Raw genomic sequence first — 57,330 nt, forward strand, 5'->3', positions numbered from 1 at the left:
ACCTCCTCTATCCGGTCGTCGAGGTCCTGGACGGCGGCGAAGTGGCTGTCGACGACGAAGTCGAGCAGGCCGTACAGCAGGAAGCCGACCCCGTGCTTGACCAGGTCCGGGGTCTCGTCCCAGCGGGCCACCACCTGCTCGATGTCGAAGCCGGGGTCCTTGCGGACGGTGATCAGCGCGGTGTCGGTGATGAACGCCGAGACCTCGCTCGGCGTCAGGACGCCGCTCTCCTGGTCGGTGCGGATCAGGTAGGCGCTCAGGAAGGAGTGCGTGCGGTAGCGGTCCAGCTTGGGGCGCTGGTGCTCGTTGCGGGCGTCCTCCACGGCCAGCGCGTGCAGGCCGAACTCCTCGCTGATCATCGCGAGGTCCTCGGGCCCGGGCGCGCACAGGTCCAGCCAGACCAGCGCCGACGGGTCGGACACGTACTCCGAGATGTCCTCGACGGGGAAGTCCTCGAGCTCGAGGTTGCCGTTGCGGTAGAGCCTGGTTCTAGCCATGCGGGACAGGGTAACCAGCCATTCTGCGGCCTTCGTCAGCGGCCTGGGCGCAGGTCCGTGCCGGGCACCTTGGCGGTGGCGAGGGCGATCCGGTTCCAGGTGTTGATGGTGACGATCAGCGCCAGCAGCCGGCCGAGTTCGGGCTCGGGGAAGTGCGCGGCGGCACGGGCGTAGACCTCGTCCGGGACGCCGTCGTGGGCGACCAGGGTGACGGCCTCGGTCAGCGCGAGGGCGGCCTGCTCCTCGGGCGTGAAGAAGTGCGCGGCCTCCCGCCAGAGCGCGACCAGGTGCAGCCGCTCGTCGCTCTCGCCGGCCTTGCGGGCGTCGGAGGTGTGCAGGTGCAGGCAGTAGGCGCAGCCGTTGAGCTGGGAGGCGCGGATCCGGACCAGTTCGGCCAGCGCCGGGTCCAGGCCCTCGCGGGCGGCGGCGTCGAGGCCGAGCAGGGCCCGGTAGGCCTTCGGGGCGGTCTGGGCGAAGTCGACGCGGGCGGCGTTGGTGGCGTTGGTGGTGTTGGTGGTCGTCATGAGGACGAATCTACGGCGCTCGGCGACCTTGGATAGGGTGCATTTCCATGGCGGAATCATGGGTCAATTCGGCGCAGCGGATCGGTGTCGACCTGCACCTGGAGCTGTCCGGCGCGGGCAGCCGCCGGGCCGTCCTCGGGCGCGCGCTGCGCGACGCCGTGCGGGACGGCCGGCTGGCGCCCGGCACCCGCCTGCCGGCCTACCGCTCGCTGGCCGCGGACCTCGGCCTGGCCCGGAACACGGTGGCCGAGGCCTACGCCGAGCTGGTCGCCGAGGGCTGGCTGACCGCGCGGCAGGGCTCCGGCACCCGCGTGGCGCAGCGCGCCGAGCCGGTCGTCCGGGGGCGTGAGCCGCGGCCTGGGCTGCGGCAGACGTCGACCCGGCCGACTTCTGACGCCGCCCCTCGGCACGACCCCCGGCACGACCTGCGGCAGGGCCGGCCGGACGCCGCCTCCTTCCCGCGCGCCGCCTGGCTGAGCGCCGCCCGCCGCGCCCTGAACGCCGCTCCGCACGAGGCGTTCGGCCCCGGCGACCCGCAGGGGCGGATCGAGCTGCGCCGCGCGCTGGCCGACTACCTGGCCCGCGCCCGCGGCGTGCGCACCACGCCCGAGCGGATCGTGGTCTGCTCGGGCGTCGCCCACGCACTGCGGCTGCTGTTCGCCGGCGGGGTGCTCCGCGGACCGCTGGCCGTCGAGGCGTACGGGCTCCCCTTCCACCGCTCGATCCTGGCGGCCGCCGCGATCCGCACGGTGCCCCTGGAGGTGGACGACCACGGCGCCCGGGTACCGGAGGCGGCCAGCGTGCGGAACGTGCTGCTCACGCCCGCCCACCAGTTCCCGACCGGCGCCGCGCTGCACCCCGAGCGGCGCGCCGCCGTCGTCGACCGGGCCCGCGCCCGCGACGGGCTGGTCGTCGAGGACGACTACGACGGCGACTTCCGCTACGACCGCGAACCAGTCGGCGCCCTCCAGGGGTTGGACCCCGAGCGGGTCGTCCAGCTCGGCTCGGTCAGCAAGAGCCTGACCCCGGCGCTGCGGCTGGGCTGGATGGTCCTGCCCGAGCACCTGGTCGACGTGGTGCTGGCCGCAAAGGGCGAACGGGAGGCCTGGGCGAGTGCGCTCGACCAGCTCACCCTCGCCGACTTCATCGACTCGGGCCACTACGACCGCCACGTCCGCCGGATGCGCCAGCACTACCGCGGGCGCCGCGACCGGCTGGTGGCGGCGCTCGCTGCACACGTCCCGCACGTCGTCCCCACCGGCATCGCCGCCGGCCTGCATGCCGTGCTGCGCCTGCCGCCCGGCAGCGAGCGCCGCACGCTGGAGGCCGCCGCCCGGCAGGGCCTCGCGCTCGACGGCCTGGCCGCCTTCCGCCACCCGGACGCCGCGCCGACCGCCGCCGACGGCCTGGTGGTCGGCTACGCCGCCGCGCCGGACCACGCGTACGGCGCGGCACTGGAGGCGCTGTGCCGCGCGCTGCCGCCCGGCTGACAGCAGACCTGAGGAGGTCTGAGCAGGCGTCAGCCGGCGTCGGGGGGCAGCACCTCGGCCAGCCCGGAGAAGGTGAAGGCCGTCTCGCCACCGCCCTCCAGGGCCTGCGCGAGCCGGGTCAGGTCGCGGGCGTCCAGCTCGGGCAGGGCGTCCAGCGGGTACCAGGCCACCTCCAGCGACTCCGAGTCGTTCACCCGGGCCCGGCCGCCGACCGCCGTGCAGCGGAAGGTGAGTTCGAGGTAGCGGGTCTGGTCGCCGTTCGCGTACGTGGTCAACGGCGAGACGCTCACCGAGGTCAGCGACTGCGGGACGGCGATCACCCCGGTCTCCTCGAAGCACTCCCGGACGGCGGCGTCGGCCGGCTCCTCGGCCGGGTCGATGATCCCGCCGGGCAGCGCCCAGGCGCCGGTGTCCGCGCGCCGGCCCAGCAGCAGTCGGCGGTCGTCGTCGAGAACGACGGCGATGGCACAGGACAGCCAGAGCGGACGCGTACCGATCAGCGTGCGCAGCTCGGCGATGAAGGGGGGAGTCGGCATACCGCCGACCCTATCCCGCGCAGGCCCTAAGCTCTCCGGTCATGATCGATCCGAAGACGCACGTCCGTATCGCCCGCCCCTCGCGCGACCTCGCCGCCGCCGAGCGCTTCTACGTCGACGGGCTCGGCCTGGCCGTCCTGTGGCGTACCACCGAGCGTGTCCCGGGCGAGCACGACCTGCTCATGGTCGGCCCGTCCGGCGGGAGTTGGCACTTCGAGCTGACCCGCGATCCCGAGCGGCCGCTGACCCCCACCCCCACCGTGGACGACCTCTTCGTCGTCTACCTGGGCGAACCCGTCACCGATGACCTGACCGACCGTCTGATCAGCTCCGGCGGTACCCGCGTGACCGCCCACAACCCCTACTGGGACCAGCACGGCGTCACCGTCGCCGACCCCGACGGCTACCGCCTGGTGCTCTGCGCCCGCAGCTGGTGACCCCGGCGAGGCAGCCTGCGCTGCGCGGACTGTCGGTGGGTTGACGGGAGGTCAGGGGCCGTCGAGGCCGATGACGGTGCCGAAGGGGTCGACGAGCTGGCAGATCCGGCGGTCGGGGCCGACTTCGAGGGGGCCGCGGTGGTGGGTGCACCCGGCGGTGAGCAGACGGGTGCGGGCCGAGCTGAGGTCGTCGACGGACCAGTACGGGACGGGGCTGCTGCCGCGCGGGTTGCGAGCGTCGTCGGCGGGGCGGAAGGCGAACTCGGTGTCGGCGATGTCCAGCCAGGCGAACACGGACTCGCCGTCGCGGTCGAGGTGGACGTCCGTTTCCAGGACGTCGGCCCACCAGCGGGCCGCCCGTTCGGGGTCGGGAGTGAACACCATGACGCTTCGCACGGATCGGAACACCAGTCCTCCTGCGGGAGTTCGCCGGTCTCGTCGGCTGCCGCCCCCAGCCCACCACACCGGTGATCCGTTGCGCCAGCGCCGGCCGGGCGATCGGACGACGGGACAGACCGGGGCACCACGGCGCCCCCGCACGGCGCGGGGGCTGTCGTGGGCCCGGGGGGTGCTGCGAGTCTGTGGGCTGCGGACTACGAGGCGGAGGTGGTGGGTGCCATGGCCGGCACGTCCTTGGGCTCGACGCTGAGTGTGCTGGGGCGGCGGGTGTGGGCACGCGGGCAGGAGCTGGAGCTGATGCACCGGGCGCTGGGGTTCGCGGCGCTCGGGTTCGTGACCCTGGTGCCGCTGTTGATCGTGGTGGCGGCCGCCTCGCCGGGACGCGGTCCCGGGTTCGCGGGGTGGATGGTGGACGGGCTCGGGGTGTCGGGACGGTCGGCCGACGCGGTCCGCCAGCTCTTCTCCTCCCCCCGGAACGTGCTGAGCACGACCACGGCGCTCAGCCTCGCGGCGGTGGCCTTCTTCGGGGTCTCGTTCCTGGCCGCGGTGCAGAACGGCTACGAGCGCATCTGGCGGCTGAAGGGCGCCCCCTGGCACTCGGCCTGGCGCCAGACGCTCGGCCTGGCCGGGCTGACGGCCTACCTGCTGGCCGCCTCCTGGGCGGGCACGCCGTGGCGGGGGCAGGTGGTCCAGCCGTGGCTGGGGCTGACCTGGACGCTGGTCGTCGGGGTGCTGTTCTTCTGGTGGCTCCAGCGGCTGCTGCTGAGCGGGCGGGTGGGGTGGCGCGCGCTGTTCCCGGGGGCGTGCGCGACGGTGCTCGCGCTGGTGGGGCTGCGGGTGTTCTCGTGGCTGGTCTTCTCGCCGCTGATCATCTCCAGCGCGCTCTCCTACGGGGCGATCGGCACGGTGCTGGTGGTGCAGTCGTGGCTGATCGGCGTGGGTTTCACGGTGTTCGCGGGCGCACTGGTGGGGCAGGTCCGCTGGGAGGAAGAGCAGGAACAGCAGGAACAGCGCGAAGGGGGTCCCGTCCAGCAGGACGGGACCCCCGGAACCGGCTGAGCCCTACGCGCGGTGCAGGGTGATCGTGGTCCAGGCACCGACGTGGATCCGGTCGCCGTCGTTCAGCGGGACGGCCGTGTGCGGCGCGATCGGCTCGGCGCCGCCGTTGACCGTGGTGCCGTTGGTCGAGTCCTGGTCCACCAGCACCCAGCTGCCGTCGGGCTGCTCGGCGAGGAGGGCGTGCTGGTGCGAGGCGCCCGGGTCCTCCGGCGGCACCGACAGGTCGATCTCCGGCACGGTGCCGCGGTGCTGGCTGCGCCGGCCGATCCGCAGCTGGCCGCGGCCGGTCAGCGGGATCCGCCGCTCGGGGCAGTACGGCGGGAAGAAGAGGCCGGAGGCCTCCGGCCCGCTTCGCGCCATCATGTCGGTGAAGTAGTCCCGGTCGGCGCTGACCACGGCCATCCAGGTGGACCGGGCCGGCGGCTCGGGCCGCACCGGCTGGGACGGCGGGGGCAGGTGGAACGAGGTCGGGTACGGCTCGCCGCCGCCCATCGCGGGCTGCTGCTGGGCCTGTTGCCGGCCGTAGCCGTTCTGCTGCTGGCCCAACTGCTGCTCCGGCTCCGGCTGCTGCTGCGGCGGGTAGCCGTAACCGGGGGCCGGCGGCAGGTGGGCGGGCGGCGGGGGAGGCGACATGGGCGCGGGCGGCGGGTACTCGTACCCGTGCTGCTGCTGTGGCGGCTGGTACTGCTGCTGAGCCGGCTGCGGCTGGTACTGGTGCTGCTGGTGCTGCTGCGGGGACGGCGCCTGCTGGGCGGCGAGGTCGTAGTCGTACCCGCACTCCTCGCAGTACCGCCCGGTCTGCGGCGTCCGGCAGATCGGGCAGGTGAGCAGGCCCTCGGTCATGCCGCCGACCGGGCTCGCGCCCAGGCCCGGGCCCCCGTTCATCGGGCCGGGCATCCCCCCGGGCATCGGCGGCAGGTGCGACGGAGGAGGCGGCGGCGCGCCGAACGGCCCGGCGGCGCCCGCACCGCCGGGTCCGGCAGCGCCGGGCGGCGTCATCGGGAAGCCACAGAAATCGCACCAGTCCTCGGCCTGCGACTCATGGCCCCTAGGGCAGATCGGCATCAAGTCCCCCACATCTCAGCAGGTCCGGCCCTGACAGGAACCAGGTCACGGTCAGCTCACTTCTTCACACGTACGGTCTTGGTGGAGCGGGTGTCCAGGGTCATCGAGTCCGCCTCGCTGACGTCCTTACGGAATCGAACCGTACCCTCCTTCGGGTCCACCACATCCACCACCTTCTGCAACAACCGGTACGTCCCCTCGTTCCCGGTCTGGTGCGCCAGCCGGACGGCCGCACCCAGCTTGGCGGTGGCCAGGTCGAGATTGCCGGCGCGGTGCGCCTCCAGCCCGACCTGGATGGACTCGGCCAGCTCGGCCTGGCCGGTGTAGTGCGCGACCTGCGGGCTGATCCGGGTGGACGAGGCCAGGTCGTCCGTCCAGACCGCCTTGACCAGCCCTTGGGACAGCACCTCGGTGCTGCCGTCGGACTGCGGCAGCACGAGGCTGATCCGGGCGGCCAGCATCTCGTTGCCGACGGCGGCGGACGGGACCTCGACACAGACGTGGTAGTCGCGGCTCTCGTCGCCCCAGGAGCCGGTGGGGTAGTCGCCGGCCCGCGGGCCGGCCTCGGCGCGGCGCCCGGTCAGGTCCTCCAGGTCGGGCGCGACCTGCTTGACGAACTTCACGGAGGCGTTGGCCGGCGTCCAGATCCGCAGCGCCACGTCGGCGACCTGCTTGCTCATGGCGGTCGTCATCATGCCGCGGAAGTCCTCGGCGAGGCCCGACGGTTCGGCGACGATGTCCACGGTGCCCAGCAGCGCGGAGGAGATCCGGCGCAGCTCCGGCAGCTCCCAGTCGGTCCCGACGCCCCGGCAGTCGGAGGTGTAGTGGCCGGTCACCCGGTCCAGCACGCGCTGCAGGTCCTCGGGCTTCTCGTGCTCGTTGCGGCCGTCGGTGAGCAGGATGGCGTGCCGGATGGCTATCTCGCGGCGGGTCAGGAAGAGCTTGTCGGCCTTGTCCAGCCAGGTGCCGATGGCGGTGCCGCCGCCCGCGCTGAGCTTGCGCAGCGACTGCTTGGCGGCCTCCCGGGTGCGGTCGTCGGCCACCGCGAGGCTGCCGTCGCCGGGGTAGATGTCCTTGGCCTCGTGGGTGCCGGCGACCACCGCGAAGGCGACGCCGTCGCGGATGGTGTCGATGGCGACGGCGGTCGCGTCGCGGGCGTTGCGCATCTTGGTCGGCGGGTAGTCCATCGAGCCCGAGCAGTCGACCATGATCACCACGGCGGAGTCGCCGCTCGGCGTGGGCGCCGCGTCCAGCGCGCCGAGCGGGCGGCCGCCGGTGGTGCCGCCGCCGGTCGAGGTCACCGTGACGATCGCGTTGACCTCGCGGGCGCCGTCGGCGAGGTACTCGTTCTGGAAGATGTCGGTGGTGAACTGCGGTGGGTTCGACTTCGACAGCTTGGCCATGGCCGAGAGCTCCTGATTCGGGGAGGAGAAGGGGTGGGGGCGGGTCTGCCGAAGAGTCAGTCGGACGGGACGCCGGGGGCGGGGACCGCCGGGACAGCGGGGACGGCCGGCGGCGCGGGCGGCATCGGGGGCAGCGGCGGAGGCGACACCGGGGGACCGCGGCGACCGGCGGGGCCGGTGCGACCGGCCCGCCCTGCGCGGCCGCCTGCGCGGGCACCGGACGCAGCACCTTCATGTCCAGCAGCGTCTCGGTGTACCCCTCGACGGTCAGCGGCGCGACCGGCAGCACGGCGACCGTGATGTTGTCGTGCCCGCCCGCGGCGATCGCGAAGTCGACCAGCACCCGGGCCGCCCTCAGCGGGTCGGTCCGGGCGTCGGCCCGCACCAGGTCGGCCAGCTGGGTGGCGGCCTCGGCGTAGTTCCACAGGCCGTCGGTGCAGACCAGCAGCACGCCGGGGACGTGCGGGGTGAAGCTCACCGTGTGCGGCTCGACCTCCTCGGCGTCGGCGCCCAGCCAGCCGGTGATCGCATGCGCCCGGGCGTCCGCGTAGGCCTCGGCCTCACCCATCAGGCCGGCCGAGACCATCCGGGCCGCCCAGGAGTCGTCCTCGGTCAGCCGGTACGGCTCGGCGCCCTCCCGGTCGTCCGGGATCCAGTACGCGCGGCTGTCGCCGACCCAGCCGACCGTCACCACGCCGCCCGTCGCGATGGTGCTGACCAGCGTGCAGGCGGGGGAGTTGGCGTGCGGGGTCGGGTCGGTGCCGTCGAAGGCCAGCGCGGCCACCGCGTCGGCGGCCGTCATGATCGCCTGACGCATCGCCGGCTCGGCCGCTACGCCCTGGTCGAGCGAGGTCAGCAGCGACTGCGAAGCGGCCTCGGCGGCGGCCTGCGAGGCCGCGTCGGGGCGCGAGGCGGAGGAGACGCCGTCGCAGACCACCGCCAGCACGGCGGACGCGCCGCCGGGCAGCGCGGTGGTCGCGAGCATGAAGGAGTCCTCGTTGCGGTGGTGGCGCACGCCGCGGTCGCTGACGCCCGCGACGCCCGGCATCGACGACTCCATGTGGTCGCGCGGGCGCGGCTGGACGCCCCCGCAGGCCTCGCAGTAGCCGTCGGACGCGACCTGCTGCGCACCGCAGTGCACGCAGCCGGGCCCGGCCGGCTTCAGCTCGAAGTCCGGCTCCGGGGCGGGCGGGGGCACGGGCGCGGTGAGGTTCGTCCCGCAGGCGCCGCAGAACGCGTCGTCCGGGTCGAGCGGCTCCGCACAGGTCGGGCACACGGTCTGTTGCGGCATCAGCTCACACCCAAGTCCGGGGACGGGTCCGGTTCGCCCGCTCCACCATCGCGATCCTGCTCTCCGCCCGATCGGACAACCGGGCCAGTACCCGGTAGGAGCGCTCCAGGGCGAAGCGCAGTTCCCGTTCGTTCGCGGGATGTCCGAGGACGGTGAGCTCTGCGGGGGCGGCGCCCCCGGTCGGCGGAGCCGGCTGACCGGCCGGCTGGCCGGACGGCAGTGCTCCCTGCTGGGCCGGCCGGCCGGCCAGCACCCAGCCGAGTGCGGCACCGAGCAGCTCCACCGAGAGCTCCTCGCGCCGACGGTCGTCCAGCCCGAGCGCGGTCAGCTGGGCCGAGCTCGCGCCGAGGTCGGCGGCGAGCGGCTCGTACGGCGCGCGCTCGCGCAGCCGGGAGCGGACGCTCGCTATCCGGGCGGCGGTGAAGTGGTTCGACGTCTCCGGTACCGACTCCAGCGCCCGTACGGCCCCGGAGCGGTCGCCGGCCGCCAGCCGGACCCGGGCCAGACCGAAGGCGGCGCTGACGTAGGAGTGGTCGGTGCTCCACACCAGGCGGTAGAACTCGGCGGCGTCCTCGCCGTTGCCCAGCAGCTCGGCGCAGACGGCCAGTGCCAGCTTCGGCGCGGCCTCGCCGGGGAACGCGTCGTACACCGCGTCGAAGGCCTCGGCGGCGGCCTGCACCTGGCCGCGGTCGCCGGTGGCGCCGGAGGCGACCAGCGAGGCGAGGCCGCGGTACCAGACCACCCGCCAGTCGTCGGGCTGGTCGGCCTCCAGCGCGGCCATCGCGCGCTTCACCGCCGGGAGGTCGCCCAGCTCGATCCGGGCCCGCAGCTCGCGCAGCTGGCGTTCCACCGAGTGGGTCGGCGCGCTCTGCAGGGCGCTGATCGCCTCGCCGGGACGGGTGGCCATCAGGGTGGCCAGGAAGCCGGCGTTGGGGTCGTTCGGGTCGACCCGGGGCACCGGGAGGGCCAGTGCGGCGGCGGCCGCGTCCAGCCCGGCGACCTTCGGCAGGCCGGGCGCCGAGCCGCTGCCCTCGGCCAGCAACTCGGTGTCCACCACCCGAAGTTCGGGGCCGAACAGGGTGGACAGGGCGGGCCGGGGCAGCCCGTCCTGGAGGGCCAGGATCTCGCGCAGCACACCGGTCAGCTGGTCGGCCATCTCCTCGGCCGAGGAGAACCGGCGGCTCGGGTCGGGGTCGGTGGCGCGGACCAGCAGGCGGTAGTACGACTCGTACTGCTCGAAGAGCGGGACCAGCTCGGGTCCGGGCAGCTCGTCGAGGTACTGGGTGCTGTAGCCCTGGAAGTCGAAGGTGAGCACGGCGAGCGTGCGGGCCACCGTGTAGAGGTCGGAGGACGGCGACGGGCCGTCGTACGCGATCTCCGGCGCCTGGTAGCCCTTGGTGCCGTAGATCGGGCCGTCGTCGTCGAAGCGCCGCACCGCGCCCATGTCGATGACCTTGAGCGAGTCCTCGCTCTGGATCACGTTGTCGATCTTGAAGTCGCAGTAGATCAGACCGCGGCTGTGCAGGTAGCCCAGCGCGGGCAGCGCCTCCAGCGCGTACGCGATGGCCTGCTCGACCGGCAGCGGCGCGCGCCGGCCGTCCGGGGTGCGGCGCTCGTTGGCGATGTCCTTGAGCGACTTGCCGCCGACGTACTCCATGACGATGTAGCCGTCGACCGAGCCGGAGCCGTCGGGGTGCTCGACGAAGTTGATGATGCGCACGATGTTCGGGTGGTCGACCTCGGCCAGGAACCGGCGCTCGGCGATGGCCACCGCCAGGGCGTCCTCGTCCCCGGTGTCCAGCAGGCCCTTGAGCACCACCCAGCGGTCGCTGACCCGGCGGTCCACCGCGAGGTAGATCCAGCCCAGGCCGCCGTGCGCCAGGCAGCCGAGCACCTCGTACTGGCCGCCGACCAGGTCGCCGTGGCGCAGCTTGGGGGTGAACGAGTACGCGGTGCCGCACTGGGTGCAGAAGCCCTCGGGGCGGCCGGGCACGCCGTTCTTCTCCCGGCCCACCGGCGACTCGCACTTGCTGCAGTAGCGCTTGCGCTCGGGCACCTCGGGGTTGGCCAGCACCGCCGAGGCGGGGTCGAGCCGCGGCACCGGAGGGACCGTCACGAGCCCGGCGCCGAGCCGCGAACGGGAGCTGCCGGTGGTGGTGCCCTTGCTGCTGCGTACCGAGACCGAGCCGCGGGTGCCGGTCCGGGTGGAGCGGTGCGAACGGGAGCGGCCGGACATCGAGCGGGCCGAGCCGGTGCGCGAGGAGCGGGCGGAGTCGGACGACTGGCGGGCGGCGGGGACCGAGCCGGACGGGACCGCGGCAGATGGGACGGCGGCGGACGGGAGGCTCGGCGCGGCCGAGGCCGCGATCCCGCACTCGTCGCAGTAGCCGTCCGCGTCGATGCCGCCGGTGCAGCCGGCCTGGGCGCAGCGCGGGCTGCCGAACGAGCCGGTGGGAGCGCTCACCGCGCCGCTCACCGGTCCGCTCACCGGTCCGGTGGCCGGTGCCGCGCCCGACGCCGGGGCGAGTCCGCACTCACCGCAGTACCCGTCCGCGTCGATGACCCCGCCGGAGCACCCCGGCCGTACACATGCTTCGCCCATGACTCTCAGACCCCCTGACCGTTCTGCTGTCCGTAGTACTGCTGTCCCCCGCCGGACTGACTCCCGCCGGGCTGAGCGTCCCGCGGCGCCGCCGCGTGCGCTCCACTCGCCGGACGCAGCGCCTGCTGGAACCTGGCGACCGCCGCCGCGGCGGCCCGCAGGTCGCACGGGGCGCTCCAGAGCAGCCAGCGGGCCTTCTCGTAACGCTCGATCACCTCGGGGTCCTCGGCCACCCCGAGCCGTGCCGCCATCGCCTTGTACGCGTCGAGCCGGCCGCGCAGCTCGGCCCGGACGGCCAGCGGCGCGGTCACCTCGCCGAGCGACTGGCGGGCCCGGGTCAACTCCTTGGCGGCCTGCTCCTCCAGCGTGTCCAGCAGCGGCGCGAGCCGGTGCCAGTGGCCGTTCTGCTGGAGCTCGGCCGCCTGGTGGATCCGCTCGCGCAGCGCGGAGAGCGGGCCCGGCACGGCCGGCACCTCGGTGGCGGCGATCTTCGCCAGCACCTCGCCGCGCGCCTGGCGGGCCTCCACGAGGGTGGCGTCGGCGCGCTGCAGGAGGTCGGCGACCTGCTGCAAACGCTCGTCGGCCTCGTCGCGCAGCCGCAGCAACTGCTCCAACTCGACCCGGACGCCGTCCAGTGCGCGGCCGGCCCGGTCGAAGCGCTCGGTGTCCACCGCGCCCTGGGTGTTCGCCGCGCCGCCGCCCGGATCGGTGCCGCGCTGGGCCGGCACCCGGGCCGGGCGCCACAGGGCGAGCGGGTCGGTCAGCACCTCGGCCCGCAGTGCCGTCAACTCGACCTCCAGCAGGCCGAGGTCGTCGCCGAGCGGGTGTGCTCCGGCCTGTACGCCGACCGATCCGGCCAGCGTGCGGACCCGGCGCAGTTCGGCGAGCAGCAGGTCGATCCGGGCGGGGAGCGCCGACCAGACCGCGTCGGCGGCGTTCACCACCTCCAGCACGGTGGCGTACCAGGCGTTCATCCGGTCCAGCAGCTGGGCCAGGCTGATCTGTTCCACCAGCCGGGCCGGTCCGCCCAGTTGGCGGGCCACGTCGGGCAGCTGACCGCCCGGGACGGTGACCGCCCGGCCGCGTAGCAGCTCGCTCAGCTCGGCCAGTTCGGGGGAGGTGGGGCGCACGCGGCGGGAACGGACGGCGCGCGCCGAGGCGAGCGCTTCGACGTACCGGTCGAAGAGTGCCCAGAGCAGCGTCAGGCCGGGCTCGGCCACGGACCAGCGCTCCTCGGTGCGCCCGGACAGGACCGCGCCCTCCAGCAGCCGTCGGCCGGGGTGGTCCTGGAGCGCCAGCAGCGCGGCCTCGACGGCCTCGCGCTCGGCGCTCAGCCGGGCCAGTTCGCGGTCCACCTCCTCCCGGCTCATCACCGGGCCCGCGGATCCTGTCAACGCCACGCCCTCCCCCTCGTCCCTCTGGTCCTGTTCGTGCTGGCTTTCTTGCTGTTACGGAAGGTAGTTGGCGGGCGGCGGGCCGTTGGACGGACCCAGGTAGGGGCCGAGCCACTTGTCGTAGCTGGCCTGCCAGCCGTTCTGCCGGTAGTCCGCCAGCACCTGGTTGACGCGGGCCACCAGGTCGGTCGCGCCCTTCGCCATGGCGATGCCGTACGGCTCCGCGGTCAGCGAGGGGCCGATCACCTGGACCGTCGGGTCCTGGGCGGCCTGGCCGACGGCGAGCGCGTTGTCGGTCATGGTCGCGTCCACCTGACCCAGTTGCATCAGCACCAGGCAGTCCAGCTGGTTGCCCACCACCGTGATCTTCGCAGCTCCGTGCTGATCGCTCTTCAGTTCGCTCTGCGCGGTCGAGGAGTCCGCCACGCAGACGGTCTTCCCCTTCAACGCCTGGCCGATGCTGGTTGCCTTGGCCGACCGCGGCACCACCACCTGCTGTCCCGCCTCGAAGTACGCCGTCGAAAAGGCGACATCGTTGAGCCGGTCGCAAGTGATCGACATCGTACGCGCGATCAGATCCACCTGGCCGCTCTTAATGGCATTAATACGCTGATCAGTCGGCACGGTCTTGAACTGGACCTTGTTCGGATCGCCCAGGATCGCCTTGGCCACCGCGTGCACCAGGTCGATGTCGAAGCCCTCCAGCTGGCCGGTGGCGGGGTCGCGGAAACCCCAGCGGTAGCTGTTCTGGTCGACGCCGGCGATCAGCACGCCGCGCCGCTTGATGGCGCTGACCGCCGGGCCGCTCTCGTCCAGGCTGGGCCGCACGCTCTTGGTCGGGTCGCAGGCCGGGGTCGCCTCCGGTGCGAGCGCCGGGGTCAGTGCGGGCGCCGCCGTGGTGCGGACCTCCCCGGTACCGCTCTGCGCGCTCGCACTCATGGTCAGGGTGAGCGGCACCAGCAGGGCCGCCGCCAGCACCCCCGACCGGATCCGCCTTCTCGTCCTCGCCATCGTCCCAGCCCCCTTCATCGGTACTCCGCCAGCCGTCGGCCGATCCCGGCCAGCACGCCCGCGGCGGCCAGCACGGCGAGCACGCCCGCCGCCACCACGACCAGGCCGGTCGCGTCCCGGCCGCTCTTCGCCGCGCTCAGGAAGTCGGCCTTCTCGACGTCCGCCGCCTGCGCCAGCTTCGCGTCCATCGCCTGGTAGGCCTGCTCGGTGGTGTCCGGACCGGAGCCCACGGTGGCGTCCAGCGCGGACTGGTAGTCGCCGCCGTCGTTCTTGGCCGAGGCCGCGTCGTGCCGCTGCTTCCAGGTGAAGAACTCGGCGCGGGCGTCGGCCACGTCCTGGCCGGCCCCGCCCGGTGCGAGCCGCTGGGCCACGCCGAGCTGTCCGGCGGAGGTCGTGGTGGCCAGCAGGTTGCTGGACTTGGTCCACTGGTCGGCATACGCGGTGGTGGAGCCGCGGGCGACCAGGTTGAGGTTCTCCGCGGTACGGGCCTGCAACGCGTCGATCCGCGCGCTGTCGAGCGCCTGGAGCGGGCCGGCGCCGGTGGCGCGGCTGCGGGACAGCGCGGAGTCGGCCGCCGTGACCCCGGCCGTCAGCCAGACCAGGGTGGCGACCACGGCCGCCGTGGTCCCGAGCAGGCCCAGGTTGAACACCCGGTTGGTCCGGCGGAACAGCACCACCTGGAACCAGAGCAGCGTCAGCGCCACCAGCGCGCCGAGCACGTAGGCGGCCCAGGGCGCGCTCTGCGCGTCGCCGTAGTCCCGGTCGACCCGGGCGGTCTCGTAGTCGGAGAGCTTCTGCGCGATCGGCAGCAGGGTGTTCTGCATCTGGTCGGAGGCGTACCGCAGGTAGGCCGCGCCGAGCGGCAGGCCCTGCCGATCGTTGGCCCGCGCGGTCTCCACCAGGCCTGCGTAGACCGGCAGTTGCTGGTTGAGCTGGCTGACCCAGGACTGAGCGTCGGTGGAGTCGCCGGCGTGCGCGGCGGCCTGCGTGAGCAGCTGGGAGGCGTTGGCCAGGTCGCCCTGGTAGCGCTGGCGGACGGCCGCGGGCTCGTTGCCGGCCAGCAGGAACCCGGACGCCGCGGTGGTGTCCGCGTCGGCCAGCGAACGGTAGATCTCGGCGGCGTTCTGGCTCAGCGGCTGGCTGCTCGACAGCACCTGGTCGGCCGCCTGGTTGCGCGTCGTCACCTGCCAGCCCGTCAGTGCCCCGAAGGCCAGCACCAGTACGACGAGTGCCAGCGCGGAGAGCCGCAGCCGCCCGGGCGCGGTGCTGGCCGCCCGGCGAAGCCGTTCCGTCCAGCGCGCCCGGCGCCGCGGCGGCGCGGGCGGCATCGGCGGCAGCGTCGCTGCGCCGGCCGGTCCCGGAGGCCGAGCCCCCGTCATCTGTGGTGTCGCCACCTGCCCCACCCTCCCCTGGGGCCGCCCGACAATCGGGTACCGGCCCGTTGCCAGCAGTATGGCCACCCACTCCGACTGCCACACGTGACTTGCGTCGGACTTGAGCTTCGTCGCCCGTCGTCCCCCGCGCCCGCGCGGTACAGGCCCGGGCGCGAGGGGCACCCTATGCCGTGCGGATTGCCGGCCGCCGCGCGGGTGCCCCGCCGCCCGTGATCGACTCCGAGTCGGCCATCATGGCTCCATGCCCGGGAGACCGTCGCGCCCGGGCGGAGCATGGAGCGCGAACGATGCAGACCACAGACCTGGCCACCGGAGTCCTGGCGACCGGCTACCACGGCCCGCCGCCCTGGCAGTGGGCCGACCTCGTCACCTCCTGGCAGGCCGAGCCGGTCGTGCTGGCCCTCGCCGTGCTGCTCGGCAGCGGCTACCTGCTCGGCGTGCGGACCCTGGCCCGGGCCGGACAGCCCTGGCAGCCCACCCGCACCGCCGCCTTCCTCGGCGGGCTGGTCCTGTGGATCTGGGTCACCTGCTCCGGGCTCGGCGTCTACGAGCGGATCCTGTTCACCGACCGCGCCGTGCAGGTCGTCCTGCTGCTGATGGTCGTCCCGCTGCTGCTCGCACTCGGCGCCCCGGTCTCGCTGCTGGTGGAGACCGCCCCGCCGGCCCGCCGCGAGCGCATCCTGCGGGCGCTGCGCAGCGGTCCGTCCAAGCTGCTGATGTTCCCCGCCATCTCGACCGCGCTGCTGATGGCACCGCCGTGGTTGCTCTACTTCACCCCCTGGTACGAGAAGACCCTCACCAGCGGCGCCTGGAACATCGGCCTGCACCTGTCGCTGGTCGCGCTCGGCCTGGCCTACTTCTGGCCGCGGCTGCAGATCGACCCGGTCGGTCACGAGTACCCGCACCTGGTCGGACTCTTCATCACCTTCGCCGAGGTGATCTTCGACGCCGGCCTGGGCATCGTGCTGATCTACGGCGGCCACCTGGTCGGCGGCCACTACTACACCGAGCTCGCCCGGCCCTGGGGACCGAGCATCGCGCAGGACCAGACCTGGGGCGGCAACTCCCTGTGGGTGCTCGGCGACCTGGTCGGCCTGCCGTTCGTCTGGGCGCTGGTCCGGCGGATGATGGTGCAGGGCAAGGAGGAGACCGCCGCGGTCGACGCCGAGCTGGACGCCCGGTTCGAGGCCGCCGCCGAGGCCGCGGCCGTCGGGGGAACGGCCCCCGAGGACGAGCAGGGCATGCGGCCCTGGTGGCTGGACGACCCCAACCTCCGGCACCGCTACGGCGCCGAGGGATGATCGCTCTACCATGGCCACCATGCAGCTGAACGGAACCGTGAGCCCCGACCGCCCGCTCCTCGTCCTGGCCGTGGCCGAGGAGGCCGCCCACCTGGAGACGGACCTCCCGGTGCTGCTCACCGGCATGGGCAAGGTCAACGCGAGCACGGCGCTGGCGACGGTCCTCGCGCGCGGTCCGCTGCCGTCCGAGGTGATCAACCTGGGCACCGCCGGCGCGCTGCGCCCCGGTCTGCAGGGCCACGTCCACGAGATCGGCACCGTTCTCCAGCACGACCTGGACGCCGCGCTGCTGCGCACCCTCACCGGCCACCTCTCCGGCGGACCGCTCACCCTCGCCGCCAAGGGGGTCACGCTGGCCACCGGCGACGTCTTCGTCTCCGACCCCGCCGCCCGCGACCGGCTCGCCGAGCTGGCGGACCTGGTCGACATGGAGGGCTACGCCCTCGCCAGCGTCGCCCAGCGCGCGGACGTCCCGGTCCGGCTGGTCAAGCACGTCAGCGACGAGGCCGGCGAGGGCGCGGCCCGCGCCTGGCGCGAAGCGGTGGACGACTGCGCCAAGGTGCTGGCCGGCTGGGTCCGCGACCACGTCTGAGGCGTCTGCTGCGAGGCGCTTCAGCCGTTTATTCGGGGAGGCTGCCGGTTTATTCGGGGAGGCTGCCGGTGGTCCTGCCGCACACTGTCCGTCATGCACACCACGTCTGAGGTCTCGCCCGAGGCCGTCCCCGAGGAGCCACCGCGGCGGCAGATCCGTGCGCTCCACACCGCCGACACGGTGACCGTCTACCAGGCCTACCGGCCCGAGATCGGCGACCACGCCGCGCGGCACGGGCGCTTCCCGGAGAGCTGGAGCCGGTCGCGGATGACCTGGATCAAGCCGAGCTTCCTGTGGATGATGTACCGCAGCGGCTGGGGCACCAAGCCCGGGCAGGAGCGCGTACTCGCGCTGGAGATCAGCCGGGACGGCTTCGAACAGGCGCTCGCGCAGGCCTGCCTGTCGCACTACGACCGCTCGGTGCACGCCGACCGCGCCCAGTGGGCGGCCCGGCTGCGCGAGTCGCCGGTGCGGGTGCAGTGGGACCCGGAACGGGACCTCGACCTGCGCCCGCTGCCGCACCGCTCGCTCCAGCTCGGCCTCAGCGGGCGCGCGACCAGGGCGTACGCCGACCACTGGCTGCTCGCCGTCCGCGACGTCACGCCGCTGGCCCACCAGGTGCACGAGCTGGTCCGCGCGGGTGCGCGGGAGGCCGCGGCGGCGCTGCTGCCGCGCGAGACGCCGTATCCGATCGGGGCGCAGGTCGGGGCGTAGGTGTCGGGGCGCAGGTCGGGGCGTAGGTGTCGGGGCGCAGGTCGGCGTGGAGGCGGCTTGTAGGGCGGGTTGTCGCGCGGGAGCGTCCGGCAGGTTCGTCTACGGTGGGGTAGACCCGTCCTTCGGGAAGGAGCGCCGCCCCGTGCAGTCGGTCAGCAACTGGATCCTCGGGCTCTCCGGGCCGCTGGTGTACGCGGTGGTGGGGCTGCTGATCTTTGCTGAGGACGCGCTCTTCGTCGGCTTCGTCCTGCCGGGTGAGACGGCCCTGCTGATCGCCGGGACCATCGCCGCCGCGCACCGCGGGGTGAACCTCCTGGTCCTGATGGTGGTCGTGGTGGCGGCGGCGATCCTGGGCGACGCGGTCGGCTACTGGCTCGGCCGGCGCTTCGGCCCGCCGCTGCTGCGCACCAGGACCGCGGTCAGGCACCAGCAGAAGATCGAGCGGGCCCGCGGCTTCATCCACACGAGGGGTGCGGCGGCGGTCTTCTTCGGACGGTTCTTCACGCTGTTCCGCGCCCTCGTACCGACCATGTCCGGCATCTCCCGGATGCCGTACGGCAGGTTCTCGTTCTTCAACATCGCCGGCGGCACACTGTGGGGCGTCGGCTACTGCCTGCTCGGGTACCTGCTCGGCGCGGCGTACAAGAGGGTGGAGAACGTGGTGGGCACGGTGGTGACCGTGCTGATCGGCCTCTTCGTGGTCGGGACGCTCGCGCTCTGGCTGATCAGCCGCCGCCGCAACCGCGCCGAGGCGGAGGCGGAGGCAGCGGCGAAGGCGGAGGCTCGTCGCGCCGCCGACCCCGCGGACTCCGACACCGACTGATCCAGCCTGACCCCGGCTGACCCCGGCTGACCCCGGCTCCGACCGGCTCGCTCCTCGCTGGTTCCCGGTGCCGCCGAGCGTCGGTAGCCTGGAGTCATCGGTCTGACGGGGGAGGTACGGCAATGGGTGACTGGCTGTGGTCTGCGGTGATCCCGCTGCTCATCGGCGGCAACTGGATCGTCCACAACGTCCGGGACGCGCTGAAGCACCGTCACCAGCGCAAGCTGGAACTGCTCCAGGCCGACGAGCGCCAGCGCCTCGCCCTGGAGGCGGCCCACCGCCCGCCGGAGCCGGTCTGCGGCTGCACCCACCACCTGGCCAAGCACGACAAGCAGGGCAAGTGCCACGAGGTCGTCGAGGCCCCCACGGCCTGGGACGCCGAGCGCAAGCCACTCCGGTACGAACCCCGCCCGTGCAACTGCCAGCAGTACATCGGCCCCGAGCCCCTCGGCACGGTCTTCGCGGCCGAACTCACCGACCTGCGCTAAGCCACTGACACCCGGCCCGCCGCCCCGGACAGGAACCGGCGAGTGGTGGCGCCGGCGGTGGTGACGGCGGTGGCGGTGTCATCGCGGACACCGGCGACGACATCTTCTTCGAGGAATGGCCGGAGGGACTCGTACCGGCGGCCCCGGTGGCGGTCTTCAGCCTCGACCACCCGGATCCCGCAGCCGTCGTGCGGGTGGTCTCGACGCTGTCGCGATGGTCCCCCGCTCTCGTGGACAGCAACTTCGGACACGTCGGTCCGGCGTCGGCGTTGACTGTCGGCCACCTTCGCGCCCCGGCCTCCCGCCTGCTGGATCTTTGACGGTGGGGACGGCGGCGGTCATGCTGCTGCCGTGACCGAACGAGGAACCGGCGAGGCGGCCGAGGGGACCGAGGGCCTGCGGGCGTTGGCCCATCCGCTGCGGCTGCGGCTGTTGTCGCTGCTGACCCGGCACGCGATGAGCGCGGCCGAGGCGGCGCGGGAGGTGGGGGAGACCCAGGCGAACGTCAGCTACCACCTGCGCCGGCTGCACGCGGCCGGGCTGTTGGAGGTGGTGGAGGAGGTGTCGGTCCGGGGCGGGCGGGCCAAGCGCTACCGCCACGACCCCGAGAGCGGGGAGCGGGTCGGGGCCACCTCGCGGGCTGAGCACCAGCTGCTCGCCGCAGCCCTGGCCGAGGAACTGCGGCGCCGGACGGCCGAGCGGGTAGTCGGCGCCCCCGACGCACTGACCGACGCCGAGCTCTGGGTCACTCCGGATGCCTGGGCCCAAGCCCTTGCCATGGCCCGGGAGTTGGGCTGTCTGCTGCACGATGCGGCCAGGCCTCCGCACGAGCTGGGCGCCGTGCGGGTGGCGGCGACGGTGGTGCTGTTCGAGTTGGACTCGGGGGAAGGACTGTCAGCCGACGGATGACGGATAGCAGCTAACGGCTAACGGCTGACAGATGACGTCATCTGTCAGCCGTTATCTGCTATCCGTCATCCGCCAGTCGAGTTGTGCCAACGAGGTGGCCGGGCCGACCCCCGGCTACCCCCAAATAACTCTTTGACAGTCGCCTCGGGTGCGCACCATCCTGCTGCCATGACCGACCCGCCAACGCTCCCCGCGTTCCCCGCGCTCTCCGCACCCCCCACGCGGACCCCGCTGCCCGTGCGGGCCGTTCTGCGGCATCGCGCGTTTCGCTTCCTCGCCGCCGGGCGCACCTTCACCCTCTTCGGGAACGCCCTCGCGCCCGTGGCGCTGTCCTTCGCCGTGCTGGACCTCACCGGCTCGCTCGGGGATCTCGGGCTGGTGGTCGGGATGCGATCGCTGGCCAATGTGGCGGCGCTGCTCTTCGGCGGGGTGCTCGCCGACCGGGTCCGCCGGGCGCTGATCCTGCAGGGGTCGGCGCTCGGGTCGGCCGTGGTGCAGGGGGTGCTCGCGCTGAGCGTCCTGCTCGGCTTCGCCTCGCTGCCGCTGCTTCTCGTGCTGAGCCTGTGCAACGGCGTGCTCGCCGCCCTCTCGCTGCCCGCGGCGGCAGCGCTGACCCCGCAGACGGTGCCGGCCGACGAGTTGCGGCCGGCCAACGCGCTGGCCCGGATGGGCATGAACATCGGCGTGATCGCCGGGAGTTCGCTCGGCGGCCTGCTGGCCTCGACGGCCGGTCCGGGGTGGGCGCTGGCTGTCGACGCGGCGTCCTTCCTGGCCGGCTCCTGCTGCTACCTCGCCGTCCGGGGCGCCGTCCCCGCAGCCACCCCCGCCCCTGCCCCCGCCCCTACCCCCGCCCCTGCCCCCGCCCCTGCCCGCCCCTGCCCCCCTGCCCCGCCCTACCCCCCTACCCGCCGACGCCCCCGCCCCCGCCCTCGCGAAGCCCGACTGAGCGCCGAACTGCGCTCCGGATGGCGGGAGTTCACTTCCCGCAGCTGGGTCTGGGTGGTGGTCCTGCAGTTCATGGTGGTCAACGCGGCAGTGGCCGGCGGCCTCCTGGTGATCGGCCCGGGCATCGCCGACGCCACCATCGGCCGGACCGCCTGGGGGTTCGCGCTGGCCGCGCAGATGGCCGGCGCGCTGGCGGCCGGCGGCCTGGTGGCGCGGCTGCGGGTGCGCCGGGCGCTGCTGCTCGGCGTGGCCGCGGTGGCGTTCGAGGCGCTACCGCTGCTGGTCCTGGCGCAGCGGCCGGGGGTGGCGGTGCTCGCCGCGGCGCTGTTCGTCTGCGGTTTCGCGCTGGAGTGGTTCGCGGTGGCCTGGGACCTCTCGCTCCAGGAGAACGTCCCGGCGGACCGGCTGGCCCGGGTGTACTCCTTCGACGCGCTCGGCTCGTTCCTCGCGATGCCACTCGGCGAGATGACGGCCGGCCCGTTGGCGGACCGGTTCGGCGCCCGTGCCACGCTGCTGGTCGGGGCGCTCCTGGTGCTGGTGGTGACGGCAGCGGCGGCGGGCACCCGAGGCGTGCGGACCCTGGTCGTCACCGGCGCCCCCGCGCCCCCGCTCACCGGCGCCCCCGCGCCCCCGCTCACCCGCCAACCCCGGCAGGCATCGATCGTGCATACGCCCCAAGCACCCGCACGTCGAACTGAAGGTGAGGGGGAGATGAGTCTTTCCTAAACAAATGTCCGATTGGTCGTTGTTGCAACGCCCTGCCCCCTACGCTCCGTTGGTAGGCCTGGGGCGGGTGGAACCGGTGGTACGTGAACGACATCTCTGCCACCGGGCCCATCCGCCCCGCCGCGTGGCGGACCTTCGTCCGCCGCGCCGCGCCGCCCCGAACAGCACCCGGCGAGAGCAAGGTTGATGACAGCAGTGGAACAGCAGGCGGCCCACCAGTACGCCCCCGGCGCGCAGACCGTTGGAGCGGGGGGCGGCGCGGTGTGGCCGGTCGCACCCGCCCGTCCGGTGCGGACGCTGGTCGACGTCCTGGAGGCGGCCGCCCGTTTCCGCCCCGAGGCCGCGGCGCTCGACGCCGACGGCGTGCTGCTCGACTACCGCGAGCTGCTGTCCGAGGCCGACCGGCTGGCCGGGCGACTGGCCGCCGCCGGGATCGGACGCGGTGACCGGGTCGGCGTCCGGGTCCCCTCCGGTACCGCCGCGCTCTACCTCGCCATCCTGGCCGTCCTGCGGGTCGGCGCCGCGTACGTGCCGGTGGACGCGGACGACCCGGACGAGCGGGCCGAGTTGATCTGGTCCGACGCCGCGGTCTGCGCGGTGATCGGCGCCGGCCTCGCCCTGACGCCCAGCGCGTCCGTCCGTCCCGGCGGCCGCCCGGGCCGCCCGACGCCCGACGACGACGCCTGGATCATCTTCACCTCCGGTACCACCGGCCGCCCCAAGGGCGTCGCGGTCACCCACCGTTCGGCGGCCGCCTTCGTGGACGCCGAGGCCGGGCTCTTCCTGCGCCACCGCCCGCTGGGCCCGGGCGACCGGGTGCTGGCCGGCCTGTCGGTGGCCTTCGACGCCTCCTGCGAGGAGATCTGGCTCGCCTGGCGGCACTCCGCCTGCCTGGTGCCCGCGCCGCGCTCGCTGGTCCGGGCCGGCACCGACCTCGGGCCCTGGCTGGTGGAACGCGGGATCACCGCGGTCTCCACCGTGCCGACCCTGGTCGCGCTCTGGCCGGTCGAGTGCCTGGACCGGGTCCGGCTGCTGATCCTCGGCGGCGAGGCCTGCCCCGCCGAGCTGGTCGACCGACTGGCTGCCCCGCACCGCGAACTGTGGAACACCTACGGCCCCACCGAGACCACCGTGGTGGCCTGCGCCGCGCTGCTGACGCCGGGGCAGCCGGTGCGGATCGGCGCGCCGCTGGACGGCTGGGAGATCGCCGTCGTCGACAGCGAGGGCAAGCCGGTCTCCTGGTACGAGACCGGCGAGTTGCTGATCGGCGGCGTCGGCGCCGCCCGCTACCTGGACCCGGCCAAGGACGCCGAGAAGTTCCGTCCGCACCCCTGGTTGTACGGTCCCCGGGTCTACCGCAGCGGCGACCTGGTGCAGGCCGACCCGGCGGGCCTGGTCTTCGTCGGCCGCGCCGACGAGCAGGTCAAGCTGGCCGGCCGCCGGGTCGAACTCGGCGAGATCGACGCCGCGTTGCAGGCGCTGCCCGGGGTCCGGGCCGCCGCCGCGGCCGTCCGCAGAACCGCGGCCGGCGGTGAACTGCTGGTCGGCTACCTCGTGCCCGAGCGCGCGGACACCCCCTTCGACACCGCCGCCGCGCGCGCCCTGCTGCTGGGGCGGTTGCCGCAGTCACTGGTGCCGGTGCTCGCCCTGGTCGACGACCTGCCGACCAAGACCTCCGGCAAGGTGGACCGCAACGCGCTGCCTTGGCCGCTCGCGGTGGCCGAACCCGCCGCCGACGGCACGCTGTCGGGCACGGCCGTCCAGCTGGCCGCCACCTGGCGCGAGCTGCTCGGGCTGCCGGTGAGCGCGAACAGCGACTTCTTCACGCTCGGTGGCACCAGCCTGGCCGCCGCGAAGCTGGTCTCGGTGCTGCGCGAGCACCACCCCGGCGTCTCGGTCACCGACGTGTACGGCCACCCCGGTCTGCTCGACCTGGCCGCCCGGCTGGACGAGCTGCGACCCGCGACCGCCGACGCGGCACCGGCGCTGCCCCCGCGCACCGTACGCCCGACGCCCCGCCGGGCCGGGCTGGTCCAACTTCTGGTGCTCACCGCGAGTTTCACCGTCAGCGGCCTGCGCTGGGTGCTCGCGCTGGCCGCCGTGGACAACCTGACCGGCCGCCTGCCCTGGGCGCCGCACGCGCCCTGGTGGATCATCGTCGCGGGCTGGCTGCTGCTCTCCAGCGCGGTCGGCCGCCTCGTCCTCGGCAGCACCGCGGCCCGGCTGCTGACCCTCGGTCTGCGCCCCGGCAGCTACCCGCGCGGTGGCGCGGTGCACCTGCGCCTGTGGACGGCCGAACGGGCCGTCGCCCTGTTCAACCTGGCCGCGCTGCTCGGCACGCCCTGGGGCCGGCACTACGCCCGGGCGCTCGGCTGCCGGGTCGGCCGCGACGCCGACCTGCACGCGATGCCCCCGGTCACCGGCCTGGGCCGGTTCGGCGCCGGCTGCTCGGTGGAGCCGGAGGCGGACCTGGCGGGCTGGTGGCTGGACGGCGACGTCCTGCACCTGGGTCGCGTCGAGGTCGGCGACGGCGCACGGGTCGGCACCCGCGCCATGCTGATGCCCGGCGCCCGGGTGGGTGCGGGCGCCGACGTCGCCGCCGGTGCCTGCGTGCTCGGCGAGGTGCCGGCCGGCGAGAGCTGGCACGGCTCGCCCGCCCGCCGCGTCGACGGGGCGCACCCGGCCACGCAGTGGCCAGCTCCCGAGCACCGCCGCTCCCGCCGCTGGAACCTCGCCTACGCGGGCGCCCTGCCGCTGCTGAGCCTGTTGCCGCTGATCGCGGCGCTGCCGTCGATCGCGATCGTCTTCTCCCTGGTCGGCGCGGACCGCTCGCTGCGCGCCGTGCTGGTCCAGTTGCTGCTGGTCTCCCCGCTGCTCGCGCTGCTCTCGATGACCTGTTACGCGGGTCTGGTGGTGGTGCTGGTCCGGTTGCTGAGCGCTCCGATCCGGCCCGGCCTGCACCCCGCGCACGGCAAGGTGGCCTGGTGCACCTGGGCGGTCAGCCGCCTGATGAACACGGCGCGCGGCTCGCTCTTCCCGCTCTATGCGAGCCTCTTCACGCCGGTCTGGCTGAGGCTGCTCGGCGCGCGGGTCGGCCGCCGGGTGGAGTCCTCCACGGTGCTCACGCTGCCCGGGCTGATGACCGTGGACGACGGCGCCTTCCTCGCCGACGACACGCTGGTCGCGCCCTTCGAGGTGCGTGGCGGCTGGCTGCGGCTGGGCGAGGCACGGATCGGCCGGCGAGCCTTCGTGGGCAACTCCGGCATCGTCGGACCGGGCCGTGAGCTGCCGGACGACGCGCTGGTCGGGGTGCTCTCCGACGCTCCCGAGCGGGCCGAGCCGGGCTCGTCCTGGCTGGGCCGGCCGGGCCTGCCGCTGCCCCGGACCGCCGAGGCCGGCGACCTCGCCCGCACCTACGCGCCCGCCCGCCGGCTGGTGCTGGCCAGGGCGGCCGTGGAGCTCTGTCGGCTGCTGCCGGTGATCCTCACCGTCGTCCTCGGCGACCTGGCCGTGGTCGGCATCCAGCAGCTGGTGGACTCCGGCGGGCTGGCGGCCGGCGCCGCGTTCGGCGGGCTGGTCCTGATCGGCGCGGGCGTTGCCGCCTGCCTGCTCTCGACGGCGGCGAAGTGGCTGCTGGTCGGACGCTTCCGGGGCGGCGAGCACCCGCTCTGGTCCGGCTTCGTGTGGCGCAACGAGCTGCACGACACCTTCGTGGAGGAGCTCGCGATGCCGTGGCTGGGCCGGACGCTGATCGGGACGCCGTTCCTGACCATCTGGCTGCGCTCGCTCGGCGCGCGGATCGGGCGCGGCGTCTGGTGCGAGACGCACTGGCTGCCGGAGACCGACCTGATCCGGATCGAGGACGGCGCGAGCATCAACCGGGGCTGTGTGGTGCAGACCCACCTCTTCCACGACCGGGTGATGCGGCTGGACGAGGTCCGGGTCGGCGCGGGCGCCACGCTCGGCCCGCACACGATCGTGCTGCCCGGCTCGCGGGTCGGCGACGGCACGTCGGTGGGGGCGTCCTCGCTGGTCATGCGCGGCGAGGAGGTCCCGGCCGACAGCCGGTGGACGGGCAACCCGGTGGCCGCCTGGCCGTCCGAGCAGGCGGCCGCGCACCTGCCGGGGCAGCCGCACCCGGTCATCGGCGCGCAGCGCCGCCCGACGGCCGGACGGCACCGGGCGGCGGCTCCCACCCGCCGCCCGGCACCCGCCCGACCGCGCGAACGGGCCGCCACCAGGTCCTGAACCGCAGCAGGAGCCTAAGCAGCCACCGCCGCCGCCGGAGCCGCGTACGCCTCGCGCAGCCGCCGCTGGGCGTCCGGGCCGCCGCCCTGCTGGGCCTGGGCCAGCCGGTCCAGGCCCAGCAGGGCCGCACCCAGCACCGGCGGCGCGGTGACGATCCGCGGCTCGGCGTACGGGGCGACCGCCCGCAGCCGCGCGGTCAGGTTGTCCAGCAGCAGCGGGTGCCGGGCGGCCAGCACCCCGCCGCCGAGCACCAGCGGCGCCGGCCCGTCCAGCAGCCCGAGACGGGCCAGGGCGACCCGCGCCATCCGTACGATCTCGTCGGCCTGGCGGTCGATCAGCTCCAGTGCGGCGGGGTCGCCGTCCTCCGCGCAGCGGAAGATCACCGGGACGATCTCGTGCAGCCGGGTCGGCGCGAGCTGTCCGAGGTGGACCCCCTCGGCGACCGCCCCGGCGCTGGGCAGGTCGAAGTGCGCGGCGATGGCCGGGGCCAGCGCGGTGCCGGGCCCGCGGCCGTCCTCCGCCCGGTTCGCGTGCCACATCGCCTCGGCGGCCATCCCGGCCCCGCCGCCCCAGTCGCCGGTCAGGTGTCCGAGCGCGGGGAACCGGGCGGTCCGTCCGTCCGGCAGCAGGCCGGCGCAGTTGATCCCGGCCCCGCAGACCACCGCCACCCCGCGCGGGGTGTCGGTGCCGGCCCGCAGCAGGCCGAAGGTGTCGTTCGCCACGGCGCTGCTGCGCCCCCACCCGTGCGCCGCGATGGCGTCCTCCAACAGCCGTTCCTCCAAGGGGAGGTCGGCATTGGCCAGGCAGGCGCTGACATGGTTGGCGAGCACCGCGCCGACCGGCAGGCCGGCCTGCGCCGCGACCGCCGCGACGAGCGGCGCCAGCGTGGCGACGGCCGCCTCCGGGCCGAGCACTTGCGGCGCGAAACCGCCCCCGCGGGCGGTGCCCAGCAGACTGCCGTCGGCACCGATCAGGGCGACGTCGGTCTTGCTGTTCCCGGCGTCGATGGCCAGGACGCCGGGCAGGAGTGGTTCAGGCAGGTGGTGGTCCATCGTTTCCCCGCGCTCGTACGTGACCCCGGCCGTCCCGACCGGGGCTGTGACAGGACCTGAGGCCGGCCGTCAGGCCCAGCTCAGGTGCTCGCGGTTGTGGGCGAGCAGGCGGTCGGTCAACTGGTCGGCCAGTTCGAGCTGGCCGACCAGCGGGTGGGCGAGCAGGGCGTCGAAGACCCGGTCGCGGCCGCCCTTGAGGGCTGCCTCCAGAGCGAGTTGCTCGTACGCGGTGACGCCGGCGATCAGGCCCGCGTAGAGCGGCTCGACCGGGCGCTGCGGCAGCGGGCGCACGCCGTCCGCGTCCACCTCGGCCGGTACCTCGATCACCGCGTCGTCGGGGAGGAAGGGCAGCACGCCGTCGTTGCGGGTGTTGACCACCTGCACGCTGGTGCCGCCGTCGGTGCCGAGCAGCGAGGCGATCAGGTTGACCGCGGCCTCCGAGTAGAAGGCTCCGCCGCGCTTGGCGAGCAGTTCCGGTTTGGTGTCCAGGGTCGGGTCCGCGTACAGCTCCAGGAGCTGCTTCTCGATCGCGCTGACCTCGGCCGCGCGCGAGCCCTTGACCTTCAACTCCTCGACCACCAGGTCGTGCTGGTAGAAGTAGCGGAGGTAGTAGGAGGGCACCACGCCGAGCCGCCGGATCACCGGCAGCGGCAGGTGCAGGTCCTCGGAGATCTCCTGGCCGAAGCCGGCCAGCAGCTCCGGCAGTACCTCGCGCCCGGTGCTCGCGCCCGGGGCGTCCAGCAGGGTGACCCCGCGCTCCCAGGTCAGGTGGTTCAGGCCGACATGGTCGAGCTGGATCAACTCCGGTGCGACGCCCAGGTGCCGGGCGAACTTCCGCTGGAACCCGATGGCCACGTTGCACAGTCCGACGGCCTTGTGACCGGCGCTCTGCAGGGCCCGGGTGACGATGCCGACCGGGTTGGTGAAGTCGACGATCCAGGCGTCCGGGTTGGCCCGGCGGACCCGCTCGGCGATGTCCAGAACGACCGGTACGGTGCGCAGCGCCTTGGCCAACCCGCCCGCGCCGGTGGTCTCCTGGCCCACGCAGCCGCACTCCAGCGGCCAGGTCTCGTCCCGGTTGCGCGCCGCCTGCCCGCCGACCCGCAGTTGGAGCAGGACGGCGTGCGCGCCCTGGACGCCGGCGTCCACGTCGGTGGTGGTGCTGACCTTGGCCGGGTGGCCCTGCTTGGCGAAGATCCGCCGCGCCAACGCGCCGATCAGCTCCAGGCGTTCGGCGGCCGGGTCGATCAGGACGAGTTCGGCGATCGGCAGGGAGTCGCGCAACCGCGCGAATCCGTCGATGAGTTCGGGCGTGTACGTCGAACCGCCGCCGACAATGGAGAGTTTGAGAGACATCAGCCCTTGACCCCTGTCAGTGTCACGCCTTCGATGAAGGCTTTTTGTGCGAAGAAGAACAGAACGATGACGGGTGCCATGACGAGGAGGGTTGCTGCCATGGTGAGATTCCAGTTGGTGTGGTGCGCGCTTTTGAAGGATTCCAGGCCGTAGGAGAGCGTCCAGGCCCCGGGATTCTCGCTGGAGTAGATCTGCGGCCCGAAGTAGTCGTTCCAGCAGTAGAAGAACTGGAAGAGCGCGACCGCCGCGACGGCCGGTTTGGCCATCGGCAGGATCACTCGGAGCAGGGTTCGCACTTCCCCGCAGCCGTCGATCCGGGCCGCCTCCACGTACTCCTTGGGAATCGTCAGGAGGAACTGCCGCAGCAGGAAGATGGTGAAGGCGTCTCCGAAGGCCATCGGAATGATCAACGGCCAGAGCGTACCAGTGAGATGCAGCTGCTTTGCCCAGAAGAGGTACATCGGAATGACCGTCACCTGCGGCGGCAGCATCATCATCGAGATGACCGCCATCAGTGCCAGATTACGTCCGCGAAAGCGGAATCGGGCGAGTGCGTAGGCGACCGGAACACTGGAGACGACGGTCAGCACGGTGCCCGCGCCCGCGTAGACCAGGGTGTTGCGCCACCAGGTGAGGAACCCCGGAGTCTCCCATGCCTTGGCGTAGTTGCCCCACTCCCAGTGCTGCGGCCAGAAGTCCGAGGTGAGCGCCTGGCGGTCGGTCATCACCGAGGTCAGGAAGACGAAGACGAACGGCAGCAGGAAGAACAGCGCGGCGACCACGGCCACCGAGTGCACGGCGACCCACTGGAGTGCCGCGCGGCGCCGGGCCGGCCGGGCCGCGGCGCTGCGGGCGCCACCGGGTGCGGCCAGGCTGACGGGCGTGCTGAGGACATCGGTCATGGTGGACGCTCCTAGTCCTCGGTCAGGAACCCGGACCTGCGGCGCAGCAGGAGGGAGGTGAAGGCCATCGAGATGGTGAACAGGATCAGCGCGACCACGCAGGCCGAGCCGGTGTCGAAGCGCTGGAAGCCCAGGTTGTAGACCATCTGCGGCAGGGTCCAGGTCGAGCCGTTCGGGTAGCCCGGCTCGAACTGCTCGCCGGAGCCGCCGATGATGCCGCTGGCGACCTGGCCGGCCACGATCGCCTGGGTGTAGTACTGCATGGTCTGGATCACGCCGGTGACCACCGCGAACATCACGATCGGCGAGATGTTGGGGAAGGTCACGTAGCGGAACCGCTGCCAGGGCCCGGCGCCGTCGAGTTCGGCGGCCTCGTACTGCTCGGTCGGCACATCGAGGAGGGCGGCCATGAAGATCACCATCAGGTCGCCGATGCCCCAGACCGCGAGCATCGTCAGGGCCGGCTTCGACCAGCTCGGGTCGTTGAACCACCCCGGTTGCGGCAGGCCCAGCTTGCCGAGGTAGTGGTCGACCGGGCCGGTGCCGGGGTTGAGCAGGAAGGCGAAGGCGATGGTGGCGGCCACCGGCGGTGCCAGGTAGGGCAGGTAGAACGCGGTGCGGAAGAAGCCCAGCCCACTCTTGATCTTCGTGACGAGGAGTCCGATGCCCAGGCCGAAGACGACCCGCAGCGTCACCATCACCACGACCAGCCAGAGCGTGTTGCGCAACCCCTCCCAGAAGAACGGGTAGTCGCTGAAGACGTAGGTCCAGTTCCGCAGCCCGGTGAAGACCGGGGCCCGGAAGCCGTCGTACTTCATGAAGGAGAAGTAGACGGTGGAGAGCAGCGGGTAGACGAAGAAGACGCCGAAGCCGATCAGCCAGGGGGAGAGGAAGCCCAGCGTGCGGGCCCTCTCCCGGCGGCGCTTGCGACGCAGCGCCGGCGGGACGGGCAGAGCGGTGCTGGTCCTACGGAAGCCGGATGCGAGTGCCATGAGCGTGTGTCACCCGCCGCCGTCACTTGGCCTGGTTCACGGCGGCGTCGATCTCCTTGGCGGTGGCCGCGAGACCGGCCGCCAGATCGGTCTGCTTGCCGCTCTCCACGTCGTAGCCGAGGTTCTGCAGGCTCACCTGGTACGCGCCGCCGTTGATACTGGCGGGCGTGGTGGTGGAGTTGGGGTTGCGGGCGATGTCCAGGAACGTCTTGAAGTTCGGATCGGCGTCCAGCTTGGGCGAGTTGAGCGCGGCGATGGTGCTGGGCACGTTGTGGATGGCGTTGGCGAAGCTGACCACCGCGTCGGTGTCGGTGGTCAGGTACTTCACCAGCTGCCAGGCGGCGGCCTGCTTGGTGCTGCCCTGGGCGATCCCGACGATGGTGCCGGTCTGGTAGCCGCGGCCGTAGCTGGAGGCGAGGGCGTCCGGCACCGGGAAGGGCGCGGTGGCCCAGTCGAGCGAGGCCTTGTCGTCGGCGATCGAGGCGGTCCGCCACTCGCCGTCGATGGCCATCGCCACCTGGCCGGTCTCGAACGGGTTCTTGGCGCTGAACTCGTCCCCGAAGGAGGTGCGGAACTTCTCCAGCTTGTCGAAGCCGCCGAGTTGGCCGATCAGGTTCTTCTGCCAGGTCAGCATGGCCGCCACGGACGGGTCGGTGGCGAGGTTCGACTTGCCGTCCGGGCCGAAGTAACCGGCGCCCCACTGGCTGAGGTAGTGCGAGGGTGCGGACTCGTAGCCGTGGTAGTTCGGCATGAAGCCGAGCTGCTGGTAGCCGTCGCCCTTGGCGATGGTGAGCTTGACGGCGTCGGCGTCGAACTCGCTCAGCGTTTTGGGCGGTGCGCTGATGCCGGCGGCGGCGAACGCCGTCTTGTTGTAGTAGAGCCCGTACGCGTCGCCTTCCAGCGGCAGTGAGCACTGGTCGCCCTGGAACTGGCTGTACTTGAGCATCGGCGCGGGGAAGGTGGCGGCCGGGTCGATGCCGTCCTTCTTCAGGAAGGGCGTGAGGTCGGCCCAGACCTTGGAGTCGCAGAACTTGCCGACGTTGTCGGTGGTGAACGAGGAGACCACGTCCGGCGCGTCGGCTCCGCCGGCCCGCAGCGCCTGCTCGCTCTTGTCGTCCGAGATGTTGGCGACCACCTTGACGTGGATGTTCGGGTGCAGCTTCTCGAAGGACGCGATGTTGGCGTTGATCGCGCCGGTCTCGTTGTCCTGGCTCCAGCCGTGCCAGAAGGTGATGGTGACGTCCTTGCCGTTGGCGGAGTCGTCGCCGCTGCCGGTGGAGTCGGTGCCGGTGCAGGCGCCGGCCAGCAGCGCGACGGTGGCGCTCAGGCTCACGGCGGCGGCCAGTCTGCGGGTGCGTCCGGAGGTGCGGGAGCTGGGCACGGAGGGCCTCCTGGGGGTACACCGGGGCAGGCGTCATCGCCTGCCGGCCCGGGTGTGGAATGGGGGAAGGAGAGGGGTGCGGGAGGGGGTGGGGGTCAGCCGGTGGTGAAGGCCGTCTCCCGGGCGGCGGTGAGGGCGCGCTGCAGGGCGCCGTGCAGGACGGGGGAGCCCGGGACGGTGCTGCTGCGCAGCTGCGGGCGCGGTACGGCCAGCCCCGTCAGCTCCTCCTGGACGAGGTCGCGCAGCCGCTCACCCCCGGCGGTGGGGATGCCGCCGGAGAGGACGACCAGTTCGGGGTCGATCACCGCGACGATCGCGGCCAGCCCGGTGGCCAGCCGGTTGGCCAGCACGGCGAGGAACTCGTCGCCCGCGCCGGGGGTCTCCAGCGCCGCGGCGATCGCGTGCTCGGCCGTGGGGCCGGCCAGCCGGTACTGCTTGGCCAGCGCGACCACCGCGTCGGCACCGGCCAGCTCCTGGAAGCCGCCGGAGTTCTCCCGGCGGACGTTGCGGATCAGCGGGGCGCCTGGCACCGGCATGTAGCCGACCTCGCCGGCGCCGCCGGTGAAGCCCCGGTGCAGCTGACCGGCGATCATGATCGCCGCGCCGATGCCCTCCTCGGCCCAGAGCAGCACGAAGTCCTCGCAGCCGCGGGCGCTGCCCAGCACCCGCTCGGCGACGGCGGCGAGGTTCACGTCGTTCTCGATCGAGACCGGCGCACCCAGTGCGGCCTGGAGCTCGGCCGGCAGCCGGGGGGAGTGCCAGCCGGGCAGGTGGGCGGCGTAGCGGAGTTTGCCGGTGGCCGGGTCGAGTGCGCCGGGGGTGCCGATCACGATCTCGCTCAGGCTGCCGGGGGCCAGCCCGGCCCGGCGGACCGTCTCGGCGAGTCCGTCGGCGAGCCGCTGGACGGTGCCGGCGGCCTGTCGGGGCGGGGTGGGGACCAGGTGCTCGGCGAGGGTGCGGCCGGTGATGTCGGCCACCCCGAAGAGCGTGTGGGTGGGCTTGACGTCCAGTCCGGCCACGAATCCGGCGGCCGGATTGACCTGGTACAGCTGGGCGTTGGGGCCGGGGCCACCGGCCGTGGTGCCGACCGGGACCACCAGGTGGGCCGCCTCCAGCCGGGCCAGCAGCTGGGAGGCGGTGGGCTTGGAGAGCCCGGTCAGGGTGCCGATCCTGGTCCGGGAGAGCGGGCCGTGCTCCAGCAGTAGGTCGAGCGCGGCACGGTCGTTGATCGCCCGGAGTCGGCTCGGGGTGCCGGGGCGCGGTGCGGAGGTGGCGGAGGCGGCGGTGGGGCGGGTGGTGTCGGTCACGTGCTGAATCCTCCTCCGTCGGCCGGGATGGTCGCCACGCAGGTGGGATCTGCGGGGCCGGGTGTCGCGACGAGAATTGTTAGTAAAGTTTCCAATCGCTGAGAGGACGGTAGGGCCAGCCTCCGGAGGGTGTCAATGACCAGTCCGAGACTGGATGCCGATCCGTTACGGCACGCGAAAAGCCCCGCCCCCGGAGGCGACCTCCGGGGGCGGGGCTTCGGTGTGCGGCTGTTACGGCGTCTTGACCGGGTTCGTCGGGTCCTCGCCCGTGTGCTGCACCGGCATCGGTATCGGCCGGGTGGCCAGCGAGCGCGCCGAGGCCGGGTCGGCGAGCGCCGAGGGCGGCAGGGTGTCCAGCACGGCCGGCGGCGCGGCCGCCGGCGTGGGCTCCTCCCGGAGCTTGATCCCCGCCTCGTCGAAGGCCTGCTTGAGGCGCTGGCGCAGGCCGCGGGTGATCAGCGCCGCCTTGCCCGGCATGGTCTTGGCCTCCACCCGCAGGACGACGGTCTCGGCGGCCACCGACTCCACCCCGAGCACCCGCACCGGCTCCCAGAGCAGCTCGTCCCACGGCGGCTCCTTGGCCAGCGCCTCGGTCGTGTCCAGGATCAGGTCCTCCACCCGGTCCAGGTCCTCGCGGTAGCCGACCTGCACGTCCACGGTCGCGGTCGACCAGCCCTGGCTCATGTTGGCGATCCGCTTGACCTCGCCGTTGCGGATGTACCAGATCTCGCCGGTCGCGCCGCGCAGCTTGGTCACCCGCAGCCCGACCTCCAGCACGGTGCCGCTGGCCACGCCGGTGTCGATCTCGTCACCGACGCCGTACTGGTCCTCCATGATCATGAAGACCCCGGAGAGGAAGTCCGTCACCAGGTTGCGCGCGCCGAAGCCGATCGCCACACCCGCGACCCCGGCGCTGGCCAGCAGCGGTGCCAGGTTCACCCCGAGGGCGGCCAGGATCATCAGCGCGGCGGTGCCCATGATGCTGAACGAGGCCACGCTGCGCAGCACCGAGCCGATCGCCGCCGAGCGCTGGTGGCGCCGCTCGGTGTTGACCAGCAGTCCGCCCAGCCGGCTGGTCTCGCCGGCGTCGTGCTCGTGCTCCTTGGTCATCCGCGCGATCAACTGCGCGATGAGCTTGCGCACCACCGCCCGCAGCACCAGGGCCAGGACGAGGATGAAGACGATCCGCACCGCGCCCTCGACCCAGTTCTGCCAGTTGGCGTCCAGCCAGCTGGCCGCCTGCTTGGTGCTGGTGGTGACCTGGTCGGCGCTGGTCGGCAGAGTGAGGCCGCTCGAGCTGTGGCCGTCGGAGGCCAGCGGGAGGAGGGCCGGGAATCCGGTCCGACTCACGGGAGGAACCTTCCTGCAGAGTGCACGTTTCGCCCGAGCCTATCGCCCGTCAGGCAGGCCCCCGGACCGCCCGGTCCTGCGAACAGGTGATCCCGGTGGGCCGCGGGGAGCCGCCCGAGCACCGTTCGAGTGCAGTGCGGGGCGGCCCTGGGCATAGAGCTAGGACAGCCAGCTATGACAGAAGCCACCCCGGTCCGTTATCCGGTAATGGTGGCGCCGTACAAACCCGTAAGGCGACACTGGGGGTGATCGCGCAGCAATGCGCGGTCATCCGCTCGTCCCGGCGCGAGCCACGCGCCGCAGGCGTCCAAGGAGGCATCCGTGCCGCATGTCCTGGTCCTCAACGCGTCCTACGAGCCACTCGGCGTCGTATCGATGCGCCGCGCACTCATCCTCGTCCTCAACCACAAGGCGATCAGCCTGGAGGACTCGGAATTCACTCTGCACAGCGCCACCAGCGCCGTTACGGCGCCGTCAGTCGTCCGTCTGACCCGCTTCGTCCGGGTCCCGTTCTGCGGGCCCGTACCTCTCACCCGCCGCGCACTCTTCGCCCGTGACCACGGGCGCTGCGTCTACTGCGGGGCCGCCGCGACCAGCGTCGACCACGTGATCCCGCGCAGCCGCGGCGGACAGCACCGCTGGGACAACGTGGTGGCGGCCTGCCGCCGCTGCAACCACGTCAAGGCCGACCGCCACCTGACCGAACTGGGCTGGCGGATGAAGCGACCACCGGCCCCGCCCAGCGGGCTGGCCTGGCGCATCATCGGAACCGGGATCAAGGACCCGCGCTGGCGGCCCTACCTGGAGCCCTACGGAGCCACGGACCAGTTCCGCGACTTCGAGCACCACGACCATACCGACCACGGGGGAGCCACCCCGGTCCCGCTGGGCCGGTCCCGTCCCGTCCACCGCGGCGAGCAGCCCGAAACGCTCACCGCCTGACCCCACCAAGGCCTGGCCGTACGGTATGCCTCATGGGCCGGCGGCGCGCTCCCCAGTGAGCACGCCGCCGGCCCGCCGTGTTCCGGCCCGGGCCCTCACACCGGCGTGGCCACCCGCACCGGGCGCCGGACGGCGGCCGGGCGCAGCAGCGGCGCCGTCGTGAGGGCCAGCAGCACCGCGCCCACCGGCATCAGGTCCAGCGAGGCGGCCATCAGTACGGTCGCGGCCAGCGCCGTCAGCGGGCTCCAGAACGGGATCAGGCGGCGCACCGCGAGGATCCCCAGCAGCCCGAGCAGGCCGAGGTAGAAGAAGAGCGGCAGCACCGTGTAGAACGCGGGCAGCACGCCGGGGTGGCTCTGGATCTGCTCGAAGAGCCGGTCCTTGTCGGCCGCGTCGACGGCCCGCAGGCCGACGTAGAGGTCGATCGCGGTCTGCCCCAGCGTCGCGCCGAGGCCGACCAGCGCCGCGCCGAAGGCGATCCGGGCCGCCACCGGGCCGCGCGCGGCGGCCGTCCGGTAGAGGCCGTGGAAGAGCACGCCGAAGAACAGCAGCGAACCCAGCAGCGCGAGGTGCCCGGCGGTCCAGCCGGGGCCCGGGCCGTGGTGCCCGTCGAGGAGTCTTACGACGCCGTACGTGCCGAGCAGCGCGGGCGCGGCGAGGTAGGCGAGCTGGTGCGGGCGGTCGGTGGTGGTGGTGCCGGTCATCGTGGTGGTTCCGATCGAGAGGTCCTGCGGGAGTCTTCCTGGCGACAGGGAAGATCCTGCTCTCGACCGGCCCGCAGCGGATCGCCGTGCACGGTGAACCCACGGCCTCGCCCGTACGGGGGAGCAGCTCCCCCGCACGGGCGATCCCGACCCGAAGAGGTCTCAGCGCTGGGCCGGCTGCGCCCCCGGGGTCGGCTGGGCCGGGGCGGTGGTCGGTCCGGCGCCCGGGGCCGGCTGCCCCGAGGGGGTCGGGACGATCGTCGGCGGGGCCGTCGGCGCCGTCGTACCGGGCGCCGCGGGCACCCCGCTGGGCGTCGTCGTGGGAGCCGGCACGGGCGCGCCGGTGGTCGGCGTCGTCGGGACGGTCGGCGGCGTCGGCACGATGGGCGTGGCGGTCGGACCGGTGACCGCGTACGCCTCGATGCCGGAGAGCGAGTAGCCGTACTTGGTGGCCCGGCTGACACCCTGCATCCGCAGGTAGAGCGTGTTCGGCGCGTCGAAGCGCACCGTCTCGGTGCCACCGTGGCCGGCCACGGTCGCCACCGTCGTCCAGGTCACCCCGTCGGGCGAGGTCTGCAGCTGGTAGGCGGAGGCGTAGGCCGCCTGCCAGTGCAGCACCGCCGAGCCCAGCCGGGTGGGCTGCGCCAGCTTGAGCTGCACCCAGGCGTCGTCCACCGCGGGCGCGGACCACCGGGTGGCGGCGTCGCCGTCGGCGACCGCCGACGCCGGGTACTTCGCGGAGTCGTCGCCCGAGGAGCTCGCGGTCGAGGTGAGCGCGAGGTCCGGCCCGCCGGTCGGGGGCACCACGTGCACCTGGAGGGTCTGCTGGATGGTCACCCCGTTGGTGGTGAAGTCGACCGGCACCTGGTACGTCCCGGACGGCGTCGTCGCGGCCGCCGTGACCTGCACGGTGGTGCCGGCCCGCCCGCCGCGCGGCACGCTCACCGGCGCGCCGGGAGTGCCCGGCGCGGGCGACGGCGTCACGCTCAGCCCCGGCACGCCGGCCGGCAGCTCGGCCCGGACGTCGCCGGTGGCGCCCTCCGGCCGGGTGGCGTCCACCACGGCCTGGGTGCTCGCGGGCGTGGTCGCCCCGGCGGTCACGTCCAGCTCCGGGTCGGCGAGGCTCAGCCGGGCGATCGGCGTGTCGGCGTACCAGGGGACGATCTGGTTGACCACCGGCGCGTCGCCGCCCGGCGCCCAGGTCAGCCGGACGGCGCCGACCGGCTGACCGCCCGTCGGCAGTTCGTTGTAGCCGGGGTTCAGGGTGCCGATCGGGGCCCAGCTGCCGTCCGCCTTGCGGACCTCCACCGTCGCGGTGGCCTTGACCGTGGGGTCGGTCAGCACGGTGATCCGGTCCAGCGGACGGGTGTCGCCGAGGTCGACGGTGAGCGGGGTGTCGGTGGCGGTCGGTGCGGCCGCCGCCCGGTAGGCGGTGTCCGGGTCGCCGTCCAGGACGGCCCCGGCGGAGGAGCCGGGCGCCGCCGCCGGGCCGCCGGAGACGCTGACCAGCGCCGCGCCGGGCGCGCTGACGCTGAAGTCCCGTACGGCGACGGCGGTCTGCTGGGTGGCGGTGGCCCGCAGCCGGATCGCCTTGACCACCACGCCGTCCGGGAGCTTGGCCGCCACGGTCTTCTGGTTGTGCACCTTCAGCAGCTGCTTCCAACTGCCGTCGCCGGTCGAGTACTCCAGCACGCCGTCGTGCAGGTAGTCGTCGGCGGCCGCGGACTGGTCGGTGCCCGGGTCGCCCGGGCCGTCCGTCGAGCCCATCCGCACGGTGACGGTGTCCACCGGACGGCCGTCGCCCAGGCTCACGCCGAAGCTGTCGCCGGGCTGCGGCGGCGCCGCACTCCAGTAGAAGGTGTCCGGCGCGGAGTCGGTCATCAGGGCGGAGCCGTGGTCGTCCGCGCTGCCCATCGTGGTGGTCGGGGAGAGCGAACCGGCGCTCACCCCCGACCAGCTGTCGGAGGCCTGCAGCGTCCGGTCGAGGAACGGGTCGAGCACGCCGGCGCCGACCGTCGCCGCGCCCTGCGCGAGCGTGTCGCGCAGCTGCCGCAGCTTGACCCGGTCCTGCCAGGCGCCGGAGCCGTCGCCGTGGTGCTGGGCGAGCAGCATGTCCACGGCCGCCTGCCCGGCCTGCCCGTAGCTGCTGAGCCGGCTCAGCCAGGGCGCGATCTCCGCGGACAGGCCGCCGCCCTCGGAGTCGGAGCCGTCGGCCAGCGCGCTCTGGGCGCCGGCCATCGTGGTGAAGGCGGCCCGCAGCGGGTCGGCGGCCTGCTGGAGCTTGCCGAGGTCCACCGTGCCGCCGCCGGTGGGCTGCAGCGCGGCCCAGAAGGCCGCGATCAGCGGGGTCAGGTAGCCGGACTCCTTGGCCGCGAGCGGGGAGGAGGAGCTGTTGCCGGCCAGCGCCGTCAGCGCGGCGAGGGCCGGGCCGGTGCCCGCGTCGGCGGTGCTGCCGGGGACGGCGGTGGCGGCCAGCGCGCTCAGCGCGTACTGCCAGGACGCGTCGGGCTGGTAGCCGGTCGGGTTCCAGCCGAAGTCGGCGGCGGTGGAGAGCGCGATCCGGGAGGCGGCGGGCTGCTGCATGCCGGAGGTCAGCAGGGCGGCGGACCGGGTGGCCACCGCGGGGTCGCGCCCGACGTACGGACCGAGGTAGAGCCGGTCGGGCGTGGAGTCGTTGACCGGGTAGTTGTCCATGGTGACCAGCGGGTGGCCGAAGACCGTCGCGGTGTCCGTGGTCTGAGCCGCCGTGATCTTGCCCGGGATCACCCCGGCTCCGGTCCAGGCCACCTGGACGGCGGCCGGCAGCCCGGCGGACAGCGCGGTGCGGTAGATGCTCCGGCCGCTCTGGTAGTACTCGGTGGGGACGATCGAGAGCGGGGCCAGGTCCGGGTGGGCCGCGATCAGCCGGCTCTGCACCTTGGCCGCCAGGTCGGACTGCGCCTTGGCGGAGGCGGCCGCGCCGGTGCCGTACTTGGCGCTGTCGGCCGAGCAGTGCCACTCGTCGAAGCTGACGTCCTGGAACTGCAGCTGGAACGCCTCGAAGCCGAGGTCGCGCATCGCGCTCAGCTTGGCGATCAGCGCGTCGACGTCCTTGGCGGAGCTGTAGCAGAAGGTCTGGTTGGGGGCGACCGCGTAGCCGAGCGTCACGTGGTTGCGCCCGGCCCGGTCGGCCAGCGCGCGCAGCTGGGCCTGCTGGTCGGCCGGGTACGGGTCGCGCCACTGCGCCTGGCGGTACGGGTCGTCGCCGGGGGCGTAGAGGAAGAAGTTCTGCTTGGTCCGGCCCAGGAAGTCGATCTGGTCCAGCCGCTGGGCGGTCGTCCACGGAGTGCCGAAGAACGACTCGGCGACGCCGCGGACCGGCGTCCCGGACGGCCAGTCGCGCAGCACGACGCCGGGGAACCCGAAGGCCGGCGTGGACTGGCCCGCCACCTGCCCCTGGCCCGCCGGGACGGTGGTCAGCAACTGGCGCAGGCTCTGGGCGGCGTGGAAGGTGCCCTCGGCGTCCACCCCGGCGAGTACCAGGGCGCCGTACGTTCCGCCGCCGGTGGCGGGCAGCTGACCGGCCGCCAGCACGTAGCCGCCGGCCGGCAGTCCGGCGGGGGAGGGCGCGCCGAGCGCCTGCAGGGCCTGGTCGGCGCCGTCGGCGGACCCCTCGCCCGGACCGCCGACGTACACCACGAGCGCACCGGCCGCCGGTGCCTGGCTCGGCGTCGCGAAGGCGGTCGCGCCGCCGTCGCCCAGCACCTCGCGGACGGCGTCCAACGCGCCCGGATCGGCCTGCGGGGCGACCACCAGGGACACCGCGGCCGGTACGGTCACCGGCTTGCCGCTCAGGTGCTGCTCCTGCGGGCGCGGGAAGACCTGCGGGTTCGTCAGATTGCCGAGCGGGGTGCGGGCCGGGGCGGTGACCGAGACGGACGGCGGCTGCGACGGCGCGGCGGAGGCCGGAACGGTGGCCAGCAGGCCGCCGATCACGGCGGCGGCGGAGATCGTGGCGGCGATCCGCAGGGAGGCCCGACGGTGCGTCAGGGTGCCGGTTCCGCTGGTGGTCCGCCCGACGAGCGCGCGGACCTCGGGAAGCAGCGGTTCGGTTCCCTTGAGCTCGGCGATCAGCCGGTCGGCGGCACGCGGGGCGACCCGGCGGGCGGTCCGGGCGGTGGCGCGCCGGGTGACCAGGACGGCCGGGTGGTCGAGGACTTCGCGCAGAGCCGGGCTGACTTCGAGCTGCTGTCGCAGCCGCTTTCCGGCGGCTGCGGACACGCGGGTCTGCACAGGGGCCTCCTCGCGGCCGGGGGCAGTCGGCCGAACGGGGTGATCGAAGGGCGTGCGGACCCTGTCCGCGATCTCCGCCGACCGCACCGAGTGCCGCCGCCCCAGCCCACCAGTTGGGCGCGTCAGTGTCAACGCGGTACACCGTTCCGTCCTGTTTGCCCCGGCTTGCCCGGCAGTTCGGTCACCATCCGCTGTCGCGGGGTGCTTCACGGTGGTTCACGAACGGTGCCGGACCGGCGCCGATTCCGGCGCCCGGACCGGTTCCCGGCGTGCCGGTGCGGGTCGCGGCGGGTGCACACGGGTAGGAGTGGAGCTGTCACTTACCGTGCTGCTCCGCCGTGTTGCCCCCGCCGTCGCGGCCCGCCAGGGCCGCCCTCCGCCGTCCCTCCACCGACCCCGCGCAACCTCCCCCCACGTCCGTCCACCCTCACCCGCCCGAGTCGCCGAGCCTGCAGGAGCCCGTGTTGGCCGCATACCTCAACCGTCCCGACGCCGCCACGTCCCCGACCGACGCCTCCGGCGGAGGCGAACCCGGCGCTCCCGCCGAGGCTTTCGGGGCAGCTCCGGTCGGCGCGCCGCCGACCGACGACGCCCCGCCGGCGCCCGCCGCGCTGGCCGCCCTGGCGCACGCCCACGGGGTCGACACCAGCTACGACCCCGGCGCCGGGCCCGTCCCGGTCTCCGCGCACACCCTGGTCGCGGTGCTCGGCGCGCTCGGTGTGGACGCGAGCACCCCGCAGGCCGTCGACCGGGCGCTGGCCGAGCACCGCGCCCGCGCTGCCACCCGGCTGCTGCCGACCTGCCTGGTCGCCCGGGCCGGCCGGCGCACCGCGCTGGACGTGCCGGCCGAGGCCCGGCTGACGATCACGCTGGAGGACGGCACGGACTGGCAGTTGCCGCCCGGCCGTTCGCACTGGCTGCCCGCCGACCTCCCGCTCGGCCGGCACACCCTGCACCTGCGCACGGCCGAGCACGGACGGGACGAGCGCACCGAGTCGGCGCCGCTGATCGTCGCCCCCGAGCGGCTGACCGTCCCGGCCGGCCGCGGCTGGGGCTTCCTGGCCCAGCTCTACTCCGTGCTCTCTGAGCGCTCCTGGGGCATGGGCGACCTCGCCGACCTGGCCGAGCTGGCGCAATGGTCGGCGGGCGCGCTCGGCGCGGGCTTCCTGCAACTCAACCCGCTGCACGCGGCGCTGCCCGGCACCCCCTCCGACCCGTCGCCGTACCGCCCGTCCTCGCGCCGCTTCGCCGACCCGGTGCACCTGCGGATCGAGGCCGTCCCCGAGTACGCCTACGCCGGTGCCGAGGCCCGCGCCCGCCTGGTGGAGCTGGCCCGGCAGGCGGAGCGGCTGCGTCAGGAGGTGCTCCAGCACGACGGTCTGATCGACCGTGACGGCGTCTGGTCCCTCAAGCGCGAGGCGCTGCTGCTCCTGCACGCCGTGCCGCGCGGCCCGGGTCGCGCGCAGGCCTACCGGGCCTTCGTCCGGCGCGAGGGCGACTGGCTGGAGCAGTACGCCACCTGGTGCGCGCTGGCCGAACAGCACGGCGCCGACTGGCACCACTGGCCCAAGGGCCTGCGCCGCCCCGACACCCCGCAGGTCGCCGCCGCGCGCGCCGAGCTGGCGGACGCCGTCGAGTTCCACCGCTGGCTCGCCTGGCAGCTGGACGAGCAGCTCGGCGCCGCCCAGCGGGCCGCCGAAGAGGCCGGCATGGCGGTCGGCCTGATCCACGACCTGGCGGTCGGTGCCCACCCGGACGGCGCCGACGCGTGGGTGCTCCAGGACGTCCTGGCCGCCGGCATCTCGGTCGGCGCCCCGCCCGACGCGTTCAACGCGCACGGCCAGGACTGGGGCCTGCCGCCCTGGCGCCCCGACGCCCTCGCCGCCGCCGGCTACGCGCCGTACGCGGAGCTGCTGCGCTCGGCGGCCCGGCACGCCGGGGCGATCCGGATCGACCACGTGATGGGCCTCTTCCGGCTCTGGTGGGTACCGGCCGGCCGGCCGCCCACCGAGGGCACCTACGTCCGGTACGACGCCGAGGCGATGCTCGGCGTGCTCGCGCTGGAGGCACACCGGGCCGGTACCGCCGTGATCGGCGAGGATCTCGGGACGGTCGAGCCCGGCGTGCGCGAGGAGCTGACGGCACGCGGCATCCTGGGCACCTCGGTGCTCTGGTTCGAACGCGACTGGGCGGGCGACAGCGGTGACAAGGGCAGCCCGCTGCCCCCCGACCGGTGGCGCGCCGCCTGCCTCGCCACCCTCACCACCCACGACCTGCCGAGCACCGCGGCCCGGCTCTCCGGTGAGCACGTGGAGCTGCGCCACCAACTCGGCCTGCTGGCCCGCCCGCTGGCCGACGAGCAGGCCGAGGCCGCCGCCGAACTGGCGGACTGGCGCGTCGAGCTGACCAGGCTCGGTCTGCTGGACCCCGGAGCACAGCTCGACCAGGCCGCCCTCTACCGCTTCCTGCGGGCCACCCCGGCGCAGCTGGTCGGCGTCTGGCTGCCCGACACCGTCGGCGACCCGCGGCCGCAGAACCTCCCGGGCACCTGGGACCAGTACCCCAACTGGCGCCTGCCGGTCGCGGACGCCGCCGGCATCCCGGTCACCCTCGAACAGCTGGCCGCCGCCCCGGGCGCCCAGGCCCTGGCCGCGCTGCTGCCCGTGCGGCAGCCCCCCGCCCCCGGAAGGCCGACCCCGGCGCGCGACCCTCGATAAAGGGCGGCTACCTTAGGAAACGTGGACAAGAGGAACGCTTTGCGCGCTGGTGCGGTCACCGCAGCGGCCACGCTGATGATGCTGATGTCGTCGCCCGCCTTCGCCGAGGCCGGTGAGCTCGCGGACGCCCCCTACAAGGGCCTGACCGTCGCCCAGTCCCTCGGGCTGTACGTCGGTATCCCGCTGCTCGCCTTCGCGGTCATCGCCGGGCTGGCGATGCTGACGTCCAAGCCAACCGTCAAGAAGAAGTAACCGGATCCTCCCGACCCCGTCGCCCGCACCCGGGCGGCGGGGTTCGCCGCGTTGGACCGCCGCGTTGGGCCGCTCAGCCCGAGCCGATCAGGTACCCCGCCGCGTAGGTCACGGCCATCGCCAGGCCGCCCCCGACGACGTTGCGCAGCACCGATGGCCGCACCGGCGCCTCGCCCAGCCGCGCCCCCACCCAGCCCGTCAGGACCAGCGCGCACAGCACGGCGACGACCGTCACCGGCACCCGCACGTGGGTCGGCGGCAGCACGATGGCCAGCAGCGGCAGCAGCGCCCCGACCACGAAGGACGCGAAGCTGGCCCAGGCCGCGTGCCACGGGTTGACGATCTGCTCGGGGTCGATCCCCAGCTCCACCCGGGCGTGCGCGGTGAGCGCGTCCCGCTCCGTCAGCTGCTCGGCCACCTCCCTGGCCAGCTCCGGCGTCAGTCCTCTGGCCTCGAACATCCCCGCCAGCTCGGCGAGTTCCGCGACCGGCTGCTCCGCCAGCTCGCGCCGCTCGGCTTCCAGCGCCGCCTTCTCGGCTTCCCGCTGGGTGCTGACCGACACGTACTCGCCCGACGCCATCGAGAGCGAGCCCGCCAACAGCCCGGCCAGCCCCGAGGCGAGCAGCACCGTCGAGGAGGCGGTCGCGCCCGCGACCCCGACCACCAGCCCGGCCGTCGACACCACCCCGTCGTTGGCCCCGAGCACCCCGGCCCGCAGCCAGTTCAGCCGAACCCCGAGCGCGCCCGAGTCCGCGTCCGCCCCTGCCACCGTCTCGTTGTCCATCCCGCCAGTCTCCCCACACCGGTCCCCGGCGGAACACCCGGCACGCGGCGTGTCCACGCCAGGTCAGTAGGTCGGGAACGCCGCCGTGTCGATCCCGTACGCGCCGAGCCGGACGCTCTCGCCGAAGCGGAACTCGCGGCGGGTGCTGTAGCGCTGGCCTTCGGGGGTGCTGTGCGGGGCGGAGAGCACCAGTCCGGTGCCGGTGCGCGGGTCGATGATCAGGTAGTACGGGATGCCCATGGTGGGGTAGTCGCGCATCTTGCCCTCGTAGTCGTTCTCCGGGTTCGACTTGGAGACGACCTCCACCACGGCCGTGACGTCGCGGGGGTGGACGGCTTCACCCGATTCCAGGGCGGCCTCGGGGAACACCATGACGTCCGGCCGGCGCTTGATCCCCGACGCCGGGTCCTCGACGTCGGCACCGCCGTGGGCGATCAGTCCCAGCGGTGACTGCTCCAGCTGGCGGTCGAGGTGCTTGGCGAGGCGGTAGACGATGAGTTCGTGCAGGTTCGCCGGGCTCATCATCATGATGATCTCGTCCCCGCTGATCTCGGTGGCCCAGACGTCCTCGGGCGCGTGGGCGGCGAGTTCGTCCGCGACCGCCCGCATCCTGGCGTAGTCCATGGGTGCGCTGCCTCCTCCGGGGGATCGGTCCGTCCAGCGTAGTGCGGGGGAGACGGACAGGCCGTCGACACCGCGCGGGCGGTGTCGACGGCCTGTCCGGGGTGCTGTCGCCTCAGCGGGCGGCGGCGGCCCGGTCGGCCGCCTGGGCCTTGAGGGCGCGGTCGATGCCGGCGCGGGCCTCGACGATCATGCGGCGCAGGGCCGGGACCGGCTCGGCGGCCGCGAGCCAGGCGTCGGTCGCGTCCAGGGTGGCCTGCTCGACCTGGTAGGACGGGTACAGGCCGACGATGATCTGCTGCGAGATCTCGTGACTGCGGCTCTCCCAGACCTCCTTCACCGCAGCGAAGTACTTCGCGGTGTAGGGCGCGGTCAGCTCGCGCTGGTCGGCCTGGTTGAAGCCGGAGATGACGGCGTCCAGGATGTAGTTGGTCAGCTCGTCCGACTCCACCGCCGACGCCCAGGCGTCCGCCTTGGCCTCGGCGGTCGGGCGCGCGGCGCGGCAGGCGGCGGCGTGCTCCTGGCCGGCCGCGGTGTTGTCGCGGACCAGCTCGTCGGCGATCTCCCGGTCGCCGGCGCGGCCGGCGGCGACCAGGGTGCCCAGCAGCACCCAGCGCAGCTCGGTGTCGATGGCCAGGCCCTCGATCTCGACCGAGCCGTCCAGCAGCCCGGCGAGCAGGTCGAACTCCCCGTCGCTGCCGGCGGCGCCGGCCAGCGCGCGGGCCCAGGCCAGCTGGTGGTCGCTGCCGGGGGCGGCGGCGCGCAGCTCCTCCTCGGCGGCGGCGGCCCAGCGGGCCCGCCCCTCGGCACGCCAGGACGGGTCGGCGTAGAGGTCGAGGGCCATCTTGACCTGACGGTGCACCGACTGGACCACGCCGATGTCCGACTCGCGGGGCAGCCCGGCCAGGGCCAGCGCCAGGTAGTCGCGGGTGGCCATCTCGCCGTCCCGGGTCATGTCCCAGGCCGCGGCCCAGACCAGGGCGCGCGGCAGCGGGTCGGTGAAGGCGCCGAGGTGGGCGGTGACCACGGCCAGCGAGTCCGCGTCCAGGCGCAGCTTGGCGTACGAGAGGTCGTCGTCGTTGAGCAGCACGACGGAGGGCCGCGGCCGGCCGGTCAGCTGCGGGACGGCGGTGCGCTCGCCCTCCACGTCCAGCTCGATCCGGTCGGTGCGGACCAGCTTGCCGTCCGTCAGGTCGTAGCTGCCGACGGCGATCCGGTGCGGGCGCAGGGCCGCCTCGCCCTTGGCGCCGGCGGGCAGCGCGGGGGCCTCCTGGACGATCGTGAAGGAGCTGACCAGGCCGTCGGCGCCGACCTCGATCTCCGGGCGCAGGATGTTGATGCCGGCCGTCTCCAGCCACGCCTTCGACCAGGACTTGAGGTCGCGGCCGCTGGCGCTCTCCAGCATGCCCAGCAGGTCGGGGAGCGTGGTGTTGCCCCAGGCGTGCTGCTTGAAGTACGCCTGCAGGCCCTTGAAGAAGGCGTCCTGGCCGACGTACGCCACCAGCTGCTTGAGCACCGAGGCGCCCTTGGCGTAGGTGATGCCGTCGAAGTTGACCTGGACGTCGTCGAGGTCGTTGATCTCGGCCATGATCGGGTGGGTGGACGGCAGTTGGTCCTGCCGGTAGGCCCAGGTCTTCATCTGGTTGGCGAAGGTGGTCCAGCCGTTCGGCCACCGGGTGCCCTCGGGCTCGACCAGGGCGACCATCTCGGCGTAGGTGGCGAACGACTCGTTCAGCCAGAGGTCGTTCCACCACTGCATGGTGACCAGGTTGCCGAACCACATGTGGGCCAGCTCGTGCAGGATGGTGCTGGCGCGGGCCTCGTAGGAGGCGTCGGTCACCTTGGAGCGGAAGACGTACTGGTCGCGCAGGGTCACCGCGCCGGCGTTCTCCATCGCGCCCGCGTTGAACTCCGGGACGAACAGCTGGTCGTACTTCTCGAACGGGTAGGCGAAGTCGAACTTCTCCTGGAAGTACGTGAAGCCCTGCTTGGTGACCTCGAAGATCGCCTCGGCGTCCAGGAACTCCTTGAGCGACGGACGGCAGTAGATGCCCAGCGGGACACGCTGGGTGCCGTCGGTGTACTCGTCGAAGACACCCACGTACGGGCCCGCGATCAGCGCGGTGATGTAGGTGGAGATGCGGCCGGTCGGGGCGAAGTTCCAGACCTGCGTGTCGCCGTCGCCGACCGGCTCCGGGGAGGGCGAGTTGGAGACCACGGCCCAGCCGCGCGGCGCGGTCACCGTGAAGGTGAAGGCGGCCTTGAGGTCGGGCTGCTCGAACGAGGCGAAGACCCGACGGGCGTCCGGGACCTCGAACTGTGTGTAGAGGTAGGTCTCGCCGTCCACCGGGTCGACGAAGCGGTGCAGGCCCTCGCCGGTGTTGGTGTACGCGCAGTCGGCGACCACCCGCAGTTCGTTCTCGGCGGCCAGGCCGGTCAGCGCGATCCGGCTGTCGGCGAAGGCGTCGAGGGCCACCGGCGTGCCGTTCAGCACGATCTCGTGGACGGCCGGGGCGACCAGGTCGATGAAGGTGGTGGCGCCGGGCTGACCGGCAGTGAACCGAACCACGGTGGTGGACCGGAACGTGCCGCCGTCACGGGCCGAACTCAGGTCGAGCTCGATGTCGTACGCGTCAACGTGGAGGAGCTGGGCCCGGGTACGGGCCTCCTCACGGGTCAAGTTGGTGCCAGGCACTCGCAGGACTCCTTTGTCAGGCTAAGGGCGACCCCTGTTTCCTGGCATCCTCCCACGCCCCCTGCCGGGCACGACGGGGACGCGGGGTCGGTGTGCGGGCCCGGTGCTCCGCCCGCACACCGACCTGCGGTCAGCCCTTGCCGTAGAGCGTGGCGGTGGCCTCGATCGGCAGCTGGGGGACGGTCAGCACCTGGCTGAGGTCGCTCGACACCAGCACCTGGGCGTCCTGGAACGGCATGAAGCTGTCGTCCTTGACGGTGAAGGAGGAGATGGCGGTCAGCGAGCCGTCGGCCGGGCTCAACGAGACCAGCCGGGAGCCCTTGCCGAAGCCGTCCATCGCGATCGCCAGCGGCTTGCCGTCCTTGCTGCCGTCGACCAGGCGCAGGCCCTGCTCGGCGCCGCCGTCGACGGTCCACAGCGTGGTGCCGGAGATCAGGTCGATGGCGCGGATCGCCGTCTTGTTGCTCTGACTGACCTCCACGTACAGGGTGTTGCCCAGCACGATGTTCTTGCTCAGCGCGGCGGAGGCGGAGCTGAGCTGCAGGCGGTCCTCACCGGCGACCTTCAGCGGGATCTTGGCCATCGTCTTGCCCGACGAGTCGACGCCCACCAGGTAGTCGTTGTCGTAGCCGGAGGAGATCTGCAGCACCAGCGGCTTGGTCGAGACGATGTTCGTCAGCCGGTCGTTGTCGGTGGTCAGCGCGAACGACGAGGTGGTCTGGCCGGTGTCGGCGTTGAGCACCGACAGCTGCTGCTTCGGGTTGGCGTCCGGGCAGAAGTCGCTGACCACGACCACGGATCCGGCGGCATCCGAGCTCTCGTTGCAGTAGTCGCCGCGGTCCTTGTAGTTCCAGGCGTTCTTGCCGTCCGACAGGTTGAAGCCGGCCAGCAGCGCGCCGCTGGCGGCGGCCACCGTGGTGTCCGTGACGGTGATCTGGGTGTCGAAGCTCTTGCTGGGCAGCGAACTGCCCACGTTGAACAGCAGCTTGCCGGCGGTGGCGTCCACCGCGCCGACCGAGGCGCAGTCGTCGTCACCGAGGTTGAGGCTGATCCCGCCGACGTTGTTCTTGTTGGTGGTGACGGACATCGAGCAGAACGCCTTGGTGCCGCTCGGCGGCGTCAGCGTCCAGGCCACCTGGCCGTTGCTCAGGTTGTAGGCCGTCAGCGCGGTGGCGTCGCCGCGCACCAGGAGCTTGTCGGTGGTCCACTCGCCCAGGGTGTGCGAGTCGGAGCCGCTGACGGTCGACTTCGGCACGGTCCAGCTGGCCTTGAGCTTGCCGGCGTCGGTGCCGCCGCCCCCGCCGCCGCCCGTGCTGCCGGCGCTGGTGCCGCCGGCAGTGGTGCTCGTCTTGGGGGTGGAGGAGGAGCTGAAGAGGACGATCAGGGCGATCACGATGCCGATCGCCAGGATGCCGCCGGCGACGCCGCCGAAGACCAGCACCCCGTTGCGCTGCTTGGCCGCCACCGGCGCCGGCATGGCCGGTCCGGGGTAGCCGTAGCCGACCGGCTGGGCGTACTGCGGCGGCACGCCGTAGCCGCCCTGGTCGGGCATCGGGCCGGGGTGGCCGTAGCCGTTCTGCGGCGCGCCGTAGGCGGGCGGCGGGGTGGGCGCGGCCTGCGGGTAGCCGTAGCCGAGGCCGGCCTGCGGGTCGTACGGGCCGATTGGCGCCTGCGGCGTCCCGTACGCGGGCGGTCCGCTCGGGGCGGCCGGGCCGCCGGGGCCCGGGGCCTGGGCCGGGAAGGCGGGGGCGGTCGGCTGGTAGCTGACGTCCGCGGGCGGGCCGCTCGGGGCGGCCGGCGGCTGCGGGGCACCGGGCCGGCGGCCTGGGCGGGGATCGGAGCTCCGTCGAGCTGCGTCATCTGGTCCGCGACCGCCGCCGGGTCGACGCCGGGCCGCTGCCCGGCCGTCACGCCCCGGTGGTCCGGTGCCGCGGAGTCCTGCGGCCCTCCGCCCGGCACGCCACCGGCGCCCGGGTTCGAGTGATCCCCTGACATATGATGCCCCGTCATGTCTGTATGTGTGCCGCCCGGCCGGACCGGTCTGCTGGTGCCCCTGGGGCGGCTGAGATAAGGACATCGTAAGGGTGCTCCATTTGGCGGCCCTGGCAGGTCCCGTTCGGCGTGGCCGGGCCTCGCGTGCGTCCCGTCGCGGGCCGCTGCGGGGCGCCGCCCGGTCCGACGCAGATCGGTGACAGCGGCGCTGAGGCGGCATTGCCGGGCCCGCTCGGCATAGAGTTCACAAGTTGAAGGTGAACACTGGTTGCAACGTCGGCGGCACGCGGCGTGGCAGCCACTCATTCGCGAGCTCCGCCGCAATGGCGCGGCCTGGGGCGGGGACGGTCGGGTCTCCGGGCCCCTGGGAGGGTAAATCATGTCGATGGACACGCCGGGTTCGCAGTCGTCGCTGCACCGCGCCAACCTGGAGCGGGTGCTGCGCGCCGTGCGGATGGCGGGGTCGCTGACGCAGGCGGAGATCGCCCGGGGGACGGGACTGTCAGCGGCGACGGTCTCCAACATCGTCCGGGAGTTGAAGGAGAGCGGCACCGTCGTGGTCGCCGACACCTCCTCGGGCGGGCGCCGGGCGCGCTCGGTCTCGCTCAGCGGGGACGCCGGGATCGTGGTCGGCGTCGACTTCGGCCACTCCCACCTGCGGGTGGCGGTCGGCAACCTGGCGCACCGCGTGCTGGCCGAGGAGAGCGAGCCGATGAACGTGGACGTCTCGGCCGCGCAGGGCTTCGACCGGGCCGAGGCCCTGGTGGAGCGGCTCCTGGAGCAGGCCGGCTTCCGTCCGGACAAGGTGATCGGGGTCGGCCTCGGGGTGCCGGGCCCGATCGACGTGGAGACCGGGGCGCTCGGCTCGACCGCGATCCTGCCCGGCTGGACGGGCATCGCGCCGGGCCGTGAGCTCTCCTCTCGGCTGGGCATGCAGGTCTACGTCGACAACGACGCCAACCTCGGCGCGCTGGGCGAGCTGGTCTGGGGTGCCGGGCGCGGCCTGAGCGACCTCGCGTACATCAAGGTGGCCAGCGGTGTGGGCTCGGGGCTGGTGATCAACGGTCAGATCTACCGGGGCCCGGGTGGCACGGCCGGCGAGATCGGGCACATCACCCTGGACGAGGCCGGGCCGGTCTGCCGCTGCGGCAACCGGGGGTGCCTGGAGACCTTCGTCGGCTCCCGCTACCTGCTCAACCTCTTGAACGCGAGCCACGAACGCGAGCTGACTCTCTCGACGGTCGTCCAGCTGGCCCAGGACGGCGATCTGGGCTGCCGTCGGGTGATCGCGGACGCCGGACGGCAGATCGGCACCGGTGTGGCGATGCTCTGCAACCTGCTCAACCCGCGCCGGGTGATCCTCGGCGGAGACCTCGCCGAGGCCGGTGAACTGGTACTTTCCCCGATCCGGGACTCCGTCGCACGCTATGCGATCCCCTCGGCGGCCCGTCAGCTCTCGATCGTCCCGGGCACCCTGGGCGGCCGCGCGGAGGTGCTGGGAGCCCTCGCTCTGGTGATGAGCGAGATGGGCGAAACGGGTGCAATCGGACATTCCGCACACTCCTCGATCAGCCGCAACTGACCCGCAAACCGTACGAATGGTCTCGGGTTAGCCTTCGGGAAGATAACGAAAAGGTTTGGATCGCTGCACTGCTGGGTTTACTTGTTGACGACAAGGTGGGGTGACGGGTTGACTCCCTTCCACCTTGCCGCGACGTTGCGGCTCCGTCAGGGAGGCACCCCCCACCATGAACGCAATGATGCGTCGCGTCGTCATCGGCACCGCCGCGGTCTCGATGGCCCTCACCATGGCCGCCTGTGGCAAGGCGGGCAGTGACACCAAGGCAAGCAGCGGTGACTCCAAGACCGTTGGCCTGCTCCTGCCGGAGAACTCCTCCTCGGTCCGCTACGAGTCCTTCGACAAGCCGCTGATCACGGCCAAGATCAAGGACCTCTGCGCCGACTGTGACGTCAAGTACAACAACGCCAACGGTGACGCGGCCACCCAGAAGCAGCAGTTCGACACCCTGGTCTCGCAGGGCGTCAAGGTGATCCTGCTGGACGCCGTCAACGCCAAGGGCACCGAGTCCTGGGTCACCGACGCCGCCAAGAAGGGCGTCAAGGTCATCGCGTACGACCGCCTCGCCGCCGGCCCGGTCGCCGCCTACATCTCGTTCGACAACGAGAAGGTCGGCGAGCTGCAGGGCCAGGCGCTGATCACCGCGCTCGGCGCGAACGCCTCCCAGGACAGCATCGTCATGATCAACGGTGACGACGCCGACCCGAACGCCGGTCAGTTCAAGGCCGGTGCGCACAAGGTGCTCGACACCGGCGTGAAGAAGATCGCCTACGAGCAGTCCGGCCAGTGGCAGCCGACCGTGGCCAGCCAGAAGATGGGCGCCGCGATCACCGCGCTCGGCAAGACCGGCTTCCAGGGCGTCTACTCGGCCAACGACGGCATGGCCGCCGCCATCATCACCGCCCTCAAGGCGGCCGGCATCACCAACGTCCCGGTCGGTGGCCAGGACGCCGCCTCGGACGCCATCCAGCGCCTCCTGACGGGCGACCAGGCGTACACCATCTACAAGGCGTACAAGCCGGAGGCCGAGGGTGCGGCCACCATCGCCGTCAACCTGCTGCACAACCTGAGCGTGAGCGGCGTGGCCACCACGATGACCGCCAGCGGCAGCAACAGCATCCCGTCCCTGCTGCTGACCCCGGTCGTGGTGACCAAGGCCAACATCCAGAGCACCGTGATCGCGGACGGCCTCTACAAGGCCAGCGACATCTGCACCGCGCAGTACGCCGACGCCTGCAAGGCCGCCGGCATCCAGTAACGGCCGGGCCGGCCGGACCCCCTGGCGGGGTCCGGCCGGCGTTTGCCGTCCGGCGGACCGGCCCCTCGGCCGCGTGCGCCCCCACTCGTCTTCCGCACTACCTCTTCGCGCCCGGGGCGGCGCGCGGCTGACCCGGTCCGGTGGCAGATCCCCCAGGACCCGGGCACGAAGGAGCCCAGACACCATGGTTCACACAGACGCACCCATCCTGGCGTTGCGCTCGGTCTCCAAGCGGTTCGGTGCCGTTCAGGTGCTCACCGGCGTCGACCTGGAGGTGCGCGCCGGGCAGGTGGTCGCGCTGGTCGGCGACAACGGCGCCGGCAAGTCCACCCTGGTCAAGACGATCGCCGGCGTGCACCCGATCGACGAGGGCACCATCGAGTGGGCCGGCAAGCCGGTCCACCTGACCCGCCCTCAGGACGCGCAGGCGCTCGGCATCGCGACGGTCTACCAGGACCTCGCGCTCTGCGACAACCTCGACGTGGTCGCCAACCTCTTCCTCGGCCGCGAGCTCGTGCGCGGCGGCCGGCTGGACGAGGTGGCCATGGAGAAGCGGGCCAAGGAGCTGCTCGACACGCTCTCCATCCGGATCCCCAGCGTGCGCATCCCGGTCGCGGCACTCTCCGGCGGCCAGCGCCAGGTGGTGGCCATCGCCCGCGCGCTGGTCGGCGACCCGAAGATCGTCATCCTGGACGAGCCGACCGCCGCCCTCGGCGTCGAGCAGACCGCCCAGGTCCTGGACCTGGTCGAGCGGCTGCGCGAGCGCGGTCTCGGCGTGATCCTGATCAGCCACAACATGGCGGACGTGCGCGCGGTCGCGGACGAGGTCGCGGTGCTGCGCCTCGGCCGCAACAACGGCGTCTTCCCGGTCGCGACCACCACCCACGAGACGATCATCTCCGCCATCACCGGCGCCACCGACAACGCGGTGACCCGGCGCCAGGCCCGGGTGGCGGGGGCGAACCAGTGAGCAAGCACTCCAGTACCCAGAACGCCTCCCGGACGAACGGCAGTACAGTGACCGAGACTTCAGCGACGAACGTCCCCGCCGTGGACCCGCGGCTGCTGGTGCGCGAGCGCGGCTTCGCCGGCTACCTGGCCGAGTTCAAGGGCAAGCTGCGCAGCGGCGACCTGGGCTCGGTGCCCGTGGTGCTCGGGCTGATCCTGATCGCCGCCATCTTCCAGGGGCTGACCGGCAACTTCCTCAACGCCGGCAACCTCTCCAACATCGCCCTCTACATCGCGGGCCCCGGCCTGATATCGGTCGGCATCGTCTTCGTGCTGCTGCTCGGCGAGATCGACCTCTCGCTCGGTTCGGTGGCCGGCGTCTCGGCCGCCATCTCCGCCGTCCTCTCCATCCAGCACGGCGTCAACGAGTATCTGGCGATCGTGATCGCCATCGTCGCGGCGCTGGCCATCGGCGCGCTGCACGGCTTCTTCTTCGCGAAGATCGGCGTGCCGGCCTTCGTCGTCACGCTGGCCGGCATGCTGACCTGGAGCGGTCTGCAGGGCTATGTGATGGGCAACACCGGGACGCTGAACAACATCCCGAACGGCGTCATCGCCAACCTGGACAACTACTTCTTCGACTCGGTCGCCGCCGCCTACGGCCTGGCCGCGGTCAGCGTCGCCGGCTACCTGGCCGCCGCGCTGCTGGGCGCCAGGAGCCGCCGCGAGGCCGGGCTGCCGTTCCGCCCGGTCAGCGAGATCGGGCTGCGCGCGGGCCTGCTGGCGGTCCTCGCCTTCGGCGCCGCGTACGTCCTCAACCAGGACCGCGGCCTGCCGCTGGCCCTGGTGGTGTTGCTCGGTGTGGTCATCGTCACCGACTTCGTGCTGCGCCGCACCACCTACGGCCGCAAGGTCTTCGCGGTCGGCGGCGGCGTCGAGGCGGCCCGCCGGGCCGGTATCAACGTGGCCCGGCTGCGGATCTCGGTCTACATGATCTCGGCCGGCCTGGCGTCGGTCGGCGGCCTCTTCATGGCCTCGCAGGCCGGTTTCGCCGACAAGCAGACCGGTAGCGGCTTCGTGCTGATGAACGCCATCGCGGCGGCCGTCATCGGCGGGACCAGCCTCTTCGGCGGCCGGGGCAAGACCTGGTCGGCGCTGCTGGGCGCGCTGGTGATCCAGTCGATCATCACCGGGCTGGACCTGGAGGGCATCAGCCAGTCGATCCAGTACATGATCACCGGCGCGGTGCTGCTCGGTGCCGTGGTGCTCGACTCGGTCTCCCGCCGGACCCAGAAGTCCGCCGGGCGCGGCTGACGGCATCACCGGGCCCGGGACACTCCCCGTACGACGGGGGCGTGTCCCGGGCCCTGCCACGCCCCGGCGCGCGCCCCGCTGGGAGCGCCCTCGCCGCACCCTGTCCGACGGGCGGACATTAGACTCGACCAGCCGGACGGTCCGACGGGGCGCCCGGGACCGGGTGCCCGCACCCGGACACGTACTGACTGAGGAGGAACGGGTGGCCCTGCTGACCCGCATTCGGGGACCGCGCGATCTCGACCGGCTCACCCCGGGACAGCTGGCTGACCTCGCGCAGGAGATCCGGGACTTCCTGATCGAGGAGGTCGCCAAGACCGGCGGGCACCTCGGCCCCAACCTCGGCGTGGTGGAGCTCACCATCGCGATGCACCGGGTCTTCGACTCCCCGCGCGAGCGGATCCTCTTCGACACGGGCCACCAGAGCTACGTCCACAAGCTCCTGACCGGCCGGCAGGACTTCACCCGGTTGAAGATGAAGGGTGGCCTGTCCGGCTACCCGTCCCGGGCCGAGTCCGAGCACGACGTGATCGAGAACTCGCACGCCTCCACGGTGCTCGGCTACGCCGACGGCATCGCCAAGGCCACCCAGCTGCAGGGCATCAAGGACTGCCCGGTGGTCGCGGTGACCGGCGACGGCGCGCTGACCGGCGGGATGGCCTGGGAGGCGCTGAACAACATCGCCGACGGCCGGGACCGTCCGGTGATCATCGTCGTCAACGACAACGAGCGCTCCTACTCGCCGACCATCGGCGGCCTGGCGAACCACCTGACCACGCTGCGCACCACCCAGGGCTACGAGCGCTTCCTGACCTGGGGCAAGGACGCGCTGCAGCGCACTCCGGTGGTCGGCCAGCCGCTGGCCGGGGCGCTGCACGGCGCCAAGAAGGGCCTCAAGGACTTCATCGCCCCGCAGGGCATGTTCGAGGACCTCGGCCTGAAGTACCTCGGCCCGATCGACGGCCACGACATCACCGCCCTGGAGTCCGCGCTGCGCCGCGCCCGCGGCTTCGGCGGCCCGGTCATCGTGCACTGCATCACCGAGAAGGGCCGCGGCTACCAGGCCGCGTTGCAGAACGAGGAGGACCGCTTCCACGCGGTCGGCGTCATCCACCCCGACACCGGCCTGCCGGTGAAGACCTCCGGCAAGGACTGGACGTCGGTCTTCGGCGAGGAGATGGTCGCGCTCGGCGCCGAGCGCAAGGACATCGTGGCGATCACCGCCGCGATGCTGCACCCGGTGGGCCTGGCGCCGTTCGCCAAGGCGTACCCGAAGCGGACCTTCGACGTCGGCATCGCCGAGCAGCACGCGGCCGTCTCGGCGGCGGGCCTGGCGACGGCCGGCCTGCACCCGGTGGTGGCGGTCTACGCGACCTTCCTCAACCGGGCCTTCGACCAGGTCCTGATGGACGTCGCCCTGCACAAGCTCGGCGTCACCTTCGTGCTCGACCGCGCGGGCGTCACCGGCACCGACGGCGCCTCGCACAACGGCATGTGGGACATGTCGATCCTCCAGGTGGTCCCCGGGCTTCGGCTGGCCGCCCCGCGCGACGCCGACCAGCTGCGCACCCAGCTGCGCGAGGCGGTCGAGGTGACCGACGCCCCGACCGTGGTCCGCTACTCCAAGGGCTCGGTCGGCCCGGCGGTCGCCTCGCTCGGCCGGATCGGCGGCATGGACGTGCTGCACGGCTCGGCCCAGCCGGTCGCCGAGGGCGAGCAGCGGGCGGACGTGCTGATCGTCTCGGTCGGCGCGCTGGCCCCGCTCTGCCTGGACCTGGCCGCGCTGCTGGACGCCCAGGGCATCACCGCCACCGTGGTCGACCCGCGCTGGGTCAAGCCGGTGGACGCGGCCCTGCCGGGTCTGGCGGCCGAGCACCGGGTGGTCGTCACGGTCGAGGACAACGGCCGCGCCGGCGGCGTCGGCTCCGCGGTCGCCCAGGCCCTGCGCGACGCCGAGGTGGACGTGCCGCTGCGCGACTTCGGCATCCCGCAGGAGTTCCTGGACCACGCCAAGCGCGAGGAGATCCTCGCGGAGATCGGCCTGACCGCGCCGGACATCGCCCGCAAGGTCACCGAGCTGGTGTCGCGGCTCGACGCCGTCACGGTCCGTGCCTGATCCCTTGCAGCGGACCAGAATTGCATGATTTGCAGCTCATAGTGCAGGGACCGGCGGCACTCCCGCCGGTCCCTGCGGGTAGGTTGTCACTCGTGCCGACCGACTCCACGACCCCCACGCGCCTCGCCGCGCTGTACGCGCTCTACGCGAGGCTGCCCGAAAGAGTTCGGACGGGGTACTGGACCAGAGTCGTCCCGGTGCTGACCGTGCTGGCGGTCGCCACGCACATCCCCTCGTTCCTGCGGCCGGTCTGGAGCCCGGACGAGGGCTACCTCGCCACCCAGGCCCGGATGCTGGCCGACGGCGGGGTCCTCTACGACACCGTGGTCGACCGCAAGCCGCCGCTGCTGCCCTGGCTCTACGAGGCCTGCTTCTCGGTCTTCGGCTCGCTCTCGCTCTGGCCGCTGCGCACCCTGGCCATCGTGGCCCACCTGGCCACCGCCGTCCTGCTGGCCTCGATCGCCCGTGGCCGCTGGGGCAACCGGGCGGGCGCGGCGGCCGGCGGCCTCTATCTGCTGCTCTCCATCGGCCTCTCCCCGGAGGACACCCAGGCGGCGACCTTCGAGGTCTTCATGCTGCCCGCGATGGTGGCCGCCTTCCGCTACGCCGAGCGCCGGCGCTGGCTGGCGGCCGGCATCGCGGTGGCGCTCTGCTCGCTGACCAAGCAGACCGGCGGCGCGGTGCTGCTGCCGGTGCTCTGGATGCTCTTCCAGGACGCCCGGCGGCGCGGGGTGCGCTGGCGGCCCGCGCTGCTCAAGATCGGCTTCGGGTTCGCGGTGCCGATAGCCCTGGTCGCGGCGATCCTGACCAAGCCGAAGGGCTTCCTCTTCTGGGTGGTCACCGGCAGCGGCGACTACGCCTCGCTGGGCGGCGGGGCCTGGTGGCAGATGCTCGGCCGGGCGCTGGGCAACTCGGCGATCCTGGCCGCGGCCGGCCTCGGCTTCCTGC

At 73.2% G+C, this 57,330-nt stretch carries 45 protein-coding genes and 1 pseudogene (2 of these 46 only partly in view); 22 read left to right on the top strand and 24 right to left on the bottom strand.

Annotated elements, in window-relative coordinates; all coding sequences use genetic code 11:
• On the bottom strand, window positions 1–497 hold the 5' portion of the coding sequence (locus BS80_RS05925; protein WP_035794094.1) for a magnesium transporter CorA family protein. Its footprint begins 478 nt before the window's first position; only the first 497 of its 975 coding nucleotides appear in the window; the start codon lies at window positions 495–497; its stop codon lies beyond the left edge, outside the window.
• A gap of 35 nt (window positions 498–532) precedes the next feature.
• Window positions 533–1,021, bottom strand: coding sequence for a carboxymuconolactone decarboxylase family protein (locus tag BS80_RS05930; protein ID WP_035794095.1), 489 nt, complete (start codon window positions 1,019–1,021; stop codon window positions 533–535).
• Window positions 1,022–1,068: 47 nt separating this feature from the next.
• On the opposite strand from BS80_RS05930, the gene pdxR reads away from it, so the two are divergent.
• A complete protein-coding gene (gene pdxR, locus BS80_RS05935) occupies window positions 1,069–2,511 on the top strand; it encodes a MocR-like pyridoxine biosynthesis transcription factor PdxR (RefSeq protein WP_035794096.1) in 1,443 nt (480 codons plus the stop codon).
• Window positions 2,512–2,540: 29 nt separating this feature from the next.
• On the opposite strand, the gene BS80_RS05940 is transcribed toward pdxR, so the two are convergent.
• On the bottom strand, window positions 2,541–3,047 hold the full coding sequence (locus tag BS80_RS05940; protein ID WP_035794097.1) for an NUDIX hydrolase: 507 nt from the start codon (window positions 3,045–3,047) through the stop codon (window positions 2,541–2,543).
• Window positions 3,048–3,088: 41 nt separating this feature from the next.
• On the opposite strand from BS80_RS05940, the gene BS80_RS05945 reads away from it, so the two are divergent.
• Entirely contained in the window at window positions 3,089–3,484 is a 396-nt protein-coding gene (locus BS80_RS05945) for a VOC family protein (protein WP_035794098.1), read from the top strand.
• A 51-nt stretch (window positions 3,485–3,535) separates the two neighbouring features.
• On the opposite strand, the gene BS80_RS05950 is transcribed toward BS80_RS05945, so the two are convergent.
• Window positions 3,536–3,892, bottom strand: coding sequence for a VOC family protein (locus tag BS80_RS05950; protein ID WP_035794099.1), 357 nt, complete (start codon window positions 3,890–3,892; stop codon window positions 3,536–3,538).
• A 210-nt stretch (window positions 3,893–4,102) separates the two neighbouring features.
• Between BS80_RS05950 and BS80_RS05955 the strand changes: the two genes are divergently transcribed.
• A complete protein-coding gene (locus BS80_RS05955) occupies window positions 4,103–4,942 on the top strand; it encodes a YhjD/YihY/BrkB family envelope integrity protein (protein WP_063771908.1) in 840 nt (279 codons plus the stop codon).
• Window positions 4,943–4,945: 3 nt separating this feature from the next.
• Here the strand turns inward: BS80_RS05955 and BS80_RS05960 are convergent, their stop codons facing one another.
• Both BS80_RS05960 and BS80_RS05965 read right to left on the bottom strand, forming a co-directional pair.
• Window positions 4,946–5,827 (bottom strand): FHA domain-containing protein, encoded by an 882-nt coding sequence (locus BS80_RS05960; protein ID WP_051966151.1) that lies wholly within the window; start codon window positions 5,825–5,827, stop codon window positions 4,946–4,948.
• A 236-nt stretch (window positions 5,828–6,063) separates the two neighbouring features.
• Window positions 6,064–7,410: a vWA domain-containing protein gene (locus tag BS80_RS05965; protein ID WP_035794101.1), complete on the bottom strand. Its 1,347-nt coding sequence runs from the start codon at window positions 7,408–7,410 to the stop codon at window positions 6,064–6,066.
• Between the two features lie 233 nt (window positions 7,411–7,643).
• On the opposite strand from BS80_RS05965, the gene BS80_RS44025 reads away from it, so the two are divergent.
• Window positions 7,644–7,829, top strand: coding sequence for a hypothetical protein (locus tag BS80_RS44025; protein WP_035794102.1), 186 nt, complete (start codon window positions 7,644–7,646; stop codon window positions 7,827–7,829).
• Here BS80_RS44025 and BS80_RS44030 read toward each other — a convergent pair.
• Window positions 7,769–8,395, bottom strand: a pseudogene (locus BS80_RS44030) (PP2C family protein-serine/threonine phosphatase); the annotation flags it as partial. The gene BS80_RS44025 and the pseudogene BS80_RS44030 overlap by 61 nt on opposite strands.
• Here BS80_RS44030 and BS80_RS44035 point away from each other — a divergent pair.
• The gene (locus BS80_RS44035) at window positions 8,394–8,516 is read left to right on the top strand and encodes a hypothetical protein (protein WP_408607347.1); all 123 of its coding nucleotides are present in this window, start codon (window positions 8,394–8,396) and stop codon (window positions 8,514–8,516) included. The pseudogene BS80_RS44030 and the gene BS80_RS44035 sit on opposite strands and share 2 nt — an antisense overlap.
• 189 nt (window positions 8,517–8,705) lie before the next feature.
• On the opposite strand, the gene BS80_RS05975 is transcribed toward BS80_RS44035, so the two are convergent.
• Genes BS80_RS05975 through BS80_RS05990 form a run of 4 tightly spaced genes read right to left on the bottom strand, consistent with a single transcriptional unit; the run spans window position 8,706 to window position 15,036 of the window.
• Complete coding sequence (locus BS80_RS05975; protein ID WP_035794103.1) at window positions 8,706–11,303, bottom strand: serine/threonine-protein kinase; 2,598 nt, start codon at window positions 11,301–11,303, stop codon at window positions 8,706–8,708.
• A 5-nt stretch (window positions 11,304–11,308) separates the two neighbouring features.
• A complete protein-coding gene (locus BS80_RS05980) occupies window positions 11,309–12,703 on the bottom strand; it encodes a hypothetical protein (protein WP_232246375.1) in 1,395 nt (464 codons plus the stop codon).
• A gap of 48 nt (window positions 12,704–12,751) precedes the next feature.
• A complete protein-coding gene (locus BS80_RS05985; protein ID WP_232246376.1) occupies window positions 12,752–13,708 on the bottom strand; it encodes a glutamate ABC transporter substrate-binding protein in 957 nt (318 codons plus the stop codon).
• Between the two features lie 14 nt (window positions 13,709–13,722).
• The gene (locus BS80_RS05990; RefSeq protein WP_035794105.1) at window positions 13,723–15,036 is read right to left on the bottom strand and encodes a hypothetical protein; all 1,314 of its coding nucleotides are present in this window, start codon (window positions 15,034–15,036) and stop codon (window positions 13,723–13,725) included.
• Between the two features lie 353 nt (window positions 15,037–15,389).
• Between BS80_RS05990 and BS80_RS05995 the strand changes: the two genes are divergently transcribed.
• The 8 genes from BS80_RS05995 to BS80_RS06030 all read left to right on the top strand — a co-directional run bounded on the left by BS80_RS05995 (window position 15,390) and on the right by BS80_RS06030 (window position 25,848).
• The gene (locus BS80_RS05995; RefSeq protein WP_051966155.1) at window positions 15,390–16,403 is read left to right on the top strand and encodes a cytochrome c oxidase assembly protein; all 1,014 of its coding nucleotides are present in this window, start codon (window positions 15,390–15,392) and stop codon (window positions 16,401–16,403) included.
• Window positions 16,404–16,422: 19 nt separating this feature from the next.
• Window positions 16,423–16,995: a nucleosidase gene (locus BS80_RS06000; protein ID WP_232246377.1), complete on the top strand. Its 573-nt coding sequence runs from the start codon at window positions 16,423–16,425 to the stop codon at window positions 16,993–16,995.
• Window positions 16,996–17,088: 93 nt separating this feature from the next.
• Complete coding sequence (locus BS80_RS06005; RefSeq protein WP_035794107.1) at window positions 17,089–17,709, top strand: DUF4291 domain-containing protein; 621 nt, start codon at window positions 17,089–17,091, stop codon at window positions 17,707–17,709.
• A 142-nt stretch (window positions 17,710–17,851) separates the two neighbouring features.
• Window positions 17,852–18,532 (top strand): DedA family protein, encoded by a 681-nt coding sequence (locus BS80_RS06010; RefSeq protein WP_063771910.1) that lies wholly within the window; start codon window positions 17,852–17,854, stop codon window positions 18,530–18,532.
• A 122-nt stretch (window positions 18,533–18,654) separates the two neighbouring features.
• The gene (locus tag BS80_RS06015) at window positions 18,655–19,020 is read left to right on the top strand and encodes a hypothetical protein (RefSeq protein WP_035794108.1); all 366 of its coding nucleotides are present in this window, start codon (window positions 18,655–18,657) and stop codon (window positions 19,018–19,020) included.
• Window positions 19,021–19,371: 351 nt separating this feature from the next.
• Window positions 19,372–19,929, top strand: coding sequence for a helix-turn-helix domain-containing protein (locus BS80_RS06020; RefSeq protein ID WP_035794109.1), 558 nt, complete (start codon window positions 19,372–19,374; stop codon window positions 19,927–19,929).
• 168 nt (window positions 19,930–20,097) lie between these two features.
• Window positions 20,098–21,600: an MFS transporter gene (locus BS80_RS06025; protein ID WP_083974305.1), complete on the top strand. Its 1,503-nt coding sequence runs from the start codon at window positions 20,098–20,100 to the stop codon at window positions 21,598–21,600.
• 186 nt (window positions 21,601–21,786) lie between these two features.
• Window positions 21,787–25,848 (top strand): Pls/PosA family non-ribosomal peptide synthetase, encoded by a 4,062-nt coding sequence (locus tag BS80_RS06030; RefSeq protein WP_083974307.1) that lies wholly within the window; start codon window positions 21,787–21,789, stop codon window positions 25,846–25,848.
• A 14-nt stretch (window positions 25,849–25,862) separates the two neighbouring features.
• Here BS80_RS06030 and BS80_RS06035 read toward each other — a convergent pair whose 3' ends face one another.
• The 7 genes from BS80_RS06035 to BS80_RS06065 all read right to left on the bottom strand — a co-directional run bounded on the left by BS80_RS06035 (window position 25,863) and on the right by BS80_RS06065 (window position 34,155).
• Complete coding sequence (locus BS80_RS06035; RefSeq protein ID WP_035794110.1) at window positions 25,863–26,900, bottom strand: N-acetylglucosamine kinase; 1,038 nt, start codon at window positions 26,898–26,900, stop codon at window positions 25,863–25,865.
• Between the two features lie 69 nt (window positions 26,901–26,969).
• Window positions 26,970–28,256, bottom strand: a complete 1,287-nt coding sequence (locus BS80_RS06040) for a 6-phospho-beta-glucosidase (protein ID WP_035794111.1) — start codon at window positions 28,254–28,256, stop codon at window positions 26,970–26,972.
• The gene (locus BS80_RS06045; RefSeq protein WP_035794112.1) at window positions 28,256–29,158 is read right to left on the bottom strand and encodes a carbohydrate ABC transporter permease; all 903 of its coding nucleotides are present in this window, start codon (window positions 29,156–29,158) and stop codon (window positions 28,256–28,258) included. The genes BS80_RS06040 and BS80_RS06045 overlap by 1 nt, the downstream gene beginning before the upstream one ends.
• A gap of 11 nt (window positions 29,159–29,169) precedes the next feature.
• Complete coding sequence (locus BS80_RS06050; protein WP_035794113.1) at window positions 29,170–30,150, bottom strand: carbohydrate ABC transporter permease; 981 nt, start codon at window positions 30,148–30,150, stop codon at window positions 29,170–29,172.
• Between the two features lie 22 nt (window positions 30,151–30,172).
• Window positions 30,173–31,531, bottom strand: a complete 1,359-nt coding sequence (locus BS80_RS06055) for an ABC transporter substrate-binding protein (protein WP_051966158.1) — start codon at window positions 31,529–31,531, stop codon at window positions 30,173–30,175.
• Window positions 31,532–31,626: 95 nt separating this feature from the next.
• Window positions 31,627–32,838: an ROK family transcriptional regulator gene (locus BS80_RS06060; protein WP_035794114.1), complete on the bottom strand. Its 1,212-nt coding sequence runs from the start codon at window positions 32,836–32,838 to the stop codon at window positions 31,627–31,629.
• Window positions 32,839–33,069: 231 nt separating this feature from the next.
• The gene (locus BS80_RS06065; protein ID WP_035794706.1) at window positions 33,070–34,155 is read right to left on the bottom strand and encodes a mechanosensitive ion channel family protein; all 1,086 of its coding nucleotides are present in this window, start codon (window positions 34,153–34,155) and stop codon (window positions 33,070–33,072) included.
• Between the two features lie 354 nt (window positions 34,156–34,509).
• On the opposite strand from BS80_RS06065, the gene BS80_RS06070 reads away from it, so the two are divergent.
• A complete protein-coding gene (locus BS80_RS06070) occupies window positions 34,510–35,130 on the top strand; it encodes an HNH endonuclease (protein WP_035794115.1) in 621 nt (206 codons plus the stop codon).
• Window positions 35,131–35,225: 95 nt separating this feature from the next.
• On the opposite strand, the gene BS80_RS06075 is transcribed toward BS80_RS06070, so the two are convergent.
• Both BS80_RS06075 and BS80_RS06080 read right to left on the bottom strand, forming a co-directional pair.
• Window positions 35,226–35,834, bottom strand: coding sequence for a hypothetical protein (locus BS80_RS06075; RefSeq protein WP_035794116.1), 609 nt, complete (start codon window positions 35,832–35,834; stop codon window positions 35,226–35,228).
• Window positions 35,835–35,996: 162 nt separating this feature from the next.
• The gene (locus tag BS80_RS06080) at window positions 35,997–40,106 is read right to left on the bottom strand and encodes a beta-N-acetylglucosaminidase domain-containing protein (protein ID WP_051966160.1); all 4,110 of its coding nucleotides are present in this window, start codon (window positions 40,104–40,106) and stop codon (window positions 35,997–35,999) included.
• 464 nt (window positions 40,107–40,570) lie between these two features.
• On the opposite strand from BS80_RS06080, the gene malQ reads away from it, so the two are divergent.
• Both malQ and BS80_RS06090 read left to right on the top strand, forming a co-directional pair.
• Window positions 40,571–42,823, top strand: a complete 2,253-nt coding sequence (malQ, locus tag BS80_RS06085; protein ID WP_083974308.1) for a 4-alpha-glucanotransferase — start codon at window positions 40,571–40,573, stop codon at window positions 42,821–42,823.
• A gap of 21 nt (window positions 42,824–42,844) precedes the next feature.
• On the top strand, window positions 42,845–43,075 hold the full coding sequence (locus BS80_RS06090; RefSeq protein ID WP_035794117.1) for a hypothetical protein: 231 nt from the start codon (window positions 42,845–42,847) through the stop codon (window positions 43,073–43,075).
• A gap of 73 nt (window positions 43,076–43,148) precedes the next feature.
• Here BS80_RS06090 and BS80_RS06095 read toward each other — a convergent pair whose 3' ends face one another.
• From BS80_RS06095 to BS80_RS06110, 4 genes are all read right to left on the bottom strand, one after another.
• Window positions 43,149–43,859 (bottom strand): VIT1/CCC1 transporter family protein, encoded by a 711-nt coding sequence (locus BS80_RS06095; protein ID WP_035794118.1) that lies wholly within the window; start codon window positions 43,857–43,859, stop codon window positions 43,149–43,151.
• A gap of 63 nt (window positions 43,860–43,922) precedes the next feature.
• Window positions 43,923–44,483 carry a Uma2 family endonuclease gene (locus tag BS80_RS06100; RefSeq protein WP_035794119.1) on the bottom strand — a complete coding sequence of 187 codons (561 nt, stop codon included), beginning with the start codon at window positions 44,481–44,483 and terminating at the stop codon, window positions 43,923–43,925.
• 112 nt (window positions 44,484–44,595) lie between these two features.
• Window positions 44,596–47,175, bottom strand: a complete 2,580-nt coding sequence (gene pepN, locus BS80_RS06105; RefSeq protein WP_035794120.1) for an aminopeptidase N — start codon at window positions 47,173–47,175, stop codon at window positions 44,596–44,598.
• A gap of 130 nt (window positions 47,176–47,305) precedes the next feature.
• Window positions 47,306–48,727 carry an outer membrane protein assembly factor BamB family protein gene (locus BS80_RS06110; RefSeq protein WP_035794121.1) on the bottom strand — a complete coding sequence of 474 codons (1,422 nt, stop codon included), beginning with the start codon at window positions 48,725–48,727 and terminating at the stop codon, window positions 47,306–47,308.
• Window positions 48,728–49,552: 825 nt separating this feature from the next.
• Between BS80_RS06110 and BS80_RS06115 the strand changes: the two genes are divergently transcribed.
• The 6 genes from BS80_RS06115 to BS80_RS06140 all read left to right on the top strand — a co-directional run.
• Window positions 49,553–50,749 carry an ROK family transcriptional regulator gene (locus tag BS80_RS06115; protein ID WP_035794715.1) on the top strand — a complete coding sequence of 399 codons (1,197 nt, stop codon included), beginning with the start codon at window positions 49,553–49,555 and terminating at the stop codon, window positions 50,747–50,749.
• A gap of 166 nt (window positions 50,750–50,915) precedes the next feature.
• Window positions 50,916–52,004: a sugar ABC transporter substrate-binding protein gene (locus BS80_RS06120; protein ID WP_035794122.1), complete on the top strand. Its 1,089-nt coding sequence runs from the start codon at window positions 50,916–50,918 to the stop codon at window positions 52,002–52,004.
• Between the two features lie 184 nt (window positions 52,005–52,188).
• The gene (locus tag BS80_RS06125; RefSeq protein ID WP_035794123.1) at window positions 52,189–52,974 is read left to right on the top strand and encodes an ATP-binding cassette domain-containing protein; all 786 of its coding nucleotides are present in this window, start codon (window positions 52,189–52,191) and stop codon (window positions 52,972–52,974) included.
• A complete protein-coding gene (locus tag BS80_RS06130) occupies window positions 52,971–54,266 on the top strand; it encodes a sugar ABC transporter permease (protein ID WP_083974311.1) in 1,296 nt (431 codons plus the stop codon). The genes BS80_RS06125 and BS80_RS06130 overlap by 4 nt, the downstream gene beginning before the upstream one ends.
• Before the next feature lie 202 nt (window positions 54,267–54,468).
• Window positions 54,469–56,382 (top strand): 1-deoxy-D-xylulose-5-phosphate synthase, encoded by a 1,914-nt coding sequence (dxs, locus tag BS80_RS06135; RefSeq protein WP_083974312.1) that lies wholly within the window; start codon window positions 54,469–54,471, stop codon window positions 56,380–56,382.
• 92 nt (window positions 56,383–56,474) lie between these two features.
• Window positions 56,475–57,330, top strand: partial view of an ArnT family glycosyltransferase gene (locus tag BS80_RS06140; protein WP_232246378.1) — the 5' portion only. It continues 680 nt past the right edge of the window; 856 of the gene's 1,536 nt are visible here — the first part of the coding sequence; its start codon is at window positions 56,475–56,477; the stop codon falls past the right edge of the window.

The sequence above is a fragment of the Kitasatospora mediocidica KCTC 9733 genome (assembly GCF_000744225.1).
Taxonomy (GTDB): Bacteria; Actinomycetota; Actinomycetes; order Streptomycetales; family Streptomycetaceae; genus Kitasatospora; species Kitasatospora mediocidica.

What these genes read in the sequence shown, in the direction of transcription:
- BS80_RS05930 (WP_035794095.1), bottom strand. Translation starts at nt 1,021, where the DNA reads ATGACGACCACCAACACCACCAACGCCACCAACGCCGCCCGCGTCGAC.
- pdxR (WP_035794096.1), top strand. Translation starts at nt 1,069, where the DNA reads ATGGCGGAATCATGGGTCAATTCGGCGCAGCGGATCGGTGTCGACCTG.
- BS80_RS05940 (WP_035794097.1), bottom strand. Translation starts at nt 3,047, where the DNA reads ATGCCGACTCCCCCCTTCATCGCCGAGCTGCGCACGCTGATCGGTACG.
- BS80_RS05945 (WP_035794098.1), top strand. Translation starts at nt 3,089, where the DNA reads ATGATCGATCCGAAGACGCACGTCCGTATCGCCCGCCCCTCGCGCGAC.
- BS80_RS05955 (WP_063771908.1), top strand. Translation starts at nt 4,103, where the DNA reads ATGGCCGGCACGTCCTTGGGCTCGACGCTGAGTGTGCTGGGGCGGCGG.
- BS80_RS05960 (WP_051966151.1), bottom strand. Translation starts at nt 5,827, where the DNA reads ATGAACGGGGGCCCGGGCCTGGGCGCGAGCCCGGTCGGCGGCATGACC.
- BS80_RS05965 (WP_035794101.1), bottom strand. Translation starts at nt 7,410, where the DNA reads ATGGCCAAGCTGTCGAAGTCGAACCCACCGCAGTTCACCACCGACATC.
- BS80_RS44025 (WP_035794102.1), top strand. Translation starts at nt 7,644, where the DNA reads ATGTCCAGCAGCGTCTCGGTGTACCCCTCGACGGTCAGCGGCGCGACC.
- BS80_RS44035 (WP_408607347.1), top strand. Translation starts at nt 8,394, where the DNA reads ATGAAGGAGTCCTCGTTGCGGTGGTGGCGCACGCCGCGGTCGCTGACG.
- BS80_RS05975 (WP_035794103.1), bottom strand. Translation starts at nt 11,303, where the DNA reads ATGGGCGAAGCATGTGTACGGCCGGGGTGCTCCGGCGGGGTCATCGAC.
- BS80_RS05985 (WP_232246376.1), bottom strand. Translation starts at nt 13,708, where the DNA reads ATGGCGAGGACGAGAAGGCGGATCCGGTCGGGGGTGCTGGCGGCGGCC.
- BS80_RS05990 (WP_035794105.1), bottom strand. Translation starts at nt 15,036, where the DNA reads ATGCCGCCCGCGCCGCCGCGGCGCCGGGCGCGCTGGACGGAACGGCTT.
- BS80_RS05995 (WP_051966155.1), top strand. Translation starts at nt 15,390, where the DNA reads ATGCAGACCACAGACCTGGCCACCGGAGTCCTGGCGACCGGCTACCAC.
- BS80_RS06000 (WP_232246377.1), top strand. Translation starts at nt 16,423, where the DNA reads ATGCAGCTGAACGGAACCGTGAGCCCCGACCGCCCGCTCCTCGTCCTG.
- BS80_RS06005 (WP_035794107.1), top strand. Translation starts at nt 17,089, where the DNA reads ATGCACACCACGTCTGAGGTCTCGCCCGAGGCCGTCCCCGAGGAGCCA.
- BS80_RS06015 (WP_035794108.1), top strand. Translation starts at nt 18,655, where the DNA reads ATGGGTGACTGGCTGTGGTCTGCGGTGATCCCGCTGCTCATCGGCGGC.
- BS80_RS06025 (WP_083974305.1), top strand. Translation starts at nt 20,098, where the DNA reads ATGACCGACCCGCCAACGCTCCCCGCGTTCCCCGCGCTCTCCGCACCC.
- BS80_RS06030 (WP_083974307.1), top strand. Translation starts at nt 21,787, where the DNA reads ATGACAGCAGTGGAACAGCAGGCGGCCCACCAGTACGCCCCCGGCGCG.
- BS80_RS06035 (WP_035794110.1), bottom strand. Translation starts at nt 26,900, where the DNA reads ATGGACCACCACCTGCCTGAACCACTCCTGCCCGGCGTCCTGGCCATC.
- BS80_RS06040 (WP_035794111.1), bottom strand. Translation starts at nt 28,256, where the DNA reads ATGTCTCTCAAACTCTCCATTGTCGGCGGCGGTTCGACGTACACGCCC.
- BS80_RS06045 (WP_035794112.1), bottom strand. Translation starts at nt 29,158, where the DNA reads ATGACCGATGTCCTCAGCACGCCCGTCAGCCTGGCCGCACCCGGTGGC.
- BS80_RS06050 (WP_035794113.1), bottom strand. Translation starts at nt 30,150, where the DNA reads ATGGCACTCGCATCCGGCTTCCGTAGGACCAGCACCGCTCTGCCCGTC.
- BS80_RS06075 (WP_035794116.1), bottom strand. Translation starts at nt 35,834, where the DNA reads ATGACCGGCACCACCACCACCGACCGCCCGCACCAGCTCGCCTACCTC.
- BS80_RS06095 (WP_035794118.1), bottom strand. Translation starts at nt 43,859, where the DNA reads ATGGACAACGAGACGGTGGCAGGGGCGGACGCGGACTCGGGCGCGCTC.
- BS80_RS06100 (WP_035794119.1), bottom strand. Translation starts at nt 44,483, where the DNA reads ATGGACTACGCCAGGATGCGGGCGGTCGCGGACGAACTCGCCGCCCAC.
- BS80_RS06110 (WP_035794121.1), bottom strand. Translation starts at nt 48,727, where the DNA reads ATGCCCGACCAGGGCGGCTACGGCGTGCCGCCGCAGTACGCCCAGCCG.
- BS80_RS06115 (WP_035794715.1), top strand. Translation starts at nt 49,553, where the DNA reads ATGGACACGCCGGGTTCGCAGTCGTCGCTGCACCGCGCCAACCTGGAG.
- BS80_RS06120 (WP_035794122.1), top strand. Translation starts at nt 50,916, where the DNA reads ATGAACGCAATGATGCGTCGCGTCGTCATCGGCACCGCCGCGGTCTCG.
- BS80_RS06125 (WP_035794123.1), top strand. Translation starts at nt 52,189, where the DNA reads ATGGTTCACACAGACGCACCCATCCTGGCGTTGCGCTCGGTCTCCAAG.